General features: G+C 49.6%; 68 protein-coding genes and 2 other annotated features. All 68 genes read left to right on the top strand.

All coding sequences use genetic code 11. The annotated features are described in order from the left end of the window. Positions 1-316: 316 nt before the first annotated feature. A complete protein-coding gene (ctsR, locus tag DSM465_RS0116025; protein ID WP_029761781.1) occupies positions 317-778 on the top strand; it encodes a transcriptional regulator CtsR in 462 nt (153 codons plus the stop codon). 14 nt (positions 779-792) lie between these two features. Further along, the gene (locus tag DSM465_RS0116020) at positions 793-1341 is read left to right on the top strand and encodes a UvrB/UvrC motif-containing protein (RefSeq protein ID WP_008882051.1); all 549 of its coding nucleotides are present in this window, start codon (positions 793-795) and stop codon (positions 1339-1341) included. Between the two features lie 4 nt (positions 1342-1345). Further along, entirely contained in the window at positions 1346-2437 is a 1092-nt protein-coding gene (locus DSM465_RS0116015; protein ID WP_011886620.1) for a protein arginine kinase, read from the top strand. Next, on the top strand, positions 2434-4869 hold the full coding sequence (clpC, locus tag DSM465_RS0116010) for an ATP-dependent protease ATP-binding subunit ClpC (protein ID WP_029761780.1): 2436 nt from the start codon (positions 2434-2436) through the stop codon (positions 4867-4869). The genes DSM465_RS0116015 and clpC overlap by 4 nt, the downstream gene beginning before the upstream one ends. Before the next feature lie 74 nt (positions 4870-4943). Beyond that, on the top strand, positions 4944-6317 hold the full coding sequence (gene radA, locus DSM465_RS0116005; protein ID WP_029761778.1) for a DNA repair protein RadA: 1374 nt from the start codon (positions 4944-4946) through the stop codon (positions 6315-6317). 205 nt (positions 6318-6522) lie between these two features. Beyond that, positions 6523-7617 (top strand): PIN/TRAM domain-containing protein, encoded by a 1095-nt coding sequence (locus tag DSM465_RS0116000; protein ID WP_008882047.1) that lies wholly within the window; start codon positions 6523-6525, stop codon positions 7615-7617. A gap of 21 nt (positions 7618-7638) precedes the next feature. Beyond that, positions 7639-8325, top strand: coding sequence for a 2-C-methyl-D-erythritol 4-phosphate cytidylyltransferase (ispD, locus tag DSM465_RS0115995; protein ID WP_029761777.1), 687 nt, complete (start codon positions 7639-7641; stop codon positions 8323-8325). A gap of 14 nt (positions 8326-8339) precedes the next feature. Beyond that, a complete protein-coding gene (gene ispF / locus DSM465_RS0115990) occupies positions 8340-8822 on the top strand; it encodes a 2-C-methyl-D-erythritol 2,4-cyclodiphosphate synthase (protein ID WP_029761776.1) in 483 nt (160 codons plus the stop codon). A 210-nt stretch (positions 8823-9032) separates the two neighbouring features. Continuing rightward, positions 9033-10502, top strand: a complete 1470-nt coding sequence (gltX, locus tag DSM465_RS0115985) for a glutamate--tRNA ligase (RefSeq protein WP_029761775.1) — start codon at positions 9033-9035, stop codon at positions 10500-10502. A 76-nt stretch (positions 10503-10578) separates the two neighbouring features. Then, positions 10579-10816 (top strand) — a binding site (T-box leader). 61 nt (positions 10817-10877) lie between these two features. Beyond that, positions 10878-11552: a serine O-acetyltransferase gene (cysE, locus tag DSM465_RS0115980; protein ID WP_008882042.1), complete on the top strand. Its 675-nt coding sequence runs from the start codon at positions 10878-10880 to the stop codon at positions 11550-11552. After that, on the top strand, positions 11530-12933 hold the full coding sequence (gene cysS, locus DSM465_RS0115975; RefSeq protein ID WP_008882041.1) for a cysteine--tRNA ligase: 1404 nt from the start codon (positions 11530-11532) through the stop codon (positions 12931-12933). The genes cysE and cysS overlap by 23 nt, the downstream gene beginning before the upstream one ends. 3 nt (positions 12934-12936) lie before the next feature. Next, a complete protein-coding gene (locus DSM465_RS0115970; RefSeq protein WP_008882040.1) occupies positions 12937-13359 on the top strand; it encodes a Mini-ribonuclease 3 in 423 nt (140 codons plus the stop codon). After that, a complete protein-coding gene (rlmB, locus tag DSM465_RS0115965) occupies positions 13359-14096 on the top strand; it encodes a 23S rRNA (guanosine(2251)-2'-O)-methyltransferase RlmB (protein ID WP_035498621.1) in 738 nt (245 codons plus the stop codon). Before DSM465_RS0115970 ends, rlmB begins: the two co-directional genes overlap by 1 nt. Positions 14097-14099: 3 nt before the next feature. Then, a complete protein-coding gene (locus DSM465_RS0115960) occupies positions 14100-14612 on the top strand; it encodes an NYN domain-containing protein (RefSeq protein ID WP_029761773.1) in 513 nt (170 codons plus the stop codon). Positions 14613-14681: 69 nt separating this feature from the next. Further along, positions 14682-15332 (top strand): RNA polymerase sporulation sigma factor SigH, encoded by a 651-nt coding sequence (sigH, locus tag DSM465_RS0115955; RefSeq protein WP_008882037.1) that lies wholly within the window; start codon positions 14682-14684, stop codon positions 15330-15332. A 106-nt stretch (positions 15333-15438) separates the two neighbouring features. Next, positions 15439-15588 carry a 50S ribosomal protein L33 gene (gene rpmG / locus DSM465_RS0115950; RefSeq protein WP_011886625.1) on the top strand — a complete coding sequence of 50 codons (150 nt, stop codon included), beginning with the start codon at positions 15439-15441 and terminating at the stop codon, positions 15586-15588. A gap of 40 nt (positions 15589-15628) precedes the next feature. Next, positions 15629-15811, top strand: a complete 183-nt coding sequence (secE, locus tag DSM465_RS0115945; RefSeq protein ID WP_008882036.1) for a preprotein translocase subunit SecE — start codon at positions 15629-15631, stop codon at positions 15809-15811. Positions 15812-15918: 107 nt separating this feature from the next. Then, complete coding sequence (gene nusG, locus DSM465_RS0115940) at positions 15919-16452, top strand: transcription termination/antitermination protein NusG (protein WP_008882035.1); 534 nt, start codon at positions 15919-15921, stop codon at positions 16450-16452. Between the two features lie 240 nt (positions 16453-16692). Then, positions 16693-17118 (top strand): 50S ribosomal protein L11, encoded by a 426-nt coding sequence (rplK, locus tag DSM465_RS0115935; RefSeq protein WP_008882034.1) that lies wholly within the window; start codon positions 16693-16695, stop codon positions 17116-17118. A gap of 202 nt (positions 17119-17320) precedes the next feature. Next, entirely contained in the window at positions 17321-18022 is a 702-nt protein-coding gene (gene rplA / locus DSM465_RS0115930) for a 50S ribosomal protein L1 (protein ID WP_011886627.1), read from the top strand. A 48-nt stretch (positions 18023-18070) separates the two neighbouring features. Then, positions 18071-18221: a sequence feature (ribosomal protein L10 leader region), on the top strand. Positions 18222-18272: 51 nt separating this feature from the next. Continuing rightward, a complete protein-coding gene (gene rplJ, locus DSM465_RS0115925; RefSeq protein WP_008882031.1) occupies positions 18273-18773 on the top strand; it encodes a 50S ribosomal protein L10 in 501 nt (166 codons plus the stop codon). A gap of 50 nt (positions 18774-18823) precedes the next feature. Further along, positions 18824-19192 carry a 50S ribosomal protein L7/L12 gene (gene rplL / locus DSM465_RS0115920; protein ID WP_029761771.1) on the top strand — a complete coding sequence of 123 codons (369 nt, stop codon included), beginning with the start codon at positions 18824-18826 and terminating at the stop codon, positions 19190-19192. Positions 19193-19297: 105 nt separating this feature from the next. Next, a complete protein-coding gene (locus DSM465_RS0115915) occupies positions 19298-19900 on the top strand; it encodes a class I SAM-dependent methyltransferase (protein ID WP_008882029.1) in 603 nt (200 codons plus the stop codon). A gap of 406 nt (positions 19901-20306) precedes the next feature. Continuing rightward, a complete protein-coding gene (rpoB, locus tag DSM465_RS0115910; protein ID WP_029761769.1) occupies positions 20307-23879 on the top strand; it encodes a DNA-directed RNA polymerase subunit beta in 3573 nt (1190 codons plus the stop codon). A 111-nt stretch (positions 23880-23990) separates the two neighbouring features. Beyond that, positions 23991-27590 carry a DNA-directed RNA polymerase subunit beta' gene (rpoC, locus tag DSM465_RS0115905; RefSeq protein WP_029761768.1) on the top strand — a complete coding sequence of 1200 codons (3600 nt, stop codon included), beginning with the start codon at positions 23991-23993 and terminating at the stop codon, positions 27588-27590. 136 nt (positions 27591-27726) lie between these two features. After that, the gene (locus DSM465_RS0115900; RefSeq protein WP_008881950.1) at positions 27727-27975 is read left to right on the top strand and encodes a 50S ribosomal protein L7ae-like protein; all 249 of its coding nucleotides are present in this window, start codon (positions 27727-27729) and stop codon (positions 27973-27975) included. A 90-nt stretch (positions 27976-28065) separates the two neighbouring features. Next, on the top strand, positions 28066-28488 hold the full coding sequence (gene rpsL, locus DSM465_RS0115895) for a 30S ribosomal protein S12 (protein ID WP_008881949.1): 423 nt from the start codon (positions 28066-28068) through the stop codon (positions 28486-28488). Between the two features lie 39 nt (positions 28489-28527). Then, positions 28528-28998 carry a 30S ribosomal protein S7 gene (gene rpsG, locus DSM465_RS0115890; RefSeq protein WP_008881948.1) on the top strand — a complete coding sequence of 157 codons (471 nt, stop codon included), beginning with the start codon at positions 28528-28530 and terminating at the stop codon, positions 28996-28998. 190 nt (positions 28999-29188) lie between these two features. Beyond that, entirely contained in the window at positions 29189-31267 is a 2079-nt protein-coding gene (gene fusA / locus DSM465_RS0115885) for an elongation factor G (RefSeq protein WP_008881947.1), read from the top strand. Between the two features lie 122 nt (positions 31268-31389). Beyond that, positions 31390-32577, top strand: a complete 1188-nt coding sequence (gene tuf, locus DSM465_RS0115880) for an elongation factor Tu (RefSeq protein WP_008881946.1) — start codon at positions 31390-31392, stop codon at positions 32575-32577. Between the two features lie 427 nt (positions 32578-33004). Next, the gene (rpsJ, locus tag DSM465_RS0115875; protein ID WP_008881945.1) at positions 33005-33313 is read left to right on the top strand and encodes a 30S ribosomal protein S10; all 309 of its coding nucleotides are present in this window, start codon (positions 33005-33007) and stop codon (positions 33311-33313) included. A 25-nt stretch (positions 33314-33338) separates the two neighbouring features. Beyond that, complete coding sequence (gene rplC / locus DSM465_RS0115870; protein WP_008881944.1) at positions 33339-33974, top strand: 50S ribosomal protein L3; 636 nt, start codon at positions 33339-33341, stop codon at positions 33972-33974. A 29-nt stretch (positions 33975-34003) separates the two neighbouring features. Further along, positions 34004-34627 carry a 50S ribosomal protein L4 gene (gene rplD, locus DSM465_RS0115865; RefSeq protein ID WP_008881943.1) on the top strand — a complete coding sequence of 208 codons (624 nt, stop codon included), beginning with the start codon at positions 34004-34006 and terminating at the stop codon, positions 34625-34627. Next, positions 34627-34914, top strand: a complete 288-nt coding sequence (gene rplW, locus DSM465_RS0115860) for a 50S ribosomal protein L23 (protein ID WP_008881942.1) — start codon at positions 34627-34629, stop codon at positions 34912-34914. Before rplD ends, rplW begins: the two co-directional genes overlap by 1 nt. Positions 34915-34941: 27 nt before the next feature. Continuing rightward, positions 34942-35772 (top strand): 50S ribosomal protein L2, encoded by an 831-nt coding sequence (gene rplB / locus DSM465_RS0115855; RefSeq protein WP_008881941.1) that lies wholly within the window; start codon positions 34942-34944, stop codon positions 35770-35772. A 33-nt stretch (positions 35773-35805) separates the two neighbouring features. Then, complete coding sequence (gene rpsS, locus DSM465_RS0115850) at positions 35806-36084, top strand: 30S ribosomal protein S19 (RefSeq protein ID WP_008881940.1); 279 nt, start codon at positions 35806-35808, stop codon at positions 36082-36084. 18 nt (positions 36085-36102) lie between these two features. Continuing rightward, a complete protein-coding gene (gene rplV / locus DSM465_RS0115845) occupies positions 36103-36444 on the top strand; it encodes a 50S ribosomal protein L22 (protein WP_008881939.1) in 342 nt (113 codons plus the stop codon). 3 nt (positions 36445-36447) lie between these two features. Continuing rightward, entirely contained in the window at positions 36448-37104 is a 657-nt protein-coding gene (rpsC, locus tag DSM465_RS0115840) for a 30S ribosomal protein S3 (protein ID WP_008881938.1), read from the top strand. 2 nt (positions 37105-37106) lie between these two features. Beyond that, positions 37107-37532 carry a 50S ribosomal protein L16 gene (gene rplP / locus DSM465_RS0115835; RefSeq protein WP_008881937.1) on the top strand — a complete coding sequence of 142 codons (426 nt, stop codon included), beginning with the start codon at positions 37107-37109 and terminating at the stop codon, positions 37530-37532. Further along, a complete protein-coding gene (rpmC, locus tag DSM465_RS0115830; protein ID WP_008881936.1) occupies positions 37532-37732 on the top strand; it encodes a 50S ribosomal protein L29 in 201 nt (66 codons plus the stop codon). The genes rplP and rpmC overlap by 1 nt, the downstream gene beginning before the upstream one ends. A gap of 22 nt (positions 37733-37754) precedes the next feature. Next, positions 37755-38018 (top strand): 30S ribosomal protein S17, encoded by a 264-nt coding sequence (gene rpsQ, locus DSM465_RS0115825; protein WP_008881935.1) that lies wholly within the window; start codon positions 37755-37757, stop codon positions 38016-38018. Positions 38019-38067: 49 nt separating this feature from the next. Continuing rightward, on the top strand, positions 38068-38436 hold the full coding sequence (gene rplN / locus DSM465_RS0115820) for a 50S ribosomal protein L14 (protein ID WP_008881934.1): 369 nt from the start codon (positions 38068-38070) through the stop codon (positions 38434-38436). Positions 38437-38472: 36 nt separating this feature from the next. Beyond that, positions 38473-38784 carry a 50S ribosomal protein L24 gene (gene rplX, locus DSM465_RS0115815; RefSeq protein ID WP_029761767.1) on the top strand — a complete coding sequence of 104 codons (312 nt, stop codon included), beginning with the start codon at positions 38473-38475 and terminating at the stop codon, positions 38782-38784. Positions 38785-38811: 27 nt separating this feature from the next. After that, on the top strand, positions 38812-39351 hold the full coding sequence (gene rplE, locus DSM465_RS0115810; RefSeq protein ID WP_008881932.1) for a 50S ribosomal protein L5: 540 nt from the start codon (positions 38812-38814) through the stop codon (positions 39349-39351). 29 nt (positions 39352-39380) lie between these two features. Next, the gene (locus DSM465_RS0115805; RefSeq protein ID WP_003247599.1) at positions 39381-39566 is read left to right on the top strand and encodes a type Z 30S ribosomal protein S14; all 186 of its coding nucleotides are present in this window, start codon (positions 39381-39383) and stop codon (positions 39564-39566) included. 33 nt (positions 39567-39599) lie between these two features. Then, positions 39600-39998, top strand: coding sequence for a 30S ribosomal protein S8 (gene rpsH / locus DSM465_RS0115800; protein ID WP_029761766.1), 399 nt, complete (start codon positions 39600-39602; stop codon positions 39996-39998). Between the two features lie 32 nt (positions 39999-40030). Beyond that, entirely contained in the window at positions 40031-40567 is a 537-nt protein-coding gene (rplF, locus tag DSM465_RS0115795; protein ID WP_008881930.1) for a 50S ribosomal protein L6, read from the top strand. Between the two features lie 33 nt (positions 40568-40600). Then, complete coding sequence (gene rplR, locus DSM465_RS0115790; protein ID WP_008881929.1) at positions 40601-40963, top strand: 50S ribosomal protein L18; 363 nt, start codon at positions 40601-40603, stop codon at positions 40961-40963. A gap of 17 nt (positions 40964-40980) precedes the next feature. Beyond that, the gene (gene rpsE / locus DSM465_RS0115785; RefSeq protein WP_008881928.1) at positions 40981-41481 is read left to right on the top strand and encodes a 30S ribosomal protein S5; all 501 of its coding nucleotides are present in this window, start codon (positions 40981-40983) and stop codon (positions 41479-41481) included. Between the two features lie 13 nt (positions 41482-41494). Then, positions 41495-41683 carry a 50S ribosomal protein L30 gene (gene rpmD / locus DSM465_RS0115780; RefSeq protein WP_008881927.1) on the top strand — a complete coding sequence of 63 codons (189 nt, stop codon included), beginning with the start codon at positions 41495-41497 and terminating at the stop codon, positions 41681-41683. Positions 41684-41708: 25 nt separating this feature from the next. Next, positions 41709-42149: a 50S ribosomal protein L15 gene (gene rplO, locus DSM465_RS0115775; protein WP_008881926.1), complete on the top strand. Its 441-nt coding sequence runs from the start codon at positions 41709-41711 to the stop codon at positions 42147-42149. Then, positions 42149-43441 (top strand): preprotein translocase subunit SecY, encoded by a 1293-nt coding sequence (gene secY, locus DSM465_RS0115770; RefSeq protein ID WP_008881925.1) that lies wholly within the window; start codon positions 42149-42151, stop codon positions 43439-43441. Before rplO ends, secY begins: the two co-directional genes overlap by 1 nt. A 43-nt stretch (positions 43442-43484) precedes the next feature. Further along, positions 43485-44138, top strand: coding sequence for an adenylate kinase (locus tag DSM465_RS0115765; protein ID WP_008881924.1), 654 nt, complete (start codon positions 43485-43487; stop codon positions 44136-44138). After that, positions 44135-44875, top strand: coding sequence for a type I methionyl aminopeptidase (gene map, locus DSM465_RS0115760; RefSeq protein WP_008881923.1), 741 nt, complete (start codon positions 44135-44137; stop codon positions 44873-44875). The genes DSM465_RS0115765 and map overlap by 4 nt, the downstream gene beginning before the upstream one ends. Before the next feature lie 208 nt (positions 44876-45083). Next, complete coding sequence (infA, locus tag DSM465_RS0115755) at positions 45084-45302, top strand: translation initiation factor IF-1 (RefSeq protein ID WP_008881922.1); 219 nt, start codon at positions 45084-45086, stop codon at positions 45300-45302. 34 nt (positions 45303-45336) lie between these two features. Then, positions 45337-45450 carry a 50S ribosomal protein L36 gene (gene rpmJ / locus DSM465_RS0115750; protein ID WP_008881921.1) on the top strand — a complete coding sequence of 38 codons (114 nt, stop codon included), beginning with the start codon at positions 45337-45339 and terminating at the stop codon, positions 45448-45450. Positions 45451-45470: 20 nt separating this feature from the next. Then, positions 45471-45836 carry a 30S ribosomal protein S13 gene (gene rpsM, locus DSM465_RS0115745; protein ID WP_008881920.1) on the top strand — a complete coding sequence of 122 codons (366 nt, stop codon included), beginning with the start codon at positions 45471-45473 and terminating at the stop codon, positions 45834-45836. Between the two features lie 25 nt (positions 45837-45861). Beyond that, positions 45862-46251, top strand: a complete 390-nt coding sequence (gene rpsK / locus DSM465_RS0115740; RefSeq protein WP_008881919.1) for a 30S ribosomal protein S11 — start codon at positions 45862-45864, stop codon at positions 46249-46251. Between the two features lie 171 nt (positions 46252-46422). Beyond that, complete coding sequence (locus tag DSM465_RS0115735; RefSeq protein ID WP_008881918.1) at positions 46423-47367, top strand: DNA-directed RNA polymerase subunit alpha; 945 nt, start codon at positions 46423-46425, stop codon at positions 47365-47367. Positions 47368-47482: 115 nt separating this feature from the next. After that, on the top strand, positions 47483-47845 hold the full coding sequence (rplQ, locus tag DSM465_RS0115730; RefSeq protein WP_008881917.1) for a 50S ribosomal protein L17: 363 nt from the start codon (positions 47483-47485) through the stop codon (positions 47843-47845). A gap of 121 nt (positions 47846-47966) precedes the next feature. Then, complete coding sequence (locus tag DSM465_RS0115725; protein ID WP_008881916.1) at positions 47967-48806, top strand: energy-coupling factor ABC transporter ATP-binding protein; 840 nt, start codon at positions 47967-47969, stop codon at positions 48804-48806. Further along, on the top strand, positions 48782-49657 hold the full coding sequence (locus DSM465_RS0115720; RefSeq protein ID WP_008881915.1) for an energy-coupling factor ABC transporter ATP-binding protein: 876 nt from the start codon (positions 48782-48784) through the stop codon (positions 49655-49657). Before DSM465_RS0115725 ends, DSM465_RS0115720 begins: the two co-directional genes overlap by 25 nt. Beyond that, positions 49647-50444 (top strand): energy-coupling factor transporter transmembrane component T family protein, encoded by a 798-nt coding sequence (locus tag DSM465_RS0115715; protein WP_011886632.1) that lies wholly within the window; start codon positions 49647-49649, stop codon positions 50442-50444. Before DSM465_RS0115720 ends, DSM465_RS0115715 begins: the two co-directional genes overlap by 11 nt. 12 nt (positions 50445-50456) lie before the next feature. Beyond that, the gene (gene truA / locus DSM465_RS0115710; protein WP_008881913.1) at positions 50457-51218 is read left to right on the top strand and encodes a tRNA pseudouridine(38-40) synthase TruA; all 762 of its coding nucleotides are present in this window, start codon (positions 50457-50459) and stop codon (positions 51216-51218) included. Between the two features lie 323 nt (positions 51219-51541). Next, positions 51542-51979, top strand: coding sequence for a 50S ribosomal protein L13 (gene rplM / locus DSM465_RS0115705; RefSeq protein WP_008881912.1), 438 nt, complete (start codon positions 51542-51544; stop codon positions 51977-51979). 22 nt (positions 51980-52001) lie between these two features. After that, a complete protein-coding gene (rpsI, locus tag DSM465_RS0115700) occupies positions 52002-52394 on the top strand; it encodes a 30S ribosomal protein S9 (protein WP_008881911.1) in 393 nt (130 codons plus the stop codon). Positions 52395-52516: 122 nt separating this feature from the next. After that, positions 52517-52957, top strand: a complete 441-nt coding sequence (locus DSM465_RS0115695) for a YbaK family protein (RefSeq protein WP_011886633.1) — start codon at positions 52517-52519, stop codon at positions 52955-52957. A gap of 66 nt (positions 52958-53023) precedes the next feature. After that, positions 53024-53724: N-acetylmuramoyl-L-alanine amidase CwlD (gene cwlD / locus DSM465_RS0115690; protein WP_029761782.1), on the top strand; the 701-nt coding region annotated here is incomplete at its 3' end.

Here is a 53724-nt window from a genome sequence, read left to right as displayed (position 1 = left end):
GCGCCCCTGCAAGAGTAGGTCGTTGCTAGGCCAAACAAAAAGCACGTCTTTTTCATTAGGAAAAAAGGCGTGCTTTTTCGTTTATCAGCTGCCTGATGTTTCGTCAGCCAAAAAAACGGATATTCTATAGTTAGTTTGACTCCTCCGGTAACTCTTGCAATTTTTCGTAATACATTATATAGTAAAAACAAGGTCAAATATAGTCAAAGTCAACAAGAAGGCGATGATGCCGGTTTCTCCCTATAGGTCTTCTAGTACAAGATGGCAGCTGGTTTCATCGCTAAGCAGGTTGATTGTGAGGAAGGTGGGAGGTAGAGTGCCAAACATTTCCGACATTATTGAGCAATATTTAAAGCAAGTACTCAATATGAGCGACCAAGATATCGTTGAAATTAAACGGAGCGAGATTGCGAATAAATTTCAATGTGTCCCATCGCAAATTAACTATGTCATTAATACGAGGTTTACTCTTGAGAGAGGGTATATCGTCGAGAGTAAGCGCGGTGGCGGCGGGTATATCCGCATTATGAAAGTGAAGACGAAAAGTGAGGCTCATCTTATTGACCAACTGCTTGAGCTCGTTGGCCATCGCATTAGCCAATCGAATGCTGAAGATGTAGTAAAACGTCTTGTTGAAGAAAAGGTAATTTCGGAGCGGGAAGCGAAAATAATGTTAAGCGTGATGGATCGCTCTGTCTTATACATTGGCTTGCCTGAGCGTGATGAATTGCGGGCGCGCATGTTAAAGGCGATGTTGACGTCGCTGAAGTATAAGTAGGGGAGGGGGAAGCGTTGATTTGCCAAGAATGCAAGCAGCGACCAGCAACGATGCACTTTACGAAAATTGTCAACGGTGAAAAAACGGAATTCCATCTTTGTGAACAATGCTCCAAAGAGCATGGCCACATGTTTATGCTCTACGGTAATGATGACTTTTCGCTCAATAACTTGTTAGCAGGACTGCTCAATTTTCAAGCTCCAATGAAAGAGATGACGGCCAATGCGTTTCCAAATCCCGATTTGCTTCAATGTGAGACATGCAAAATGACGTATCATCAGTTCACGCAAATCGGACGATTCGGCTGCGCTGACTGTTACCGGACGTTTGCCCGCTACTTGCCGCCGATTTTGAAACGGCTTCATAGCGGAAATAACGCCCATTCAGGGAAAATTCCGAAGCGGAAAGGCGGCGTTCTCCATTTACGCAAGCAACTTGCTGTGCTGAAGCAAAAGCTCCAAGAGCTAGTCGCCCGTGAGGAATTTGAACGGGCAGCCGAAGTGCGCGACCAAATCCGCTCTTTAGAGGATGAACTTCGCCAACGCGGAGAGGGGGATATGTAGCGGTATGTCGTTTGAGAAGTTTTTCAATACGGCGGTCAGCGCTTGGATGAGCCAAGAAGGACCCGATTCGGACATTGTTTTGAGCAGTCGCATCCGGTTAGCTCGCAATATTGTTGATTTCCGCTTTCCAACGCTGTTTAGCAGCGAGGAGGCAATGCAAATCGTTGCTCTGTTTGAGCGGACGTTTGCCTACCGTTCATACGGGGGGGCAGGCCGTTTTGAGCTGTTGAAAATGTCGGAGCTTCAACCGATTGAAAAACGGGTATTAGTAGAAAAGCACTTAATTAGCCCACATTTGGCGGAAGACTCTCCATTTGGTGCCTGTCTGCTCTCAGAAAATGAGGAAATTAGCATTATGATCAATGAAGAGGATCATATCCGCATCCAATGCTTATTTCCAGGGCTGCAGCTTGCTGAGGCGCTTGAGGCGGCGAGCGAATTGGACGACTGGATTGAAGGACATGTCAACTATGCTTTCGATGAGCGGCTTGGTTACTTAACAAGTTGCCCTACAAATGTTGGGACAGGACTTCGGGCGTCTGTGATGATGCATCTTCCGGCGCTCGTATTGACTCAACAGATCAACCGCATTATCCCTGCCATCAATCAGCTCGGGCTTGTCGTCCGTGGGACATACGGGGAAGGAAGCGAGGCGTTGGGTAATATTTTCCAGATTTCTAACCAGCTCACGCTTGGAAAGTCGGAGGAGGACATTATCGCTGATTTGCATACGATCGTCCAACAGCTGATTGCCCAAGAAAGAGCGGCCCGTCAGGCATTAGTGAAAACTTTGGGCATACAATTAGAAGACAAGGTGTTCCGCTCATACGGCATATTGGCTAACTGCCGCGTCATCGAGTCGAAAGAAGCGGCGCAATGTTTGTCAGATGTGCGTTTAGGGATCGATTTAGGATATATCAAAAACGTCTCGCGCAACATCTTAAATGAGCTAATGATTTTGACGCAGCCAGGTTTTTTACAGCAATATGCTGGTGGGGCACTCCGCCCCGAGGAACGGGATGTCCGCCGGGCGGCATTAATTCGGGAACGCTTAAAGATGGAAGAACGAAGAAAGATGGAGGGTGATGAACGATGATGTTCGGCAGATTTACGGAACGGGCGCAAAAGGTATTGGCGTTGGCACAGGAAGAAGCCATTCGCCTTGGCCATAACAATATTGGCACAGAGCACATTTTGCTCGGGTTGATCCGCGAAGGAGAAGGAATCGCCGCTAAAGCGCTTATGGCGCTTGGCCTTGGTCCAGATAAAATTCAGAAAGAAGTGGAATCGCTCATTGGCCGCGGGAACGAGGTATCACATACGATTCACTACACACCGCGGGCGAAGAAAGTGATCGAGCTGTCAATGGATGAAGCGCGGAAGCTCGGTCATTCGTACGTCGGCACGGAACATATTTTGCTTGGATTGATCCGCGAGGGCGAAGGAGTGGCCGCCCGCGTGTTAAACAACTTAGGGGTGAGCTTGAACAAGGCGCGCCAACAAGTATTGCAGCTGCTCGGCAGCAATGAATCAGTATCGGGCCATGGTGGTGGAGGTGCCTCGCATGTAAACACGCCGACGCTTGACAGCCTCGCCCGTGATTTAACGGCGATCGCCCGTGAAGGGCGGCTTGATCCGGTCATTGGCCGGAGCAAAGAAATCCAGCGCGTTATTGAAGTGTTGAGCCGACGGACGAAAAACAACCCGGTGCTGATCGGTGAACCGGGTGTCGGGAAAACAGCGATCGCCGAAGGATTGGCTCAACAAATTGTCAATAACGAGGTGCCGGAAACGTTGCGCGACAAGCGGGTCATGACGCTCGATATGGGTACAGTTGTGGCCGGGACGAAATACCGTGGCGAGTTTGAGGATCGGTTGAAAAAAGTGATGGATGAGATTCGCCAAGCAGGCAACATCATTTTGTTCATCGATGAGCTCCATACGCTAATCGGAGCTGGCGGAGCCGAAGGAGCGATCGATGCATCGAACATTTTAAAACCAGCGTTGGCGCGTGGCGAACTGCAATGCATTGGAGCGACGACGCTTGATGAGTATCGGAAATATATCGAGAAAGATGCCGCGCTTGAACGCCGTTTCCAGCCGATTCATGTCGATGAGCCAACTGTGGAAGAATCGATCCAAATTTTAAAAGGGCTGCGCGACCGTTATGAAGCGCACCATCGCGTCTCGATTTCCGATGAGGCGATCGTGCAGGCGGTCAAACTGTCGGACCGTTACATTACCGACCGTTTTCTGCCGGATAAAGCGATCGACTTAATTGATGAAGCTTGCTCAAAAGTGCGCCTCCGCTCGTTCACGGCGCCGCCGAAACTGAAAGAGCTGGAGCAAAAGCTCGAGGAAGTGCGGAAAGAAAAAGACGCGGCCGTACAAAGCCAAGAGTTTGAAAAAGCAGCCTCGTTGCGTGATATGGAACAACGGTTGCGCGAAGAGCTCGAGGAAACAAAACGGGCATGGAAAGAAAAGCAAGGTCAAGAAAATTCTGAGGTGACAGTTGAAGATATTGCTGCAGTTGTCTCGAGTTGGACCGGCATTCCGGTATCGAAACTCGCTGAGACGGAAACGGAGCGGTTGCTCAAGCTTGAAGAAATTTTGCATGCGCGCGTTGTCGGCCAAGACGAGGCGGTCAAAGCGGTTGCGAAAGCCGTGCGCCGTGCCCGGGCCGGTTTGAAAGACCCGAAACGCCCGATCGGTTCATTTATTTTCCTCGGTCCGACAGGTGTCGGGAAAACAGAATTGGCCCGCGCATTGGCAGAAGCCATGTTTGGCGATGAAGACGCCCTGATCCGCATCGATATGTCCGAGTATATGGAAAAACACTCGACATCGCGGCTCATCGGTTCGCCGCCAGGGTATGTCGGCTACGAAGAAGGCGGCCAGCTGACAGAAAAAGTGCGTCGCAAGCCGTACTCGGTCGTTCTGTTGGATGAAATGGAAAAAGCGCACCCAGACGTATTTAACATTTTGCTGCAAGTATTAGAAGACGGGCGGTTGACTGACTCGAAAGGGCGGACAGTCGACTTCCGCAATACGATTATCATTATGACGTCCAATGTTGGTGCTGATGCGCTGAAACGGAACAAGTACGTCGGCTTTAATATTCAAGATGGGAACCAACAATATAAGGACATGAAAAGCAAAGTGATGGATGAACTGAAAAAAGCGTTCCGTCCGGAGTTTTTGAACCGGATCGACGAAATCATCGTCTTCCATTCACTTGAAAAAGACCATCTGAAACAAATTGTCCGCTTGATGGCTGATACGCTTGTGAAGCGGCTGAAGGAACAAGATATCGATCTTGAACTGACTGAAGCAGCGATTGAGAAAATTGCTGCCGAAGGGTTTGATCTGGAATACGGTGCCCGTCCGCTGCGCCGCGCCTTGCAAAAACATATTGAAGACCGTTTGTCCGAAGAATTATTAAAAGGCACGATCGCCAAAGGTCAAAAAGTTGCTGTCGATGTGAAAGATGGAGAATTTGTCGTGTTGTCGAAACAGGCGGTCGTGTAAAGGAAAAAGGTATGCGGCAGCTTGCTGCCCATACCTTATTTTATATGGAACATGTTGCAGAAAGGGTTAGACGGATGGCGAAAAAGAAAACAAAATTTGTTTGCCAAGAATGCGGGTATGAATCAGCGAAATGGCTCGGTCGTTGCCCGGGCTGCCAAACGTGGAACTCGTTCGTTGAAGAAATCGAGCGGACAAAACCGGCTGTGCGCGGGGCGTTTCTTCATTCGGAACCATCGGGGCCAGCCAAACCAATTCCGATTACGGCTGTTACGGCAGCACAAGAGCCACGCATTGAAACGAAAAGTGTGGAGCTCAATCGGGTGCTTGGCGGAGGAATCGTCAAAGGATCGCTCGTCTTAATCGGCGGTGATCCGGGTATTGGCAAATCGACGTTATTGCTGCAGACATCGGCACAGCTCGCTGCGGCCGGACATACGGTATTGTATATATCCGGTGAAGAGTCGGTGAAGCAAGTGAAGCTGCGCGCTGGGCGTCTTCACGCTGAGTCTCATCAACTGTATGTGTTAGCAGAGGCGGATTTGGAATACATTGTAACAGCAATTGAAACGATTCAGCCTGCTTGTGTGATTGTCGATTCCATTCAGACGATGTACCGAACGGATATTACATCGGCGCCGGGCAGTGTTGCCCAAGTGCGCGAGTGCACCGCTGAGCTAATGAAAATCGCCAAGACGAAAGGCATTGCCATTTTCATTGTTGGCCATGTGACCAAAGAAGGGGCGATCGCCGGGCCGCGCCTGCTTGAGCATATGGTTGATACCGTTCTTTATTTTGAAGGGGAGCGGCATCATACGTACCGCATTTTGCGGGCGGTGAAAAACCGCTTCGGTTCAACGAATGAAATCGGTATTTTTGAAATGCGTGACATCGGGCTGCGCGAAGTAGAAAATCCGTCGGAAGTGTTTTTGGAAGAACGGTCGCGCGGGGCGGCCGGCTCGACAGTTGTCGCGGCAATGGAGGGGACGCGTCCGGTGCTTGTTGAAATTCAGGCGCTCGTTTCGCCAACGAGTTTCGGCAACCCGCGGCGGATGGCGACCGGCCTTGATCATAATCGCGTATCGCTGTTAATGGCTGTGCTCGAAAAGCGGGTCGGGCTCCTGTTGCAAAACCAGGATGCTTACTTGAAAGTGGCAGGTGGAGTAAAGCTTGATGAACCGGCAATCGATTTGGCGGTCGCCGTCAGCATTGCCTCGAGCTTCCGCGACCGGCCGACAAATCCAGCCGATGTCATTATCGGCGAAGTCGGCTTGACCGGGGAAGTGCGCCGCGTTTCCCGCATTGAACAGCGCGTGCAAGAAGCCGTCAAATTAGGCTTTTCACGGGTCATTGTACCAAAAAACAATTTGACTGGTTGGCAGCCGCCTGCAGGCGTCAATGTGATCGGTGTTTCGCATGTGGCCGAGGCGCTTGAGCATACGATGTTATAAACGATGTGAAAGGATCGAACCTTTTTGTCTTGCAGACGTAAAACATATAGTGAGAACCGAAGTGAATCGGGCGCTATACCGACACCCACCGCTTATGATTACAAGTAGATGTCAAATGTTCAAAAATGGTTAAAAATTGCTTTCCAATTGGTTTCAAACATTGGAAATTGTTTATAATGTTAGATAGGGAGGTGAAGATGAGCCGATGGTCAAACGTATTGTACAACTATTTTTTCTTGCGGTGGGCGGAACGTTGGGAGCCATGTTTTTGCCCGATTTGCTTGAGCTGTTGAATGTAAGCGGCGTGTCGCTTGTCAATAATTCATACACGCTGGCGGTGTTAGGCGCAGTGGTTTTCTTTTTGCTGACGTTTTGGCTTGTCGATTATGTCGTCGATATGATCCGTTGGGCTGAGGAAACGTTGGTCAAGGCGCCGGTCGCTGATGTGTTATTTGGCAGCCTTGGGCTGATTTTTGGTCTTATTATCGCATTTTTAGTCGTTATGCCGTTGCAGTCGTTTCACATTCAAGTGTTGAATACAGTGTTACCGATTTTTTTAACTGTGCTGCTTGGCTATTTAGGATTTCGCGTTGGTTTAAAGAAACGGAATGAGCTGATGAACTTATTTTCTCTTTCCAATCGAATGACGAAGAAAAAAGGTGGAGAAGTCGAAAACGAAGCGTCTAAAGGCGGAGCAGTGAAAATTTTAGACACAAGCGTCATCATTGATGGGCGGATTGCGGACATCTGCCAAACCGGATTTCTTGAAGGACCGCTTGTCATTCCCCGCTTTGTGCTAGAGGAGCTCCAGCATATCGCTGATTCTTCCGACGTACTGAAGCGAAACCGCGGTCGCCGTGGCTTAGATATTTTAAACCGCATCCAAAAAGAGATGGCGATGAAGGTGGAAATTCACGAAGCGGATTTCAGTGATGTGCAGGAAGTCGATAGCAAGCTCGTTAAACTGGCGAAACAGCTTCAAGGAGTTGTCGTTACGAACGATTTTAATTTAAACAAAGTGTGTGAACTGCAAAATGTGCGCGTCCTCAATATTAACGACTTAGCAAACGCTGTTAAACCGGTCGTGCTGCCGGGTGAAGAGCTGAATGTGCACGTCATCAAAGACGGGAAAGAGCATAACCAGGGTGTCGCCTATTTGGACGATGGGACGATGATCGTCGTCGAAGATGGCAAAGAATATATCGGCAAACGGGTTGACGTCTTGGTCACGAGCGTGTTACAAACATCTGCGGGGAGAATGATTTTTGCCAAACTAAAACTGCTGCAAAAGGCGCTGTAAAAAGAACAGGGGAAACGTCTAATGAATTACGAAGCGATCGTATTAGCGGCCGGACAAGGAAAACGGATGAACGCCGGCATGAACAAGCAATTTATTGAACTTGGCGGCGAGCCGCTCATTGTCCGAACGCTGAAAGTGTTCGATGGTGATGAGCGATGCAACGGCATTGTGCTTGTCGTCAATCCAACTGAGCGAGGCCAGTTCGAACAACTTTTCGAGCGCTACCGCATTCGAAAAGTAGTGGCATTCGCCGATGGTGGACAGGAGCGGCAGCATAGTGTTTATAACGGGCTGCAGGCGCTGAGGAGTGGGGAGATTGTCCTCATTCACGACGGTGCCCGCCCGTTTGTGCGTATCGGGCATTTGCATGAGCTGGCGGATGCCGCTGTTCAATATGGGGCGGCTATTCCAGCAGTGAGGGTAAAAGACACGATCAAAAAAGTGGACGGTTTGTTTGTCGAACAGACGATTGATCGTTCCAGCTTGTGGGCGGTGCAAACGCCACAAGCTTTTCGTCTGTCTTTGATCATGGAAGCGCATGAAGAGGCGAAAAAAGCCGGTTACCTCGGCACAGATGATGCCAGCCTTGTTGAGCGGCTCGGCAGGCCGGTGAAAATCTTAGAAGGGGACTACCGCAATATTAAGCTGACAACTCCGGAGGACCTTTTATTTGCTGAGGCGATTTTAGCAAGCCGCATCGCAGAGTAGATGGGGGTGAAGAGATGTTTCGCATTGGACAAGGGTTTGACGTCCATCAATTCGTTGAAGGGCGTCCGCTCATCATTGGGGGCGTACATATTCCGTATGAGAAAGGGCTGCTTGGCCATTCCGATGCCGATGTGCTGCTTCACGCGGTAGCGGATGCATGCCTTGGAGCGATTGGCGCTGGCGATATTGGCCGGCATTTTCCGGATACGGATCCGCGCTATAAAGACGCTGATTCAGCCGAGTTGCTTGCTCACGTATGGTCGCTCGTCCGGCAAGAAGGGTATGTGTTAGTGAACGCAGACTGCACCATTATCGCACAAAAGCCGAAGATGGCGCCGTACATTGAGGAGATGAAGACGGTGATCGCCCGGTTGCTCGAAGTCGAACGTTCGCAAGTCAATGTGAAGGCGACAACGACAGAAAAGCTTGGGTTCACTGGGCGCGAAGAAGGCATTGCTGCTCAAGTGGTTGTGTTGCTGCAAAAGAGCGAGGCATAATGTTTGGCTTTGTTATGATCGCTTGAGAAGCAGCGGTACAACGGGAAGCATTTCGTTCTCCGTTTTTTTGCTGGGGGACGTTTACGTGTTGTGCGGAAGAGTCCGGTGTCAGCGGCATGGTGCCGTTAAGGTGAGCCTTCCGTTTTGAACTTTGCCACGATAAACGGTACAATAATAGCACAAGCTTTGATGGAATTGGAGGTTTGGACGATGGCAAAAAACGTGCGCGTGCGCTATGCGCCGAGCCCGACTGGCCATTTGCATATCGGTGGGGCACGGACAGCGCTGTTTAACTATTTGTTTGCCCGCCATTACGGCGGAAAAATGATCGTCCGCATCGAAGATACGGATATTGAACGGAACGTTGAAGGCGGCGAAGAGTCGCAGCTTGAAAACTTAAAATGGCTTGGCATCGATTATGACGAATCGATTGATAAGGACGGCGGATATGGGCCGTATCGTCAGACGGAACGGCTCGATATCTATCGGAAGTATGTGAACGAGCTGCTTGAACAAGGGCATGCGTATAAATGTTTTTGTACACCGGAAGAGCTCGAGCGGGAACGTGAGGAGCAACGGGCGGCAGGTATTGCTGCTCCGCAATACAGCGGCAAATGCCGCCATTTAACGCCGGAGCAAGTTGCCGAGCTTGAAGCACAAGGAAAACCGTATACGATCCGCTTGAAAGTGCCGGAAGGGAAAACGTATGAAGTAGATGATTTAGTGCGCGGTAAAGTGACGTTTGAATCGAAAGACATCGGCGATTGGGTCATTGTGAAGGCGAACGGTATTCCGACGTACAACTTTGCCGTTGTCATTGATGACCATTTGATGGAAATCAGCCATGTGTTCCGCGGTGAGGAGCATTTATCCAACACGCCGAAACAGCTAATGGTGTACGAATATTTCGGTTGGGAGCCACCGCAATTCGCCCATATGACATTGATTGTCAACGAGCAGCGGAAAAAGCTATCCAAGCGCGATGAATCGATTATCCAGTTCGTGTCGCAATATAAAGAGCTCGGCTATTTGCCGGAGGCGATGTTCAACTTTTTCGCCCTTCTTGGCTGGTCGCCGGAAGGAGAAGAAGAAATTTTTACGAAGGACGAGCTCATCCGCATTTTTGATGTCGCCCGGCTGTCGAAATCGCCGTCGATGTTTGATACGAAAAAGCTGACATGGATGAACAACCAATATATCAAAAAGCTGGATCTCGACAGGCTTGTCGAGCTGGCGTTGCCGCATTTAGTGAAAGCCGGACGCCTGCCGGCAGATATGAGTGATGAGCAGCGGCAATGGGCACGCGATTTGATTGCCTTGTACCAAGAGCAAATGAGCTACGGTGCGGAGATCGTTTCGCTGTCCGAGCTGTTCTTTAAAGAAGAAGTCGAATACGAAGACGAAGCCCGCCAAGTGCTCGCCGAAGAACAAGTACCGGATGTGCTCTCCGCCTTTTTGGCGAATGTGCGTGAGCTTGAGCCGTTTACGGCGGATGAGATTAAAGCAGCGATCAAAGCAGTGCAAAAATCGACAGGGCAAAAAGGCAAGAAGCTGTTTATGCCGATTCGCGCCGCAGTGACTGGGCAAACACACGGACCGGAACTGCCGTTTGCCATCCAACTGCTTGGCAAACAAAAGGTGATTGAACGGCTCGAACGGGCACTGCATGAAAAATTTTAATCAGTCTTTTATGCACGTTTGTTTTGTAGCTGTGGTATAATAATAAAAAGTTTTTGGCTGAACAAGTACACATCATGACAAAGCGTTGACGAGGAGAAGTAGGAGACATCGGCATTCCAGAGAGAACCGCCTTGGCTGGGAGCGGTTTATGCCCGGTGTTGTCTGAAATGCGCCTCGGAGTCTCCTTTCGAACCGGAACAGAGACGTTCTGCAGTAGAGGGGAGCGGAGTATCTCCGTTATCAGACTCAAAGTGAGCGAAACAGCGCATCCGTTTCGCTAAACAGAGTGGAACCGCGCCAAAAGCGTCTCTGTGTCTTCGGCACAGAGACGCTTTTTATTCATCTATATTGACAATAGAATGGAGGGAGGATGCTATGTTTAAAACATTAAAAGAAGACATCGAAGTGATTTTCGATCAAGATCCGGCAGCAAGAAGCTATTTGGAAGTCATTTTAACGTATTCCGGCTTGCATGCCATCTGGGCACACCGGATCGCCCATGCGCTTTACAAACGGAAATTTTTCTTTCTTGCCCGTTTGATTTCGCAAATTAGCCGCTTTTTCACTGGCATTGAAATACATCCAGGCGCAAAAATCGGCCGCCGCTTTTTCATCGATCATGGCATGGGAGTGGTGATTGGTGAGACGTGCGAAATTGGCGACAACGTCACCGTCTATCAAGGGGTTACATTAGGCGGGACGGGGAAAGAAAAAGGGAAACGCCATCCGACGATTAAAGACAACTGTTTGATCGCTGCCGGGGCGAAAGTGCTCGGTTCGATTACAATTGGGGAAAATTCAAAAATTGGCGCTGGGTCGGTTGTGTTAAAAGATGTGCCGCCCAACTCAACGGTTGTCGGCATCCCTGGCCGTGTTGTGGTGCGCGACGGGGTAAAAGTGAAAAAAGATTTAAATCATACCGATTTGCCGGACCCGATCGCGGACCGATTCCGGGAGCTTGAGGCTGAAATCGCCCGGCTGCAAAGCGAGCTTGAGGCATTGAAACAACATGAAAGGAAGAGCGAATATGAGCAGTATCCGACTTTATAATACGTTGACGCGAAAAAAGGAAACGTTTGAGCCGCTCGAACCGAACAAAGTGAAAATGTATGTATGTGGCCCGACGGTCTATAATTATATTCATATCGGCAATGCTCGCGCCGCTATCGTCTTTGATACGATCCGCCGTTATTTAGAGTTCCGCGGTTATGATGTGACGTATGTATCCAACTTTACTGATGTCGACGACAAGCTAATCAGGGCGGCCCGCGAGCTTGGTGAGAGCGTGCCGGCGATCGCCGAGCGGTTTATTGAGGCGTATTTTGAGGACATTGAGGCGCTCGGCTGCAAAAAAGCAGATATCCATCCGCGCGTGACGGAAAATATCGAAACGATTATCGAATTCATTCAAGCGCTCATTGACAAAGGCTATGCGTACGAAGTCGATGGTGACGTATACTATCGGACGCGCAAGTTTGATGGCTACGGCAAATTGTCGCATCAGTCGATCGATGAGCTACAAGCGGGGGCGCGCATCGAAGTTGGGGAAAAGAAAGATGATCCACTCGATTTTGCTCTTTGGAAAGCAGCGAAAGAAGGAGAGATTTCTTGGGACAGCCCATGGGGGAAAGGGCGGCCCGGCTGGCATATCGAATGTTCAGCGATGGCGCGCAAATATTTAGGAGATACGATCGACATTCATGCTGGCGGCCAAGACTTAACGTTTCCACACCATGAAAACGAAATTGCCCAATCGGAAGCACTGACCGGCAAACCGTTTGCGAAATATTGGCTGCACAATGGGTATTTAAATATTAACAATGAAAAAATGTCCAAGTCGCTTGGCAACTTTGTACTTGTTCACGATATCATCCGGCAGATTGACCCACAAGTGTTGCGTTTCTTTATGCTGTCGGTGCACTATCGCCACCCGATCAACTATAGCGAGGAGCTGCTTGAGAGCGCTCGGCGTGGTCTCGAACGCTTGAGGACAGCATACGGTAATTTGCAGCACCGGCTTGGGGCGAGCACGAACTTAACCGATAACGACGGCGAGTGGCTTTCGCGCCTCGCGGATATCCGCGCCTCGTTCATTCGTGAAATGGACGATGATTTCAACACAGCAAACGGCATTGCGGTCTTGTTCGAGCTCGCCAAACAAGCGAACTTGTATTTGCAGGAGAAAACGACATCCGAGAATGTCATTCACGCGTTTTTGCGCGAATTTGAGCAGCTGATGGATGTACTCGGCCTTACTTTGAAACAAGAGGAGTTGCTTGACGAAGAAATTGAGGCGCTGATCCGCCAGCGCAATGAAGCGCGGAAAAATCGTGACTTTGCCTTAGCCGACCGCATCCGCGACGAGTTGAAAGCAAAAAATATCATTTTGGAAGATACGCCGCAAGGGACGAGATGGAAACGGGGATCGTAAACGATGGCACAGTTTGAAATCATCCATGATGTGAAACAATTAAATGGCTTGGCGCTCGCCTATATTGGCGACGCCGTTTACGAGGTGTATGTGCGCCGCCATTTGCTTGCGACTGGTAACGTTCGGCCGCATGAGCTGCATCGGCGGGCGATCCGCTATGTGTCGGCGCGGGCGCAGGCGAAAGTCATTTTAGCTTTGCTTGATGAAGACGCGCTGACCGATGAGGAGAAAGCCATCGTCCGCCGCGGCCGCAATGCCAAATCTGGCACGACTCCGAAAAACACGGATGTTCAGACGTATCGGCATAGTACAGCGTTTGAAGCGTTAATCGGGTACCATTTTTTAAGGAATGATGAGAAGCGAGTCGATGAGCTGATCGGCCGTTCATTTGCCATTATTGAAAGGGAAGAAAGGGCGTTGGAATGATGGAGTACATTATCGGCAGAAATCCGGTTATTGAAGCGCTCAAATCCGGGCGCGACATCAATAAAATTTGGATCGCCGAAGGGGCACATCGTCACGCCGTCGAGCCCGTCCTCGACTGGGCGAAGCGGCGGGGGGTGATCGTCCAATATGTCCCGAAGCGCAAGCTCGACCAAATGGCTGAAGGGGCGCACCAAGGAGTTATCGCCCAAGTGGCGGCGTACCGCTACCATGAGGTGGATGACTTATTCGCCCGCGCCGCTGAACGCGGCGAGGCGCCGTTTTTCCTCGTGTTGGACGAGCTTGAGGATCCACATAATTTAGGGGCCATCATGCGTACAGCCGATGCGGTCGGGGCTCATGGTGTCATCATCCCGAAGCGGCGTTCAGTCGGGCTGACGCCAACGGTCGCAAAGGCGTCAACTGGAGCGATTGAGCACATTCCGGTTGCGCGTGTGACGAACTTGGCACGGACGATCGACGAGTTGAAGGAGCGGGGAGTTTGGGTGGCCGGAACCGACGCAGCTGCCAAAGATGATTACCGTTCACTTGACGGTACGATGCCGCTGGCGCTTGTGATTGGCAGTGAGGGCAAAGGCATTAGCCGTTTAGTGCTCGAAAAGTGTGATTTTTTATTCCGGCTGCCGATGCGCGGTCATGTCACCTCGCTCAACGCTTCCGTTGCCGCCAGCCTACTTATGTATGAGGTGTACCGGAAGCGGTATCCATTAGGGGAATAGCTGATGAACATTTTGATTGTTGACGGCTATAACATCATTGGGGCATGGCCGGTGCTGCGCCAGTTAAAAGAAGAGGGCGATCTAGCTGCAGCAAGGGATTTGCTGATTGATAAAATGGCTGATTACAAAGGGTTTACTGGGGATCATGTCATGATCGTGTTTGACGCCCATCTCGTGCCAGGGAATGAGAAAAAATATAAAAATTACGATGTTGACGTTATTTTTACAAAGGAAAATGAGACGGCCGATGAACGGATTGAACGGTTGGCAAAAACGTTAATGAACGCGCGCACAAAGGTATATGTAGCGACATCTGATTATACTGAGCAATGGACAGTGTTTAGCCAAGGTGCCCTGCGCAAATCGGCACGCGAACTGCTGTACGAAATCGAGGCGGTTGAGCGGGATATTTCCAAAAAACTGAAGGAGATCAAGCAGCACACCCCCATCTCGAAAATGCCGCTCAATGATCGAGTTGCCGAAATTTTTGAAAAATGGAGAAGAGGGAAAAAATGAGCGGTTGACGCTGTAAAAATTTGTACTGTATAATAAATATTAGCGATTGATGCGGTCGGGGGGATCAGCGTGGGGGAATGCTTCAGAGTAGACAATGTCAGAGACTACCAAAAGTTGGATGATGAACAACTTGTCGCACTCGTTCATCAAGGGGATGGGGAAGCGCTTGATTTTTTAATTCACAAATACCAAAACTTTGTGCGCGCCAAAGCCCGCTCGTATTTTTTAGTCGGAGCCGATCGGGAAGATATTGTGCAGGAAGGGATGATCGGGCTGTATAAGGCAGTCCGCGATTTTAAAGGGGACAAGCTCTCCTCATTTAAAGCGTTTGCAGAGCTTTGTATCACAAGGCAAATGATCACCGCTATTAAAACAGCGACCCGCCAAAAACATATCCCGCTCAACTCTTACGTTTCTTTAGACAAGCCCATTTACGATGACGAATCAGACCGGACGCTCATGGATGTGTTGTCCGGTACACAAGCGACGGATCCGGAAGAATTGATTGTCAACCGCGAGGAAGTCGACGATATTGAGCTGAAGATGGCGGAGCTGCTAAGCGATCTAGAGCGGAAAGTGCTTGCCTTATATTTAGATGGGCGCTCGTACCAAGAAATTTCGGAAGAGTTGAACCGCCATGTCAAATCGATCGACAACGCTTTGCAACGTGTGAAGCGGAAGCTCGAGAAATATTTGGAATATCGGGAGATTAGCTTATAAGCAGCGTACCATCCTGAGGCAAAGGAAGACCAAAAGATAGCATTGACAGCAGAAACATGGGTATGATAAATTTTTATGGACATCCTGCGGAAACGGTGAAATGTTTATGCGCCAAAAAGTAACCCTGGCTTGCGAGCAGTGCGGAAGCCGAAATTATACAACGACAAAACAGATGGGCCGCCTCGGTGAGCGCCTGACGGCCAACAAATTTTGCTCAGTATGCAACAAACATACCGTCCATCGCGAAACGAAATGAGCGGTGGCGACAGTTTTGAGCAATCGTGGAGGTACGAGTGATGCAGCGAGTAACCAACTTTTTTAAAGAGGTCGTACGCGAACTGAAAAAGGTAAGTTGGCCAAACCGGAAGGAGTTAGTCAACTATACGGCGGTTGTGTTGGCCACGGTGGCGTTTTTCACCGTCTTTTTTGCCGTTATCGATCTCGGAATTTCACAGTTAATTCGCCTTGTGTTTGAATAAGAGGGCGAATGATATGCTATAATGAAAGATAATCGTAAGAGTATGGAACCCGGCAACGGGTTTTTGTTTTGCATAAAAAATGAAAACCGCCCTAGGGAGGCTCGCTGATGGAGAAAAACTGGTATGTCGTCCATACATATTCAGGATACGAAAATAAAGTGAAAGCGAACTTGGAAAAACGTGTTGAATCAATGGGGATGCAAGATAAAATTTTCCGTGTTGTCGTCCCCGAGGAGACGGAGACGGACATTAAGAATGGAAAGCGGAAAACGACGAAAAAGAAAGTGTTCCCTGGTTATGTGCTTGTTGAAATGGTCATGACCGACGATTCATGGTACGTTGTGCGCAACACACCGGGCGTTACCGGGTTTGTCGGTTCAAGTGGAGCAGGTTCGAAACCGACACCGCTCATGGAAGAAGAAGTAAAACTGATTTTAAAACGGATGGGCATGCCGCTCGCTGAGGTGGATGTCGACTACGAGGTGAACGAGACCGTCCGGATTAAAGAAGGGCCATTTGCGAATTTCACTGGAAAAGTTGAAGCGATTGACCCTGATAAACAGAAAGTAAAACTGCTTGTCGACATGTTCGGACGCGAAACGCGGGTGGAGCTGGAGTTTTCACAAATAGAAAAAATCTAATGGCAAAGAACTTGCAATCACTATTGAAAAGTGATAATATTTTAAAGTCAGTATGTCTTGGGTCTTAGACAAGGCATACAGCGATGAACTTATACCTGCTGTATAAGGGAGCAAACGTGCTTTATGCGCTGATCCTCTCGATGGAAACGGGAGATATGGAGACGGCTCGTTAGACTGGAGCCGAATGAGTGGGAGGGGCAATCCCTATTACCACATCACGGACTTAAGGAGGTGTGTCTCGTGGCGAAAAAAGTAATCAAGATCGTCAAACTGCAAATTCCTGCAGGAAAAGCGAATCCGGCGCCGCCAGTAGGTCCTGCGCTAGGTCAAGCCGGTGTTAATATTATGGCGTTTTGTAAAGAGTTTAATGCCCGTACCGCTGACCAAGCAGGGTTGATCATTCCGGTTGAAATCACGGTTTTTGAAGACCGTTCATTTACATTCATCACCAAAACGCCGCCAGCCGCTGTATTGCTGAAAAAAGCGGCCGGCATTGAATCGGGCTCCGGCGAACCGAACCGCAATAAAGTGGCGACGATCAAACGCGACAAAGTGCGTGAGATCGCTGAGTTGAAAATGCCGGATTTGAATGCAGCGAGCATTGAAGCAGCCATGCGCATGGTTGAAGGTACGGCTCGCAGCATGGGCATCGTGATTGAAGACTAAGGCCAGCGTGTTGTCCGGGGAGGTTGCGTATTCCGCAACCTCTCTCTCCATGGACAAAAAAAGCGTTTGCTATTTGTTGGGTTAAGGATAGACCGCCTCAGCAGGCGGCTTTTCGCTGAATGGTGTACCTTCGAAAGGGACGAAGGTTGTTTCGTCGTGGGAGGTTTTTTCCGTTAAAACCACAATCAAGGAGGATTTTGACATGCCGAAAAGAGGGAAAAAGTACTTAGAAGCGTTGAAGCTCGTTGACCGCTTCAAAGCATACCCGGTTGCCGAAGCGATCGAGCTTGTGAAAAAAACGAACGTCGCTAAATTTGACGCGACGGTTGAAGTTGCGTTTCGTTTAGGTGTTGACCCGAAAAAAGCGGACCAACAAATTCGCGGTGCTGTCGTTCTGCCGCACGGTACAGGGAAAGTGGCACGCGTGTTAGTGTTCGCGAAAGGGGAAAAAGCGAAAGAAGCAGAAGCAGCTGGCGCTGACTATGTCGGCGATACGGAATATATCAACAAAATCCAACAAGGTTGGTTTGACTTCGATGTTGTTGTGGCCACGCCGGACATGATGGGTGAAGTCGGTAAACTTGGCCGCATTTTAGGACCGAAAGGGTTAATGCCAAACCCGAAAACTGGTACGGTTACATTTGATGTGACGAAAGCCGTGCAAGAAATCAAAGCCGGTAAAGTAGAATACCGCGTTGATAAAGCTGGTAACATTCATGTGCCGATCGGCAAAGTCTCGTTTGACAACGAAAAACTAGCTGAAAACTTCGCAACGATTTACGAAGCGATTTTGAAAGCAAAACCGGCAGCAGCTAAAGGGACGTATGTCAAAAACGTAACGATTACGTCGACAATGGGTCCTGGCATTAAAGTTGACCCGACGACCGTAGCGGTTGCACAATAAACGGTTGACTTTTGTCGCTTAGTCTGATAGAATGCCATTTGGTTGAACAAACGAATATCATTTGTACCGTAGACAGTAGGTGCCTTTTCGGGCTTAATTTCCTACCGAGGTATGTGGACGATAGACAGCGCGCCATCGATCGCGGCGCGTTGAACGATACCTCCATGTCTACGTGGCATGGGGGTTTTTCATTGAACTACCGAACGGTATAAGTGGTATTCCGCTATTTTCTTTGCAGGAGGTGCAGGACGTGTCGAGCGCGATTGAACTGAAAAAACAAGTGGTCGCTGAGATCGCGGATAAATTCCGTGCCAGCAAGGCGACTGTCATCGTCGATTACCGCGGCTTGAACGTGGCGGAAATGACCGAGCTGCGCAAACAGTTGCGCGAAGCAGGTATTGAGTTCAAAGTGTACAAAAACACGATGACCCGCCGGGCGCTCGCGGAAATCGGCCTGGAAGGATTGGATGAGGTGTTTACCGGCCCGAACGCCATTGCGTTCAGCAATGAAGATGTTGTAGCGCCGGCGAAAATTTTAAGCGAATTTGCGAAAACGCATGAGGCGTTGGAAATCAAAGGTGGCGTTATTGAAGGAAGCGTCGCTAGCAAAGAAGAAATCGACGCCTTGGCGAAACTTCCATCCCGCGAAGGGTTGCTCTCGATGTTGCTTAGCGTTCTTCAAGCCCCGATCCGCAACTTTGCGCTTGCGGTTAAAGCGGTGGCCGACAAACAAGAGGAACAAGGCGCGTAATGGCGCATATCGATGTGCATAACGAATATTAACACAAGGAGGAAACGATGATGACGAAAGAACAAATCATTGAAGCAGTGAAAAATATGACGGTATTGGAATTAAATGAATTAGTAAAAGCTATCGAAGAAGAATTCGGCGTAACGGCTGCAGCTCCGGTTGTTGTTGCTGGCGGTGCGGCAGCTGGCGGTGAAGCAGCAGCTGAGAAAACAGAATTCGATGTTATCCTTGCTGATGCTGGTGCGCAAAAAATTAAAGTTATCAAAGTTGTTCGTGAAATCACTGGCCTCGGCTTGAAAGAAGCAAAAGACTTAGTTGACAACACGCCGAAACCGCTCAAAGAAGCTGTTTCGAAAGAAGAAGCTGAAGAAATTAAAGCAAAACTTGAAGAAGTTGGCGCGAAAGTTGAAGTGAAGTAATCGTGTCGCTATAAAAAAGGGGCTGACCCAGGCAAGGGGCGGCCTCTTTTTTGTTACACTATATATCGGGGGCTAATGCAGCTTATCAACAGAGGAGGGATGATTGTGAGCGAACATTATTACTCAGCTAACCCGACGTCTGAGCGAAATCCCCAAACGTGGACGTTTACTTTGCGCGGACATGAATTCCGCTTTACGACCGACAGTGGGGTCTTTTCAAAGCGCGAGGTTGATTTCGGTACGCGTTTACTGATTGAAACGTTTCAAGAACCGGACGTTGCCGGTGATTTGTTAGATGTCGGTTGCGGGTACGGCCCGATCGGCCTCGCTTTAGCCAAATCGTTTCCCGATCGGCGCGTCCAGATGATCGATGTCAATGAACGGGCGTTAGAGCTAGCGGAAGAAAACAAGCAAGCAAACGGTATCCATAATGCCATCATTTATAAAAGCGACTTGTTTTCAGAAGTTGGGGAACAGCGATTTGCGGCAGTGATCACCAATCCGCCGATTCGGGCTGGCAAGCGGGTCGTCCATGCGATCTTTGAGCAAAGCCGAGCGCACCTAGTTGATAATGGAGAGCTGTGGGTTGTCATTCAAAAGAAGCAAGGTGCCCCATCCGCACTGCAAAAGCTGAAAGAATGGTTTGTGGCTGTTGAGGTTGTTGCGAAGAAAAAAGGATATTATATCATAAAGGCGAAAAAATGTTGACACCGTTTTTTTATTGTGGTAACATTATAGAATGCTAAATATGCACATTTCCTGTGTAAAGGGGATGACGTATAATTTTGGACGCAATGGAAAAAATGATAAAATCAATAAATAGCTAAACATATGGTTTTCTACTGGATAGAAACCATTTTCTTTTTTTCGCCATCTAACATCTGGTTTCCTCGCGCCGGGAGCATGTTGAATCCCCTTAACGAAACGGTGGTGCCACAGCCAAGCCGTTTCCATCCGGACGGCGGGGGGCCGGCCGCATGCATGCCTAGCGCTGTGCCTCGGAAGACGGAGCGGCCATAATGCCTTGGCGGCATATCTCGCCAAGCGAGATGGATGGGCACGATGTTCCGCTTCCGGTTTTCACTAATGTCTACATTTGAGGGGTGAATCACTCTTGACAGGCCGACTAGTTCAATATGGGCGACACCGCCAAAGAAGAAGTTATGCACGCATTAGCGAAGTGCTGGAATTGCCGAACTTAATTGAAATTCAAACGTCCTCCTATCAATGGTTTCTCGATGAAGGGCTGCGGGAAATGTTCAAAGAAATTTCCCCGATCGAAGATTTTTCTGGCAATCTTTCTCTTGAATTTATCGACTATAGCTTAGGGGAGCCGAAATACTCGGTTGAAGAGGCAAAAGAACGCGATGTTACATATGCAGCACCGCTTCGCGTGAAAGTCCGCCTCATCAATAAAGAGACGGGCGAAGTGAAAGAACAAGACGTGTTTATGGGCGATTTCCCACTGATGACGGAAACCGGCACGTTTATCATCAACGGAGCGGAACGCGTCATCGTCTCTCAGCTCGTTCGCTCGCCAAGCGTCTATTATAGTGATAAAGTCGATAAAAATGGGAAACGCGGCTATTCGGCAACAGTGATTCCGAACCGCGGCGCATGGCTTGAATATGAAACCGATGCGAAAGACGTCGTTTACGTTCGTATCGACCGCACCCGTAAACTTCCTGTTACGGTGCTTCTTCGTGCGCTCGGGTTCAGCTCCGATCAAGAAATCATCGACTTGCTTGGTGATAACGAATATTTGCGCAATACGCTCGAAAAAGATAATACCGACAGCACGGAAAAAGCGTTGATCGAAATTTATGAGCGTCTCCGCCCGGGTGAACCACCGACGCTAGAGAATGCGAAAAGCTTGCTCGCGTCACGCTTTTTTGACCCGAAACGCTACGATCTAGCTAGCGTAGGACGCTATAAAATCAACAAAAAACTTCATATTAAAAACCGTTTGTTTAACCAGCGGTTGGCGGAAACGATTGCTGATCCGGAAACAGGAGAAATCATCGCCGAAGCTGGAACGATGATCGACCGCCGGACGCTGAACCGTCTGTTGCCTTATTTAGAAAAAGGTGCCGGGTTGCAGACGTACCGGCCGACTGAAGGGGTAGCCGACGGACAAATTTCAGTGCAAACGGTAAAAATCTATGCGCCAAATGACCCAGACAATGAAAAAGTCATCAACATTATCGGCAATGGTTTTATTGCTGAGGATGTGAAACATATTACACCGGCGGATATTATTGCGTCGATCAGCTATTTCTTTAACTTGCTTCACGGTGTTGGCGATACGGATGATATCGACCATTTGGGTAATCGTCGCCTTCGTTCGGTCGGCGAACTGTTGCAAAACCAATTCCGTATCGGTTTGTCGCGCATGGAACGCGTCGTGCGCGAGCGCATGTCAATCCAAGATGCGAACACGATTACACCGCAGCAACTGATCAACATTCGCCCGGTGATTGCGGCGGTTAAAGAGTTTTTCGGCAGCTCACAGCTGTCACAGTTTATGGATCAAACGAACCCATTGGCTGAGTTGACGCATAAACGCCGTCTTTCTGCGCTTGGTCCTGGCGGATTGACGCGGGAGCGCGCCGGATTTGAAGTGCGTGACGTTCACTATTCTCACTATGGACGGATGTGTCCGATCGAGACGCCAGAAGGTCCGAACATCGGGTTGATTAACTCACTGTCTACCTACGCGAAAGTAAACAAATTCGGCTTTATTGAAACACCATACCGACGCGTCGATCCGGAGACAGGGAAAGTTACGGATCAAATTGATTATTTAACGGCCGACGAGGAAGACAACTATGTCGTGGCGCAAGCGAACGTGCCGCTTGCGGAAGATGGAACGTTCCTTGAGGAAAACGTCATCGCTCGTTTCCGCGGTGAAAACATTGTCGTCAAACGCGAGCGCGTCGACTATATGGACGTTTCGCCAAAGCAAGTTGTTTCTGCAGCAACGGCATGTATTCCGTTTTTGGAAAACGACGACTCGAACCGCGCCTTGATGGGGGCGAACATGCAGCGTCAAGCGGTACCGCTGTTGCAGCCAGAGGCGCCGATCGTCGGTACTGGAATGGAGTACGTCTCAGCGAAAGATTCGGGAGCAGCGATCATCTGCAAGCATCGCGGCATCGTTGAGCGCGTTGAGGCAAAAGAAATTTGGGTGCGTCGGCTCATTGAAGTAGACGGCAAAGAAGTCAAGGGAGATTTAGATAAATACCGCTTGCTCAAATTCGTTCGTTCGAACCAAGGTACATGCTACAATCAGCGTCCGATTGTGAAAAAAGGCGACATCGTCGAAAAAGGGGAAATTTTAGCTGACGGTCCATCCATGGACAAAGGCGAGCTGGCACTCGGCCGCAACGTGCTTGTCGCCTTTATGACATGGGATGGCTACAACTACGAAGACGCGATCATTATGAGCGAACGGCTCGTCAAAGAAGACGTATATACGTCGATCCATATTGAGGAATATGAGGCGGAATCGCGCGACACGAAGCTTGGTCCGGAAGAAATTACGCGCGACATCCCGAACGTGGGCGAGGACGCGTTGAAAAACTTGGATGAGCGCGGCATTGTCCGCATTGGGGCGGAAGTAAAAGACGGCGACTTGCTCGTTGGTAAAGTGACGCCAAAAGGAATGACTGAGTTGACGGCCGAGGAGCGGCTGTTGCACGCGATTTTCGGTGAAAAAGCGCGCGAGGTGCGCGACACATCGCTGCGTGTCCCGCACGGTGGCGGCGGCATTGTCCTCGATGTGAAAGTATTCAATCGCGAAGATGGTGACGAGCTCCCGCCAGGTGTCAACCAGCTTGTCCGTGTCTACATTGTGCAAAAACGGAAAATTTCCGAAGGTGACAAAATGGCGGGTCGTCACGGGAACAAAGGGGTTATTTCCCGTATTCTTCCGGAAGAAGATATGCCGTTCCTGCCAGACGGCACGCCGATCGATATCATGTTAAACCCGCTCGGCGTTCCGTCGCGGATGAACATCGGGCAAGTGTTTGAGCTGCATCTTGGTATGGCAGCCAAAAAGCTCGGTTTGCATATTGCTTCCCCGGTCTTTGACGGAGCCACGGAGGAAGATGTGTGGAACATTCTCGAAGAGGCTGGCATGGCTCGCGATGCAAAAACCGTGCTCTATGACGGTCGGACAGGGGAACCGTTTGACAACCGCGTGTCGGTCGGAATCATGTATATGATTAAGCTTGCCCACATGGTTGATGACAAGCTTCACGCCCGTTCAACTGGCCCGTATTCGCTCGTCACCCAGCAGCCGCTTGGCGGTAAGGCGCAATTTGGCGGTCAGCGCTTTGGTGAGATGGAAGTATGGGCGCTTGAGGCATATGGGGCGGCATATACGCTGCAAGAAATTTTGACCGTCAAGTCCGACGATGTCGTTGGCCGTGTCAAAACGTACGAGGCGATCGTCAAAGGGGAAAACATTCCAGAACCGGGTGTACCGGAGTCGTTTAAAGTATTGATTAAAGAACTCCAAAGCTTGGGTATGGACGTTACGATTTTGACGAGCGATGAACAAGAAATCAACATGGAAAACTTTGATAATGACGACGACCATGCGCCGGATGCCATCATGGTAGACGTTAAGCCGGTCGAATCGGAAGAAGCTGACGAAGAAAAAAATGCGGTAACGAAAGAGTAACCGACAATGACGGCTAGGCGGGGAGCGTTCCCCGCCATAGGCCGTTAAAGCGAACGGATGACGAACAAGCCACGGAGTAAAACCGACGGATCAAAGAGGGAGGTATACCCCTTGCTAGATGTCAATAAGTTTGAGTACATGAAAATCGGGCTCGCTTCCCCGGAGAAAATTCGTTCCTGGTCGTACGGTGAGGTTAAAAAACCAGAAACGATCAACTATCGGACGTTAAAGCCGGAAAAAGACGGACTATTTTGCGAGCGCATTTTCGGCCCGACGAAAGACTGGGAGTGCCATTGCGGCAAATATAAGCGCGTCCGCTACAAAGGGGTTGTTTGTGACCGTTGCGGCGTCGAAGTGACGCGTTCCAAAGTCCGCCGTGAACGGATGGGCCATATCGAGCTCGCCGCTCCGGTTTCGCACATTTGGTATTTTAAAGGCATCCCGAGCCGGATGGGTCTTGTGCTTGATATGTCGCCGCGGGCGCTTGAGGAAGTTATTTACTTTGCTTCTTACGTCGTCACCGACCCAGGTGATACGCCGCTGGAGAAAAAACAGCTGTTGTCGGAAAAAGAATACCGCGCCTATCGCGAGAAATATGGTCAATCGTTCCAAGCATCAATGGGGGCTGAGGCGATTAAAAAGCTGCTCCAAGACATTGACTTGGATAAAGAAGTGGCCACACTGAAAGAAGAGCTGAAAACAGCGCAAGGGCAACGGCGCGCCCGCATTATTAAACGACTTGAGGTGCTTGAGTCATTCCGCAGCTCCGGGAATGATCCGGCTTGGATGGTGCTCGATGTGCTGCCGGTCATTCCGCCGGAACTCCGCCCGATGGTTCAGCTCGATGGCGGACGGTTTGCGACATCGGACTTAAACGATTTATACCGTCGTGTCATCAACCGCAACAACCGGTTGAAACGATTGCTTGACCTTGGCGCACCGAACATCATCGTGCAAAACGAGAAGCGGATGTTGCAAGAGGCAGTCGATGCTTTGATCGACAACGGCCGCCGCGGCCGCCCAGTAACTGGGCCGGGGAACCGCCCGTTAAAGTCGCTTTCCCATATGCTGAAAGGAAAGCAAGGGCGCTTCCGGCAAAACTTGCTCGGTAAACGGGTCGACTACTCTGGTCGTTCGGTTATTGTAGTCGGTCCAAACTTAAAAATGTATCAATGCGGACTGCCGAAAGAAATGGCGCTCGAGCTGTTTAAGCCGTTCGTCATGAAAGAACTCGTTGAGCGGGGCTTGGCGCACAACATTAAAAGCGCGAAGCGGAAAATTGAGCGCGTGCATCCGGAAGTATGGGATGTGCTTGAAGATGTCATTAAAGAACATCCGGTGCTGTTAAACCGTGCTCCGACGCTTCACCGCCTCGGTATTCAGGCGTTTGAGCCGACGCTTGTCGAGGGGCGTGCGATCCGTCTTCATCCGCTCGTTTGTACGGCGTACAACGCGGACTTTGACGGCGACCAAATGGCGGTGCACGTGCCGCTGTCCGCTGAAGCACAAGCTGAAGCGCGTTTGTTGATGCTGGCGGCGCAAAACATTTTGAACCCGAAAGATGGAAAACCGGTCGTTACGCCTTCGCAGGACATGGTTTTAGGAAACTATTACTTGACGATGGAACGCGAAGGGGCAATCGGCGAGGGCATGGTATTCAAGGATACGGACGAAGCGCTGCTTGCTTATCATAACGGCTATGTCCATCTCCATTCACGCATCGCTATCCATGCCGGCTCGCTGAAAAACGAAACGTTTACTCCGGAACAAAACAACAAGCTGTTGCTGACGACGGTTGGAAAACTCATTTTCAATGAAATTTTGCCGAAGTCGTTCCCGTACATTAACGAGCCGACGACGGAAAATATCGAAGGGCGGACGCCGGATAAGTACTTCTTGGATAAAGGGGTCGACGTGCGCGAAGAGATCCGCAAGCGCGAACTCGTGCCGCCGTTTAAGAAAAAAGTGCTTGGGCAAATTATCGCCGAAGTATTTAAGCGGTTCAAAATTACCGAAACATCAAAGATGCTCGACCGCATGAAAGATCTCGGTTTCCAATACTCAACGAAAGCCGGTATTACGATTGGTGTTTCCGATATCGTCGTTCTGCCGGAAAAACAAGAAATTTTGGATGAAGCTCAAGCGAAAGTCGACACCGTGTTGAAACAGTTCCGCCGCGGATTGATTACCGACGAAGAACGGTATGAGCGCGTCATCTCTGTTTGGAGTGCGGCGAAAGATAAAATTCAAGATCGGTTGATGAAATCGCTCGATAAGCGCAACCCGATCTTTATGATGAGCGATTCCGGGGCGCGCGGTAACGCCTCGAACTTTACGCAGCTCGCAGGGATGCGCGGTTTAATGGCTAACCCGGCCGGCCGGATTATCGAGCTGCCGATCAAATCGTCGTTCCGTGAAGGCTTAACGGTATTGGAGTACTTTATCTCGACGCACGGCGCGCGCAAAGGGTTGGCGGATACGGCGTTGAAAACGGCCGACTCAGGTTATCTCACGAGACGTCTTGTTGACGTGGCGCAAGATGTCATCGTCCGTGAAGAAGATTGCGGCACGGATCGCGGCATTTTGGCGCGGGCGTTAACGGACGGCACGGAAGTTGTCGTCAAGCTTGAAGAACGTCTTGTCGGCCGCTATGCGCACAAGACGGTGCACCATCCGGAAACGGGTGAAGTGATCGTCCGCAAAGATGAGATGATCACAGAAGATATCGCCAATGAGATCATCAAGGCTGGCATTACCGAAGTATGGATTCGTTCTGTCTTTGCTTGCAACACGCGTCATGGTGTGTGCAAAAAATGTTACGGCCGCAACATGGCGACAGGTATGGATGTTGAAGTTGGCGAGGCGGTCGGCATCATCGCTGCCCAATCAATCGGTGAGCCGGGTACGCAGTTGACGATGCGGACGTTCCATACGGGCGGTGTTGCTGGGGACGATATCACTCAAGGTTTGCCTCGGGTACAAGAGCTGTTTGAAGCGCGCAACCCGAAAGGGCAAGCCGTCATCTCGGAAATTGACGGCACGGTCGTTGCGATTAATGAAACGCGCGACAATCAATATGAAATCGTCGTGCAAAGCGAAGTGGAGACACGCTCTTATGTGGCTCCGTACAATGCACGCCTGAAAGTCGAAGAAGGGCAACACGTTGAACGCGGCCAAGAGCTGACGGAAGGTTCGGTCGACCCGAAACAGTTGTTGCGCGTGCGTGATATTACGTCTGTCCAAGAATACTTGCTCCGTGAAGTGCAAAAAGTGTACCGGATGCAAGGGGTTGAAATTAGCGATAAGCACATTGAAGTCATGGTGCGACAAATGCTGCGCAAAGTGCGCGTTATCGATGCCGGCGATACAGATGTGTTGCCAGGCACGCTTTTGGACGTTCATCAGTTCACGGATGTCAACGCTCAAGCTATTCGGGAAGGAAAGCGGCCAGCAACAGCCCGCCCGGTGCTGCTCGGTATTACGAAAGCGTCGCTTGAAACGGATTCGTTCTTGTCGGCCGCTTCGTTCCAAGAAACGACGCGCGTCTTGACCGATGCAGCGATCAAAGGAAAACGGGATGAGCTGCTCGGCTTGAAAGAAAACGTCATTATCGGCAAACTTGTCCCGGCGGGAACAGGCATGGCCCGCTACCGCAACGTAAAACCTGCCGTCAAGAAGGAAACGGCTAGTGATACCGTTCCATCTAATTAAAAAGTAACGGGGATGGCCGGCTAAGGTGCCCTTGGCCGGCTCTTCCTTGATGAAAAAATTCAGTTGACAACGAACAGAGAAAGTGGTAGTCTAATAAAGGTGTTCCAACAACCTGGTACTTTGGAGGATATGTTACATGTCTTATGAAAAAGTATTACAGGCTGGGAAAATCGTCATTGGAACCAAACAAACGATAAGGGCTTTAAAGGAAGGAAAGGCAGCGGAAGTGATCGTGGCAGAAGATGCCGATTTGCCGATTATCGAAAAAGTGATGGCAGCAGCCAATGAGGCGAACGTGCCGATCACGAAAGTCGATTCGATGAAAAAACTCGGCAAGGCATGTAAAATCCAAGTCGGTGCAGCTGCGGTAGCGATCCTCCGTTGATTGCTTTACCTTTAAAACCTTTGTTTGCATAAACGATGAACCACCTGGATATGTGGGCTTAAAGGATATGTGTGAAAGGAGGATTTTTTCATGCCTACAATTAACCAACTGGTCCGTAAAGGGCGCCAGAAAAAAGTATTTAAGTCAAAATCCCCTGCATTGAACAAAGGGTACAACAGCTTCAAAAAAGAACAAACGAACGTGTCGTCTCCACAAAAACGCGGCGTATGTACGCGTGTCGGCACGATGACGCCGAAAAAACCGAACTCGGCGCTTCGGAAATATGCCCGTGTCCGCCTGACGAACGGGATTGAAGTGACGGCTTACATCCCGGGAATCGGCCATAACTTGCAAGAACACAGCGTCGTGCTCATCCGTGGCGGACGTGTTAAAGACTTGCCAGGGGTACGCTACCATATCGTTCGTGGTGCATTGGATACAGCTGGCGTAGCAAACCGGATGCAAGGTCGTTCGAAATACGGCGCGAAAAAGCCAAAAGCAGCGAAAAAATAATGAAGTGAAGAGAATTTTTTCCTGAAAGGAGGAAAAACTATGCCACGTAGAGGCCCAGTTGCTAAACGTGACGTATTGCCAGATCCGATTTACAACTCGAAACTTGTCACCCGTTTGATCAATAAAATCATGATCGACGGAAAAAAATCGAAAGCACAAAAAATTCTTTACACTGCGTTTGATATTATCCGTGAACGCACGGGTAAAGATCCAATGGAAGTGTTCGAACAAGCGTTGAAAAACGTTATGCCAGTGTTGGAAGTACGCGCTCGCCGCGTTGGTGGGGCGAACTACCAAGTTCCGGTCGAAGTTCGTCCGGATCGTCGCGTTTCCCTCGGATTGCGCTGGCTCGTGCAATATTCCCGTCTCCGCGGTGAAAAAACGATGGAAGAACGCTTGGCGAACGAGATTATGGATGCAGCCAACAACACGGGTGCAGCAGTGAAAAAACGCGAAGATACGCATAAAATGGCTGAAGCGAACAAAGCATTTGCTCATTACCGCTGGTAAGGAGCGCTGCTCAAAGGAAATAGGTGAGAAGGCACGCGTGATGTTGCCTGTTCACCTATCTTCCTGTATATTGTGGCCCTTTCAGCTGCATGCATCTAGCTTCTCTTAATCAATTCAAAGAGAGTTGCGCCATAGATGGCGTCGCCATCTACTTATATTTTATTTTGTAAGGAAGGAGAAAATAACCACTATGGCAAGAGAGTTCTCCTTAGAAAACACTCGTAACATAGGAATCATGGCGCACATTGACGCCGGAAAAACGACGACGACGGAACGAATCCTGTTCTACACAGGCCGCGTTCATAAAATCGGGGAAACGCATGAAGGCTCAGCTACGATGGACTGGATGGAACAAGAGCAAGAGCGCGGGATTACGATTACGTCGGCGGCGACAACGGCGCAATGGAAAGGCCATCGCATCAACATCATCGACACGCCAGGGCACGTCGACTTCACGGTTGAGGTTGAACGTTCGTTGCGCGTGTTGGACGGAGCCATTACAGTTCTTGACGCCCAATCTGGTGTAGAACCGCAAACGGAAACAGTTTGGCGTCAAGCGACTACATATGGTGTTCCGCGGATTGTATTCGTCAACAAAATGGACAAAATCGGTGCGGACTTCTTGTATGCGGTAAAAACGCTCCATGACCGCTTACAAGCGAATGCCTACCCGGTGCAGTTGCCGATCGGCGCTGAAGACCAATTCACCGGCATTATTGACCTCGTGGAAATGTGTGCATACCATTACCACGACGACCTTGGCAAAAACATCGAACGCATCGAAATTCCGGAAGACTACCGCGATTTAGCGGAAGAATATCATGGCAAGCTCATTGAGGCTGTTGCGGAACTCGATGAAGAGCTGATGATGAAATATTTAGAAGGAGAAGAAATTACGAAAGAAGAGCTGAAAGCCGCAATCCGTAAGGCGACGATCAACGTTGAATTCTATCCAGTCTTCTGCGGTTCAGCTTTTAAAAACAAAGGTGTTCAGCTGCTTCTTGACGGGGTTGTCGACTACTTGCCGTCTCCGTTAGATATCCCGGCGATTCGCGGTATCATTCCGGATACGGAAGAAGAAGTGGCTCGCGAAGCACGCGATGACGCTCCGTTCTCCGCGTTGGCATTCAAAATTATGACTGACCCGTACGTTGGGAAGTTGACGTTCTTCCGCGTCTACTCCGGAACGCTTGATTCCGGTTCTTACGTCATGAACTCAACGAAACGGAAGCGTGAACGGATCGGTCGCTTGCTGCAAATGCATGCGAACCACCGTCAAGAAATTTCGACAGTCTATGCCGGTGATATTGCGGCAGCAGTAGGTTTAAAAGAAACAACGACCGGCGATACTCTATGTGATGAGAAAAATCTTGTCATCTTAGAGTCGATGCAATTCCCAGAGCCGGTTATCTCGGTGGCGATCGAACCGAAATCGAAAGCCGACCAAGATAAGATGGGTCAAGCATTGCAAAAACTGCAAGAGGAAGACCCGACATTCCGTGCGCATACCGATCCGGAAACAGGACAAACGATCATTTCCGGGATGGGCGAGCTGCACTTGGACATTATCGTCGACCGGATGCGTCGCGAATTCAAAGTCGAGGCGAACGTTGGTGCACCGCAAGTTGCTTACCGTGAAACGTTCCGTCAATCGGCTCAAGTCGAAGGGAAATTTATTCGCCAGTCCGGTGGTCGTGGTCAGTACGGTCACGTTTGGATCGAATTCACACCGAACGAACGCGGTAAAGGCTTTGAATTTGAAAATGCGATCGTCGGTGGGGTCGTTCCGAAAGAGTACGTGCCGGCTGTTCAAGCTGGATTGGAAGAAGCGATGCAAAACGGTGTCTTAGCTGGCTACCCGGTTGTTGACATCAAAGCGAAACTGTTTGATGGATCGTACCATGATGTCGACTCGAGTGAGATGGCGTTCAAAATTGCTGCTTCGATGGCGTTGAAAAACGCGGCAGCGAAGTGTGAACCGGTTCTGCTTGAACCGATCATGAAAGTAGAAGTCGTCATCCCTGAAGAATACCTCGGCGACATTATGGGTGACATCACATCCCGCCGCGGTCGCGTCGAAGGGATGGAAGCGCGCGGAAACGCCCAAGTTGTTCGTGCAATGGTGCCGCTGGCCGAAATGTTCGGTTATGCAACATCGCTCCGTTCGAACACGCAAGGGCGTGGAACGTTCTCGATGGTATTTGACCATTACGAAGAAGTTCCGAAAAACATCGCCGATGAAATTATCAAAAAAAATAAAGGCGAATAATTGATTTCTCTTGCTAGTTTCGCTATAAATACTTATGTAAGACTTGGGAACATCTTGTTCCCAAGCATCCTATAATTACTTAACTATATCAATCCATATTTTATTTAAGGAGGATCTTTCTCATGGCTAAAGCGAAATTTGAGCGTACGAAACCGCACGTCAACATTGGCACGATCGGCCACGTTGACCATGGGAAAACGACGTTGACAGCTGCGATCACGACAGTTCTTGCGAAACAAGGTAAAGCAGAAGCGAGAGCGTACGACCAAATCGACGCTGCTCCGGAAGAGCGTGAACGCGGAATCACGATTTCGACGGCTCACGTTGAGTATGAAACAGAAAACCGTCACTATGCGCACGTTGACTGCCCGGGCCACGCTGACTACGTGAAAAACATGATCACGGGCGCAGCGCAAATGGACGGCGCGATCCTTGTTGTATCGGCTGCTGACGGTCCGATGCCGCAAACTCGCGAACACATTCTTCTTTCCCGCCAAGTCGGTGTTCCGTACATCGTTGTTTTCTTGAACAAATGCGACATGGTGGACGACGAAGAATTGCTTGAACTCGTTGAAATGGAAGTTCGCGATCTTCTTTCTGAATATGACTTCCCGGGCGACGAAGTGCCGGTTATCAAAGGTTCGGCATTAAAAGCGCTCGAAGGCGATGCACAATGGGAAGAAAAAATCGTTGAACTGATGAACGCGGTTGACGAGTACATCCCAACTCCGCAACGTGAAGTAGACAAACCGTTCATGATGCCGGTTGAGGACGTCTTCTCGATCACGGGTCGTGGTACGGTTGCAACGGGCCGTGTTGAGCGCGGTACGTTAAAAGTTGGTGACCCGGTTGAAATCATCGGTCTTTCGGACGAGCCGAAATCGACGACTGTTACGGGTGTAGAAATGTTCCGTAAGCTTCTCGACCAAGCAGAAGCTGGTGACAACATCGGTGCGCTTCTCCGCGGTGTATCGCGTGACGAAGTTGAGCGCGGTCAAGTATTGGCGAAACCGGGCTCGATCACGCCACACACGAAATTTAAAGCACAAGTTTACGTTCTGACGAAAGAAGAAGGCGGACGCCATACTCCGTTCTTCTCGAACTACCGTCCGCAATTCTACTTCCGTACAACGGACGTAACGGGCATCATCACGCTTCCAGAAGGCGTTGAAATGGTTATGCCTGGCGACAACGTTGAAATGACGGTTGAACTGATCGCTCCGATCGCGATCGAAGAAGGTACGAAATTCTCGATCCGTGAAGGCGGCCGCACGGTTGGTGCTGGTTCCGTATCGGAAATCATTGAGTAATCAATGAAAAAAGGATGTCCAGTTGATGGACATCCTTTTTCTTTTAGCTAGACATTTCGTTTTATTAGAAGTCTAAGAAATTCTTAATCCGTGAAGGTGCTGGTGAGCGTTCCGGATCGGAAGTGGTACCGAACAGCAACGGCTTCATCATGCCGTTGCTATTCTTTTGGCGGTGGGCTTTCCCAACTTCATCGTCTAGGCATTGTGTTGAAAACGAGGCAGTGGCTATGTATAATGAAGAAGTGTGGGAAAAGCGAAGAAATGGCTTGCAATCTCGCTTACATACAGGTATAATATCAAATGTTGGTCTTTGACTGCGATGAAGCGGAAGGTTGCTGACACACCCGGCTGCTTTGCCACAGCCCTGTGCAGGAAATTTCCGTGGAGAAGTCTATTTTCAAAATAGGCGAAGAAGGAGGGAAACCAAATGGCAAAAGAAAAAATTCGCATTCGTTTAAAAGCTTATGATCATCGAATTTTAGACCAATCGGCGGAGAAAATCGTCGAAACCGCAAAACGTTCTGGGGCAAAGGTATCGGGTCCGATCCCGCTGCCGACGGAAAGAACGGTTTATACGATTTTGCGTGCCGTTCACAAGTACAAAGACTCCCGTGAACAATTTGAAATGCGGACACATAAACGTTTGATCGACATCATTAATCCGACTCCGCAAACAGTTGATTCGTTGATGCGGTTAGATTTGCCGTCGGGCGTTGATATTGAAATTAAACTTTAATCTAGTCGATTAGGAGGTGTGACAAATGACGAAAGGAATCTTAGGAAGAAAAATCGGTATGACGCAAGTATTTGCGGAAAACGGCGATTTGATTCCGGTAACCGTCATCGAAGCGACGCCAAACGTCGTGCTGCAAAAGAAAACGATCGAAAACGACGGTTACGAAGCGATTCAATTAGGATTTGAAGACTTGAGCACAAAGCGAGCCAACAAACCGCAAATCGGCCATGCTGCCAAAGCAAACACGGCACCTAAGCGCTTCATTCGTGAAATCCGCGGTGCTAACGTGAATGAGTATGAAGTTGGCCAAGAAGTAAAAGTTGACATTTTCAGCGAAGGCGACATTGTTGATGTTACAGGCATTTCCAAAGGGAAAGGCTTCCAAGGGGTCATTAAACGTCACGGCCAATCGCGCGGGCCAATGGCTCACGGTTCCCGTTACCATCGTCGTCCGGGTTCGATGGGGGCGATCGCACCGAACCGCGTATTTAAAACGAAAAACTTGCCAGGCCGCATGGGCGGTGAACGCGTTACGATCCAAAACTTGAAGATTGTGAAAGTCGACCCAGAACGCAACTTGCTGCTCATTAAAGGCAACGTACCGGGTCCGAGAAAAGGATTAGTTATCGTGAAAAGCGCCGTTAAAGCGAAGGCGAAGTAACATCTGGCCAAGAAAGGAGGAACTACGTAATGCCAAAAGTAGCATTATATAACCAAAACGGACAGACGATCGGAGAAATCGAATTAAACGATGCCGTTTTTGGTATTGAACCGAATAAACACGTATTGTTCGAAGCAGTTATTATGCAACGCGCCTCGATGCGCCAAGGAACGCATAAAACGAAAAATCGTGCTGAAGTGAGCGGCGGCGGCCGCAAACCATGGCGTCAAAAAGGGACTGGACGTGCTCGCCAAGGTTCGATTCGTTCTCCACAATGGCGGGGCGGTGGTACGGTCTTTGGTCCGGTTCCGCGTAGTTACAGCTACAAATTGCCGAAAAAAGTCCGCCGTTTAGCGATCAAATCTGCATTGTCGTCGAAAGTGCTCGAAAACGACATCGTTGTATTAGATCAACTGTCGCTTGAGGCACCGAAAACGAAAGAAATGGTGAAAATTTTAAATAACCTCGCGGTTGACCGGAAGGCACTCATTGTAACCGACGAGTTGAACGAAAACGTCTATTTGTCGGCGCGCAACATCCCGGGCGTCAAAGTTGTTGCTGCCAACGGCATCAATGTGCTTGACGTGTTAAACCATGACAAGCTCGTCATTACGAAGGCGGCCGTGGAGAAAGTAGAGGAGGTGCTTGCATAATGAAAGACCCTCGCGACATTATTAAGCGCCCCATCATCACGGAAAACACGATGAACTTGGTCGGGCAACGGAAATATACGTTTGAAGTTGACGTCAAAGCGAACAAAACGGAAGTGAAAGACGCCGTTGAGAAAATCTTTGGTGTCAAAGTCGAAAAAGTCAACATTATGAACTATAAAGGGAAATTCAAACGCGTTGGCCGTTACAGCGGCTACACGAATCGTCGCCGCAAAGCGATCGTAACGCTGACGCCGGACAGCAAAGAAATCGAACTGTTTGAAGTGTAATATTAACGAAGAAGGAGGGACATTCCGATGGCGATTAAAAAGTATAAACCGACATCGAACGGCCGTCGCGGTATGACGGTGCTTGATTTCTCGGAAATTACGACAGATCAGCCGGAAAAATCGCTGCTTGCCCCGTTAAAGAAAAAAGCGGGCCGCAACAACCAAGGGAAAATTACGGTTCGCCATCAAGGCGGTGGCCATAAGCGCCAATACCGGATTATCGATTTTAAACGTGACAAAGACGGAATTCCAGGACGCGTTGCTACGATCGAATACGATCCGAACCGCTCTGCCAACATCGCGCTCATTAACTATGCAGACGGTGAGAAACGTTATATTCTCGCGCCGAAAAACTTAAAAGTTGGCATGGAAATCATGTCAGGTCCGAACGCGGACATTAAAGTCGGTAACGCACTTCCGCTTGAAAACATCCCGGTCGGTACACTCGTTCACAACATTGAGCTGAAACCAGGCCGTGGCGGTCAATTAGTGCGTGCAGCTGGTACATCGGCGCAAGTGCTCGGGAAAGAAGGCAAATATGTCATCATCCGCTTAGCTTCCGGTGAAGTGCGTATGATTTTGGGTAAATGCCGTGCCACAGTCGGTGAAGTTGGCAACGAGCAACATGAACTTGTCAACATCGGGAAAGCAGGACGCGCTCGCTGGTTAGGCATCCGTCCGACAGTTCGCGGTTCGGTTATGAACCCGGTTGATCACCCGCACGGTGGTGGTGAAGGTAAAGCACCAATCGGACGTAAGTCGCCGATGACGCCATGGGGCAAACCGACGCTCGGATACAAAACGCGCAAAAAGAAAAACAAATCGGATAAATTCATCATCCGTCGCCGCAAGAAGTAATGAACGAGCGCAATTAAGAAGGGAGGTTCACTTATGGGTCGCAGCTTGAAAAAAGGTCCATTTTGCGATGAACATTTGATGAAAAAAATCGAGAAGCTCAATGAAACTGGGCAAAAACAAGTGATCAAAACATGGTCTCGTCGTTCGACGATCTTCCCGCAATTTATCGGCCATACGATCGCCGTATATGACGGTCGTAAACATGTGCCAGTATACATTACAGAGGACATGGTCGGGCATAAACTTGGTGAATTTGCGCCGACGCGCACGTTCCGCGGCCATGCCGGTGACGACAAGAAAACAAAACGGTAATGAGAGGAGGTTCTGAATATGCAAGCTAAAGCTGTTGCGAGAACTGTTCGCATCGCTCCTCGTAAAGCACGCTTAGTCATTGATTTGATCCGCGGGAAAAAAGTCGGCGAAGCGTTCGCTATTTTGCGTCACACGCCAAAAGCCGCTTCCCCGATCATTGAGAAAGTATTGAAATCGGCTGTTGCCAACGCTGAACATAACTATGACATGGATATCAACAACTTGGTTGTTTCTCAAGCGTACGTAAACGAAGGCCCGACGTTGAAACGTTTCCGTCCGCGCGCGAGAGGACAGGCAAGCGCCATTAATAAGCGCACAAGCCATATTACAATCGTCGTTTCAGAAAAGAAGGAGGGATAATCCGTGGGTCAAAAGGTCAACCCGATCGGTCTGCGCATCGGCATCATTCGTGACTGGGAATCGAGATGGTATGCGGAAAAAGACTATGCAGATCTGTTGCACGAGGACTTAAAAGTCCGCGAATACATTAACAAACGCCTGCAAGACGCGGCCGTCTCCCGTGTGGAGATTGAACGTGCAGCCAACCGCGTCAATGTAACGATCCATACGGCCAAACCAGGTATGGTCATCGGGAAAGGCGGCTCGGAAGTTGAAGCGCTCCGCAAAGCGCTCGCGCAATTGACCGGCAAACGTGTCCACATTAATATCGTTGAAATTAAAAAGCCGGATTTGGATGCAAAACTTGTTGCCGAAAATATCGCTCGCCAATTGGAAAACCGCGTTTCGTTCCGCCGGGCGCAAAAACAAGCCATTCAACGGGCAATGCGCGCTGGTGCGAAAGGGATTAAAACGATGGTTTCCGGTCGTTTAGGCGGTGCCGATATCGCTCGTTCGGAACATTACAGCGAGGGGACGGTTCCACTCCATACGTTGCGCGCTGACATCGACTATGCAACGGCAGAAGCGGATACAACGTACGGAAAAATCGGCGTAAAAGTATGGATTTATCGTGGGGAAGTCCTTCCGACAAAGAAAAAAGCTGAGGAAGGAGGAAAATAATCATGTTAATGCCAAAACGCGTCAAATATCGCCGTGAACATCGCGGACGGATGAAAGGTCGCGCAAAAGGCGGTACGGAAGTTCATTTCGGTGAATTCGGTTTGCAAGCCTTAGAATCGGCTTGGATCACAAACCGACAAATCGAGGCAGCCCGCCGTGCGATGACTCGTTACATGAAACGTGGCGGGAAAGTATGGATTCGCATTTTCCCATCCAAACCGTATACAGCTAAGCCGCTTGAAGTGCGGATGGGTTCCGGTAAAGGGGCGCCGGAAGGATGGGTTGCTGTTGTTAAACCGGGCAAAGTAATGTTTGAAGTGGCGGGTGTTTCCGAGGAAGTAGCACGTGAAGCATTGCGTTTGGCTTCTCACAAACTTCCGATCAAATGCAAATTCGTAAAACGTGAAGAAACTGGTGGTGAAGCGTAATGAAAGCGAAAGAAATCCGTGATTTGACCACTGCCGAAATCGAGCAAAAAATTAAATCGTTGAAGGAAGAATTATTCAACCTTCGCTTCCAGCTGGCAACTGGCCAACTGGAAAACACAGCGCGCATCCGCCAAGTGCGCAAAGACATTGCCCGTATGAAAACGATCATTCGCGAACGCGAGCTCGCTGCCAATAAATAATGTTTGAGAGGAGGTTTGCGGAATGAGCGAACGCAATCAACGCAAAGTGTACGTTGGACGGGTTGTATCTGACAAAATGGACAAAACGATTACCGTTTTAGTTGAAACGTACAAAAAACACCCGTTATACGGCAAACGCGTGAAGTACTCGAAAAAATATAAAGCACACGATGAACATAACATTGCTAAAGTCGGCGACATCGTAAAAATTATGGAAACTCGCCCGCTGTCGGCAACGAAACGCTTCCGTTTAGTAGAAGTCGTCGAAAAGGCTGTTATTCTGTAATCGTTCTTCACTTAGTTCGGGGAGATAATTCCGAAAGGAGGTTTCGTCGATGATTCAACAAGAATCTCGCTTAAAAGTAGCTGATAACTCTGGCGCACGCGAAGTGCTTGTCATTAAAGTGCTCGGAGGTTCGGGCCGCCGCTACGCGAACATCGGCGATGTCGTTGTAGCTACGGTTAAAGATGCGACGCCAGGTGGCGTTGTTAAAAAAGGTCAAGTCGTTAAAGCGGTTGTCGTTCGCACGAAACGCGGGGTACGCCGTTCGGATGGTTCGTACATCCGTTTTGACGAAAACGCCTGCGTCATCATTCGTGATGACAAAAGCCCGCGCGGTACGCGTATTTTTGGACCGGTTGCCCGCGAATTGCGCGATAAAGACTTCATGAAAATCATTTCTTTAGCTCCGGAAGTTATTTAATGGAACGGAATAGCGTTTCAAGGAGGTGCGAATCCGATGCATGTAAAAAAAGGTGACAAAGTGCAAGTAATCTCCGGCAAAGACAAAGGCAAACAAGGCGTCATCCTGGCGGCATTTCCGAAGAAAAACCGCGTCATTGTGGAAGGCGTCAATATCGTGAAAAAGCATGCGAAACCGTCGCAAGCGAACCCGCAAGGCGGCATTATTGAAAAAGAAGCGCCAATCCACGTTTCCAAAGTGATGCCGTTGGATCCGAAAACAGGTACGCCGACGCGCGTTGGCTACAAAGTTGTCGACGGCAAAAAAGTGCGCTATGCGAAAAAATCCGGAGAGATTTTGGATAAATAACCGTGACGCAGGAAGGGAGGTACTTTTATGAACCGCCTAAAAGAGAAATATACCAAAGAAGTCGTGCCTGCTCTCATGAGCAAGTTCAACTATAAATCGATCATGCAAGTTCCGAAAATCGAAAAGATCGTCATTAATATGGGTGTCGGCGATGCGGTGCAAAACCCGAAAGCATTAGACAGCGCTGTAGAAGAGCTGACATTGATCGCTGGCCAACGCCCGGTTGTGACACGCGCGAAAAAATCGATCGCTGGTTTCCGCCTTCGTCAAGGAATGCCGATCGGTGCGAAAGTCACGTTGCGTGGTGAACGGATGTATGAATTCCTTGATAAATTGATTTCGGTCTCGCTTCCGCGCGTACGCGACTTCCGCGGCGTATCGAAAAAAGCGTTCGACGGACGCGGTAACTATACGCTCGGTATTAAAGAACAACTCATTTTCCCAGAGATCGACTACGATAAAGTCAATAAAGTGCGCGGCATGGATATCGTGATCGTCACGACGGCCAACACGGATGAAGAAGCGCGTGAATTGTTAACGTTGCTCGGCATGCCATTCCAAAAATAATGATCCCATAACGCAAGGGAGGCGAAATCGTGGCTAAAAAATCGATGATCGCGAAACAAAAACGGACGCCGAAGTTTAAAGTGAGAGCGTACACCCGCTGCGAGCGCTGCGGCCGCCCGCATTCGGTTTACCGCAAATTTAAACTTTGCCGTATTTGTTTCCGTGAACTCGCATATAAAGGTCAACTTCCAGGCATTAAAAAAGCCAGCTGGTAATAAACCCATTGATTGGGAAGGAGGTAAAACAAAATGGTGATGACAGATCCAATTGCTGATATGCTAACTCGCATCCGCAATGCGAACATGGTACGTCACGAAAAACTCGAAGTCCCGGCTTCGAAAATCAAGCGGGAAATCGCCGAGATTTTGAAGCGTGAAGGGTTTATTCGTGATGTGGAATATATCGAAGACAACAAACAAGGTATTCTCCGCATTTTCTTGAAATACGGTTCGAACAACGAACGCGTCATTACCGGGCTGAAACGCATCAGCAAACCAGGGTTGCGCGTATATGTTAAGGCTCATGAAGTGCCGCGCGTCTTAAACGGCTTAGGGATCGCCATTCTCTCGACGTCGCAAGGCATCTTAACAGACAAAGAAGCACGGCAAAAAGGTACGGGCGGCGAAGTAATCGCCTACGTTTGGTAATTTATTTGTTCAAGAATGGAGGTGTTTTTGACATGTCACGTGTCGGCAAAAAACCAATTGAAATTCCTGCCGGTGTCACTGTCACGGTGAACGGCAATACGGTTACGGTCAAAGGCCCGAAAGGGGAATTAACCCGCACGTTCCACCCGGATATTACGATCAACGTTGAAGACAATGTGATCACCGTTACACGCCCAAGCGATGAGAAGCAACATCGCGCGCTTCACGGTACGACGCGCAGCTTGCTTGCTAACATGGTCGAAGGCGTTTCGAAAGGCTATGAAAAAGCCCTTGAGCTGGTCGGTGTCGGATACCGTGCATCGAAACAAGGGAAAAAGCTCGTATTGAGCGTCGGCTACTCTCATCCGGTAGAAATTGAGCCGGAAGAAGGGCTTGAAATTGAAGTGCCAGCTCAAACGAAAGTCATCGTCAAAGGGGCAGACAAACAGCGCGTGGGCGAACTGGCAGCCAACATTCGCGCCGTACGTCCGCCGGAGCCGTATAAAGGTAAAGGTATTCGCTACGAAGGCGAAGTTGTGCGCTTAAAAGAAGGTAAAACTGGTAAATAACGCGGCATAGCGAAGCGAAAGGAGTGACATTCGATGATCACGAAAGTTGACCGAAACGCGGTCCGTAAAAAAAGACACGCGCGCATCCGTAAAAAAATCTTCGGCACAGCTGAACGTCCGCGGTTGAGCGTGTTCCGTTCGAACAAACATATTTACGCGCAAATTATCGACGATGTGAAATCGGCAACGATTGTCAGCGCCTCAACATTGGATAAAGAGTTCAGCTTAGATTCGACAAACAACATTGATGCGGCGAAAAAAGTCGGCGAACTTGTTGCCAAACGGGCGTTAGAGAAAGGCATTAAACAAGTTGTGTTCGACCGCGGTGGATATTTATATCATGGACGGGTTAAAGCATTAGCGGATGCCGCCCGCGAAGCCGGCTTGGAATTCTAATTAAAGGAGGGACACCGATGCGTCGTATTGATCCAAACAAACTTGAATTGGAAGAGCGTGTAGTCGCGATAAACCGTGTAGCAAAAGTTGTAAAAGGCGGACGTCGCCTGCGCTTTTCAGCTTTAGTCGTTGTCGGCGATAAAAACGGCCATGTTGGATTTGGTACAGGGAAAGCGCAAGAAGTTCCGGAAGCAATCCGCAAAGCCATTGAAGATGCGAAGAAAAATTTAATGGAAGTACCGATTGTTGGTACGACGATTCCGCATGAAGTGATCGGTCATTTTGGTGCCGGAGAAATTATTTTAAAACCGGCTTCCGAAGGTACTGGAGTTATCGCCGGTGGTCCAGCTCGTGCTGTATTAGAGTTGGCAGGCATCAGCGACATTTTGTCGAAATCGATCGGCTCGAACACGCCAATCAACATGGTGCGTGCAACGTTCGACGGATTAAAACAATTAAAACGCGCCGAAGACGTAGCAAAATTGCGCGGCAAAACAGTCGAGGAACTGTTAGGATAAGGAGGGAACGATCATGGCAAAGAAATTGGCGATTACCCTCACGCGCAGCGTGATTGGTCGTCCGGAAGACCAACGCATTACCGTGAAAACACTCGGCTTGCGGAAAATGCACCAAACGGTCGTTCATAATGATAATCCCGCCATCCGTGGGATGATTAACAAAGTCGCTCACCTTGTGACAGTAAAAGAAATTGAAGAATAATGAGATCATAAGGAGGTGCTTCGCCATGAAACTTCATGAATTGCAACCAGCGCCGGGTTCCCGGAAAAAAGCTGTTCGTGTCGGCCGCGGAATCGGTTCGGGCAACGGCAAAACGGCTGGCCGTGGTCACAAAGGTCAAAAAGCTCGCTCCGGCGGAGGGGTTCGCCTTGGATTTGAAGGAGGCCAAACGCCTTTGTTCCGCCGCTTGCCGAAACGCGGGTTCACGAACATCAACCGCAAAGAATATGCGGTAGTCAACTTAGATAGACTGAACATTTTCGAAGATGGCACGGAAGTTACACCGGAATTGTTGCTTGAAAAAGGTGTAATCAGCAAGCTGAAGTCGGGCGTGAAAATTTTAGGCAAAGGTCAAATCGAGAAAAAGTTAACGGTCAAAGCGCATAAGTTCTCGGCATCGGCAAAAGAGGCTATCGAGGCGGCTGGCGGTAAAACTGAGGTGATTTAATGTTTCGGACAATCTCCAACTTTATGCGCGTCAGTGATATTCGAAACAAAATCATTTTCACTCTCCTTATGCTAATCGTGTTCCGCATCGGAACATTCATCCCTGTTCCGAGCGTGAACACCGATGTATTAAAACTGCAAGACCAATTAAATGCATTCGGCGTCCTGAACATTTTTGGCGGCGGGGCGCTGCAAAACTTTTCGATTTTTGCCATGGGGGTTATGCCCTACATTACGGCATCAATTATCGTCCAGCTGTTGCAAATGGACGTCGTTCCAAAATTCGCGGAATGGTCGAAGCAAGGCGAGATGGGCCGACGTAAATTAGCTCAGTTTACCCGCTATTTTACGATCGTGCTTGGATTTATCCAAGCGCTCGGCATGTCGTACGGCTTCAACAATTTGGCCGGCGGGATGCTTATTCAAAATCCGGGCATTGGCACATATTTGCTGATCGCGGTTGTTTTGACCGCTGGCACAGCTTTTTTAATGTGGCTCGGCGAACAGATCACTGCCAAAGGAGTCGGGAACGGAATTTCGATCATTATTTTTGCTGGGATCGTCTCCGGCATTCCGACGATTTTGAACCAAATTTACGCCCAACAATTTGAAAATGTCGGGGAAGACTTGTTTTTACGTATTGTCCGGTTGCTGCTTGTAGCGTTGGCAGTTGTTGCTGTTATTGTTGGCGTTATTTACATTCAGCAGGCGTTCCGGAAAATTCCGATTCAATATGCGAAGCGGCTTGAAGGCCGAAACCCGGTCGGCGGCCATTCGACTCATTTGCCGCTCAAAGTGAATCCAGCCGGGGTCATTCCGGTCATTTTTGCCGTATCCTTTTTGATTGCACCACCGACGATTGCATCGTTTTTTGGCACGAATGATGTAACATTGTGGATTCGCCGAACGTTTGACTATACTCATCCGGTTGGCATGACGATCTATGTCGTGCTTATTATCGCGTTTACGTACTTTTACGCGTTTGTTCAAGTCAACCCGGAACAGATGGCTGATAACTTGAAAAAGCAAGGCGGTTACATCCCAGGTATTCGCCCTGGAAAAAATACACAAGAGTACGTAACGAGAATTTTATACCGATTGACGCTCGTCGGCTCGCTCTTTTTAGCGTTCATTGCCGTGCTGCCGGTGTTCTTTGTAAACTTTGCGAACTTGCCGCCTTCCGCACAGATCGGTGGTACGAGCTTGCTCATCGTTGTCGGCGTGGCCCTTGAGACGATGAAACAGCTTGAGAGCCAGCTGGTAAAACGCCATTACCGAGGATTCATCAAGTAAAGAAGGCAAGAGTCGACATCTCTTGTGCGTGGGGGGAGTTAGGATGAATTTAGTGCTGATGGGGCTGCCAGGTGCCGGCAAAGGCACGCAAGCCGAGAAAATCGTAGAAACGTATGGAATCCCACATATTTCAACCGGGGATATGTTTCGGGCGGCGATGAAAGAAGGCACACCGTTAGGATTGCAGGCAAAAGAATATATCGACCGTGGTGATCTTGTTCCGGATGAGGTGACGATCGGTATCGTCCGTGAACGGTTAAGCAAAGACGACTGCCAAAACGGCTTTTTGCTTGACGGATTCCCACGCACGGTTGCCCAAGCGGAGGCGCTGGAAGCGATGCTGGCTGAAATCGGCCGCAAGCTTGACTATGTCATCCATATCGATGTTCGCCAAGATGTGTTAATGGAGCGCCTCACAGGCAGACGAATTTGTCGCAACTGCGGAGCGACATACCATCTTGTTTTTCACCCACCGGCTCAGCCAGGCGTATGTGATAAATGCGGTGGCGAGCTTTATCAGCGCCCTGACGATAATGAAGCAACAGTGGCGAATCGGCTTGAGGTGAATACGAAACAAATGAAGCCATTGCTCGATTTCTATGAGCAAAAAGGCTATTTGCGCCACATTAACGGCGAACAAGAAATGGAAAAAGTGTTTAGCGACATTCGCGAATTGCTCGGGGGACTTACTCGATGATTATTTATAAAACCGAGCATGAAATTGCCCTTATGCGTGAGGCGGGAAAAATTGTTTCCCTTACCTTAGAAGAGCTGAAAAAGCATATTCGTCCCGGGATAACGACAAAGGAACTGGACGCCATTGCGGAGGAAGTAATTCGTTCCCATGGCGCCATTCCGTCGTTTAAAGGGTATCAAGGGTTTCCAGGAAGCATTTGCGCCTCAGTAAATGAGGAACTCGTGCACGGAATTCCCGGCAATCGCATGCTACGCGAGGGCGACATTATTACGGTCGATGTGGGAGCACAGTATGAAGGCTACCATGCTGACTCAGCTTGGACATATCCAGTTGGGGAGATCGACGCTGAGACGAAGCGGTTGCTTGACGTGACGGAACAATCGTTGTATGTTGGACTCGCAGAGGCGAAGCCAGGTGCCCGCTTGACAAACATTTCTCATGCGATTCAAACATACGTCGAAGCGCACCATTTTTCCGTCGTCCGCGAGTATGTCGGGCACGGAATTGGTCAACACTTACATGAAGACCCACAAGTCCCTCATTATGGTCCACCGAATAGAGGACCAATTTTGCGGCCAGGCATGACGCTGTGCATTGAGCCGATGGTCAATGCTGGAAGTCGTCATGTGAAAACATTGGCTGACGATTGGACTGTTGTCACGGTGGACGGAAAACGGTGTGCTCATTTCGAACATACGATTGTTATTACAGAGCAAGGCTATGAAATCTTAACATGAACGGATGCAGGCAGCGCAGTCTCTAAGCGTCGGGGCAGGTCAGCAAGCTTTTCTTCAGAGTTTGCGGTGGCCTTAGACCACTCAACTGATTCAGCGATCAAGGCGGCCGTTTATCGACCTTCTCGATCATCGTGGACATCGCCCGCCTTATGTCCGTTCGGTTTTGCGTAACACAATGTTACTCATTCGAAGGAGGGAGAGCCGCTCGATGGCAAAAGACGATGTAATTGAAGTGGAAGGCACCGTCATTGAAACATTGCCAAATGCGATGTTTCGTGTAGAATTAGAAAATGGGCACACAGTATTGGCCCATGTGTCCGGCAAAATCCGTATGCACTTCATCCGCATTTTGCCTGGCGATAAAGTGACGGTGGAGTTGTCGCCGTATGATTTAACGCGTGGACGGATTACGTATCGATATAAATAAAGAATGCACTCCGTTTAATAGGGAGGTAAACAACATGAAAGTGAGACCATCTGTCAAACCAATTTGCGAAAAATGCAAAGTCATTCGCAGACATGGCAAAGTAATGGTCATTTGTGAGAATCCGAAGCATAAACAACGTCAAGGGTAATTTCCAAGGAGGTGTACAATATGGCACGTATTGCAGGTGTTGACATTCCGCGCGATAAACGAGTAGTTATTTCGTTAACATACATTTATGGGATCGGCAAACCGACTGCGCAAAAAATCTTAAAAGAAGCAGGCGTATCGGAAGACACACGCGTTCGCGATTTAACGGAAGAGGAGCTTGGCCGCATTCGTGAAATCGTTGGCCGCTTAAAAGTGGAAGGCGACTTGCGCCGTGAAGTATCGTTAAACATTAAACGGTTAATGGAAATCGGCTGCTATCGTGGTCTTCGTCATCGCCGTGGGTTGCCGGTTCGTGGTCAAAACACGAAAAACAATGCTCGCACGCGTAAAGGCCCGCGCCGTACGGTAGCGAACAAGAAGAAATAATCATGCAAAGGAGGTCATTTGACGAATGGCACGTAGAACAAATACTCGTAAACGCCGCGTAAGAAAAAATATTGATACGGGCATCGCTCATATTCGTTCGACTTTCAACAACACGATCGTAACGATTACGGACGTTCATGGCAACGCCATTGCTTGGTCAAGCGCTGGCGCATTAGGGTTCAAAGGTTCGCGCAAATCGACGCCGTTTGCAGCACAAATGGCTGCAGAGGCAGCAGCAAAAGCATCGATGGAACATGGCATGAAAACGGTCGAAGTGAACGTGAAAGGTCCTGGGGCTGGCCGTGAAGCAGCGATCCGTGCGTTGCAAGCAGCCGGATTAGAAATTACGGCGATCAAAGACGTCACTCCGATCCCGCACAATGGATGCCGTCCGCCAAAACGTCGCCGCGTGTAACGCCCCTGTATAGAATTTGAACCATTGTCAATAATGGGATATGATAAAGACCATGACAGGGGAGCCGGCTTCGTCCGCTGGCAAGCGTAGATATAGATTTATGGGGGAATGTTATTAGGCGTGTACCGTTTGGTCGGGGTCTCGACGTTTTGAAGGAGGGTATAATAATCGATGATTGAAATTGAAAAGCCGAAAATTGAAACGGTCGAACTGAGCGAAGATGCCAAATACGGCAAATTCGTGGTCGAACCGCTCGAGCGCGGATATGGAACAACCTTAGGGAACTCCTTGCGTCGTATCCTATTGTCTTCACTCCCTGGTGCGGCTGTGACATCGGTGCAAATCGACGGTGTACTGCACGAGTTTTCAACGATTGAAGGCGTCGTCGAGGATGTAACAGCCATCATTCTGAATGTCAAAAAGTTAGCGTTGAAAATTTACTCGGACGAAGAGAAAACGTTGGAAATCGATGTGCAGGGTGAAGGAGTTGTCACGGCTGCCGATATTACTCACGACAGCGATGTAGAAATTTTAAACCCGGACCTTCATATTGCTACGCTGGCGGAAGGTGGTCGCTTGCGCATGCGCATGACCGCCAGACGGGGGCGTGGGTATGTACCGGCTGAGGCGAACAAGCGTGAAGATCAGCCAATCGGCGTGATTCCGATCGACTCCATTTATACGCCTGTCTCCCGAGTTTCCTATCAAGTTGAGAACACGCGGGTCGGTCAGGTGACAGACTATGACAAATTGACGATTGACGTGTGGACCGATGGAAGCATCGGGCCGAAAGAGGCCATTTCCCTTGGGGCGAAAATTTTAACTGAGCACTTGAACATTTTTGTCGGCCTGACGGATGAAGCACAAAATGCTGAGATCATGGTAGAAAAAGAGGACGACCAAAAAGAAAAAGTGCTCGAAATGACGATCGAGGAACTCGATCTTTCTGTCCGTTCCTACAACTGCTTAAAACGTGCCGGCATCAACACCGTTCAAGAGCTGACGCAAAAAACGGAAGAAGATATGATGAAAGTGCGCAACCTCGGCCGCAAATCGCTTGAAGAAGTGAAGGCGAAGCTGGCCGAGCTGGGGCTTAGCCTGCGTAAAGACGATTAAGCGCCAGTCTCCGCCGACAAGGCGGAAGCGCGCTTTAGCCATAGATTTCGCGTTCGGCGTCAACCGATCATGACGGCAATGAGGAACACATTATTTTAAGAGGGAGGGACATTCGATGTCGTACAGAAAATTAGGACGCACTACTTCTCAACGAAAAGCATTGCTTCGCGATTTAGCGACGGACTTAATCATCAACGAACGCATCGAAACGACTGAGGCACGGGCAAAAGAATTGCGCTCGGTTATTGAAAAAATGATCACGCTCGGCAAACGCGGCGATTTGCATGCTCGCCGTCAAGCAGCGGCATTTATTCGCAATGAAGTCGCCAACAGCGAAACTGGCCAAGATGCACTGCAAAAGCTGTTCAGTGACATTGCGCCGCGCTACCAAGATCGCCAAGGCGGCTATACGCGCATTATGAAACTTGGTCCTCGCCGCGGTGACGGGGCGCCGATGGTCATTATCGAACTCGTGTAACGGTTGTTTTATTTCAACAAGGGCGAGACAGTTTCTTTTGAACTGGATCTATGCCCTTTTTTTGTTTACCATCATTTAGCAAGGTATGGTTGAGAATGTGACGAGGCAAGGAGAAACCATTATGGCCGAACCGATCCTTTCGATCGAAGGAGTGTATTTCCGTTATCCGAACCAATCGGAGTATGCGGTACAAAACGTTAGCTTCCAAGCCGAGCGCGGAGAGTGGCTGGCGATTGTCGGTCATAACGGATCCGGTAAGTCGACCATTGCCCGGCTGCTCATCGGCCTGCTTCGGCCGGAGCGGGGCGTCATTCGCCTATTCGGACGCCCGCTCGATGAAACAACCGTTTGGGATGTACGCCGCCGTGTCGGCATGGTGTTCCAAAATCCAGATAACCAGTTTGTCGGGACGACCGTTGAAGACGATATCGCCTTTGCTCTTGAAAACAACGGCATTCCGCGTGATGAAATGGTCGAGCGTATCCATGAAGCTGTCCGCCAAGTGCATATGGAATCGTTTCTCGAACACGAGCCACACCGGCTTTCCGGTGGGCAGAAGCAACGTGTTGCCATCGCTGGCATTTTAGCGCTTCGTCCCGACATGATCATTTTGGACGAAGCAACATCGATGCTCGATCCGCGTGGGAGGGAAGAAGTGCTCGACACGGTGCGCCGCCTGAATCGCCAGCGACGCATCACAGTCGTATCGATCACGCATGATCTGGAAGAAGCGGCGAGAGCAGATCGCATTGTCGTCATGAACAAAGGAGAAGTCATGGCAGAAGGAACGCCGGAACATGTTTTCCGGCTAGGAGGCAAGCTTGAGCGCATCGGGCTTGATCTGCCGTTTGCCGTGAAAATGGGCAGTCGCTTGCGGGAGAAAGGCATTCCGCTTCGGGTGGGATACTTCACGACGGAGGAGTTGGTCGAGGAGCTATGGACATTGTATTCGAAAAAGTAGAGCATGTGTACAATGCCCGTTCGCCGTTCGCCCGCCGGGCGCTATATGATGTGAACGTGACCATTGCGGACGGAACGTATGTCGCCATTGTTGGCCATACGGGTTCGGGCAAATCGACGCTCCTTCAGCATTTAAACGGCTTATTGCAACCGACAAGCGGCACGGTGAAAATCGGCGAAGAGACGATTACCGGCAGCAAGCGACCAAAGCAGCTCAAACCGTTGCGCAAAAAAGTCGGGATTGTGTTTCAGTTTCCAGAACATCAATTGTTCGAAGAAACGGTTGAGAAAGATATTTGTTTTGGCCCACTCAATTTCGGTGTACCCGAGGAAGAAGCGAAACGAAAGGCAAAAGAGCTCGTCAAGCTTGTCGGGCTCAACGAAGACGTGCTGGCCAAATCGCCGTTCGACTTAAGCGGCGGGCAAATGCGGCGCGTCGCCATTGCCGGCGTACTCGCGCTTGAGCCGGAAATGATCGTGCTTGATGAACCGACTGCTGGACTTGATCCCCGTGGGCGTAAGGAAATTATGGAGATGTTTTATCGTCTTCATCACGAAAAACAGCTAACGACGGTCCTTGTCACCCACAGTATGGAAGATGCCGCCCAATACGCCGACGAAATCATTGTGATGCACGAAGGAACAGTATGGGGCCAAGGGACGCCAGAGGAGATTTTTCGTGATCCCGAGCGGCTTGCCGCCATTGGCTTAAGCGTGCCGGAAACGGTCAAGTTGAAGCAGGAGCTAGAAAGACGGTTTGGCGTCACCATTCCGTCGCCATGCTTAACGATTGAACAGACGGCTGACGCCATCAAGCAATTGTTTTCTAAGGTGAGCGTCCATGACCAATAATTTGATTATCGGGCAATATGTGCCCGGCCATTCGCTGATCCACCGTTTAGACCCACGCGCGAAGCTGTTGATCGTGTTTGCCTATGTCCTTATCGTCTTTTTGGCGAACAATGTGGTGACCTATACGGTGTTGTCGTTATTTACGTTCGTTTTTGCGGCCCTGTCGCGCATCCCGCTTTCGTTCATTATGCGCGGCTTAAAGCCGATTTTATGGGTTGTTTTGTTTACGATGTTATTGCATTTATTCATGACGAAAGAAGGGGACGTTGTCTACCGGCTCGGCACCTTTTCGATTTATGAAGGCGGCATTCGACAAGGAATCTTTATTTCGTTGCGGTTTTTGCTGCTTGTGCTCATGACGACGATGCTGACGCTGACGACAACGCCCATTGAAGTGACCGATGGCGTGGAAAGTTTACTCGGGCCGCTCAAAAAAATGCGCGTGCCCGTCCATGAGCTCGCCTTAATGATGGCGATTTCATTGCGATTTATTCCGACACTAATGGAAGAGACAGAAAAAATTATGAAGGCGCAAGCAGCACGTGGTGTCGATTTTTCCGGCGGTCGTTTTTCCGAGCGGGTGAAAGCGATCGTCTCGCTGCTCGTCCCATTGTTTATCAGTTCGTTTAAGCGGGCTGATGAGCTGGCAACAGCGATGGAAGCGCGCGGCTACCGGGGCGGGGAAGGACGGACGAAATTTCGTCAACTCGTCTGGAAGCCGTTGGACACGTCTTTTTTAGTCGCCACCGCGCTGCTGGCTGCATTGCTTTTTCTATTACGTTCATAGCGGAGGACTGCCATGACACGACGAATCAAATGCGTGGTAGCGTATGATGGCACGTATTTTTCCGGCTATCAAGTTCAGCCGGGAAAACGTACGGTGCAAGGCGAGTTCGAGGGAGTGCTCAAGCGGATGCATAAAGGGGATGACGTGCGAATCACGGCTTCCGGGAGGACGGACGCCGGCGTTCACGCCTACGGGCAAGTCATTCACTTTGATACGCCGCTTGCTCTTTCCCCTGAGCAGTGGAAAAAGGCGTTAAACGCCCAGCTTCCAGACGATATCGCTGTCCGCTCGGTAGACGAGGCAGACAGCACGTTTCACGCCCGTTTTTCCGCCAAAGCGAAAGAGTACCGCTATAACGTATGGACGGCGGCCGAGCGCGACGTGTTCCGTCGCCATTATTGCGCATGGCATCCGTACCCGCTCCGTGTAGACGCCATGAGCGAGGCACTCGGCTTGCTTAAGGGGACACACGATTTTACGAGCTTTTGTTCGGCCAAAACGGTGATTGAAGACCGTGTGCGCACCATTTATCAGGCCGAAATGGAAGTGGATGGCCCAATGCTTCAGTTTCGGTTTGTTGGAAGCGGCTTTTTATACAACATGGTGCGCATCATCGTTGGTACAGTGCTTGAGGTCGGCCAAGGGAAACGGCCTCCTGACGATATTGAGGCGCTGCTTGCGGCGAAAGACCGTCGGCTTGCCGGTCCCACCGCGCCGGCTGAAGGGCTGTATTTATGGCGCGTGTATTATGATGGTGAAAGTTTCGGTCATTAGCTGAGGGCTGCTCTTCTCTTCATATAAACTGGCCAAAAGCCCTTTAAGCATCGCAATACGAGTGTTACCTGTCGTTTCCAATTAGGAAGGAAGACAAACGTCTGTTTGAGACGGCCGGGAAAGTTGTATGGTGCGCAAGGCTCCCAAAGGAGAAACGGAAGGTTCATGACAACGAATCCTCGTGTAACATTTTCTTGACATTGGCGCACCGGCAAGCTATCATATCATATGGCATGTATTTTCCACGATTAGCCCCGGACAGCAATCGTGTTGAAATAAACCATCAACTTACTTGTTCATTTTTCTTTTAGGAGGGAACTATATTGCGTACGACTTACATGGCGAAACCGAATGAAGTAGAGCGTAAATGGTACGTTGTCGACGCAGCTGGCAAAACGTTAGGTCGTTTAGCTAGCGAAGTAGCAGCGCTGTTGCGCGGCAAACATAAACCGACGTTCACTCCGCACGTCGACTGCGGGGATCATGTGATCGTCATCAATGCAGACAAAGTCGAACTGACAGGGAAAAAGTTAACGAAAAAACTGTATTATCGCCACAGCTTACACCCGGGCGGTTTGAAAGTAAGAACAGCGCTTGAAATGCGCACAAACTATCCGGAACAAATGATTGAACGGGCAGTACGCGGCATGCTTCCAAAAGGCAGCCTCGGCCGTCAAATGTTCAAAAAGCTGCACGTTTACCGTGGAAGCGAGCATCCGCATCAAGCGCAAAAACCGGAAGTATACGAACTTCGCGGATAATTGACAAGGGAGGGTATTTATTTTGGCACAAGTACAATATTACGGTACAGGTCGTCGCAAAAGCTCAGTTGCCCGCGTCCGCCTCGTCCCGGGCGATGGACGCATCATCGTCAATAAACATGACATTCGTGAATACATTCCGTCGGAAGCGCTCATCGAAATGGTAAAACAACCGCTCGTCCTGACGGAAACGCTCGGCAGCTATGACGTTTTAGTGAACGTCCATGGTGGCGGATTTGCTGGCCAAGCTGGCGCTATTCGTCACGGCATTGCTCGTGCGTTGCTTGAAGTAGATCCGGAATTCCGCGCGGTATTGAAGCGCGCTGGCTTGCTGACACGCGATGCCCGCGTGAAAGAACGGAAAAAATATGGGCTCAAAGGCGCCCGCCGCGCTCCGCAGTTCTCGAAACGTTAATCATATCCGTCTATTCCAACCCAGCCAATTTGGCTGGGTTTTTTGCTTATTTCTGCCTTTGGTCCGCACGTATGTTTACGTCCGATCGTTAAACACTACATCGTAAAGGAGCGTGAACAACGATGGCAGTCATCACTTCATTGACGGAAAAAAGGCAGGAAAAGCAGCTTCGCTATGAGCGAAAAATGTTGCGGGAATTGTCGCTCGAGAAACTGCGGGCCAAAGTGCTTGAACATTTTGTCCCTTTCTACCAAACGTATCGGATTTTCCCATCCGTTGTCGAGGAAGGCTGCATTGACTTGGCCATTGAAGCATATTTGCTTGGCGCTCATTACAGCCGGTTTGGCTATTATGGGGAACCAACCGACAGTGTGCGCCAGCGCTGTGTCCGAGAGGAGAAATATTTGGTTGACACGCTGTTTGATTTTCTTTGCTTTTGGGGCAATGTTGAGGATGATATCCGAGGTGAGTCACTTTACTATGCATGCGAGCAATATATCAGTAACTGGTGGACAGAAGGATTTGAACGGGGGAAAAAGCGGTACCGGCTAAAACTTCACTAAATGAGTTCTATTCCCGCGCCTTGTCCCATATAAGATAGAGAAGGGAAATGCGCGGGAGGAGAAACGATGAAAAAAAAGTGGAAGTGGCTGGTCGCTGTTGCTGCGATCACCATCCTCGGTGTTTTGTTATTTCCATCCTTATTTTCTGATCTTACATCGACCAAGCCTTGGAATCTTCCGTTATCAGGGAGAATTATCGTATTAGACCCCGGCCACGGTGGACCAGACGGCGGTGCTGTTGGCGGCGAGGTGGTAGAAAAGGAAATCGCGCTGAACGTGGCGAAAAAACTGCGCGATTACTTGCAGCAGCAAGGCGCGCTCGTGCTTATGACACGAGAGACGGATCGCGACTTGGCCAGCCCGTCAACGCGCGGCTACAGCCGGCGGAAAACGGAAGACTTGCGTGAACGAACGACATTCATTAACAAGTCCGATGCGGATCTATTCATCAGCATTCATTTAAACGCCATTCCATCGCCGCGATGGCGGGGGGCACAGACGTTTTACTACGGTTCGCTCATCGAAAACGAGCGGCTGGCGAAATTTATCCAGGCTGAGCTACGGCGCAACTTGGAAAACACTCATCGGGTGGCGAAAATGATTGACACGGTTTATTTGTTGAAACACGCGAAAAAGCCAGGTGCGCTTGTTGAGATCGGGTTTTTATCGAATCCGGACGAGCGGGAATTGCTCGCCTCTGATCATTACCAGACGCAACTCGCCGCTTCCATTTACAAAGGGGTATTGCGCTACTTTTCCAATGAACC

The sequence above is a fragment of the Geobacillus thermodenitrificans subsp. thermodenitrificans DSM 465 genome (assembly GCF_000496575.1).
GTDB lineage: Bacteria > Bacillota > Bacilli > Bacillales > Anoxybacillaceae > Geobacillus > Geobacillus thermodenitrificans.
This window is presented reverse-complemented; position numbering and strand designations above follow the sequence as displayed.

Bases quoted from the DNA above. Each gene is read 5' to 3' on its own strand.
- radA (WP_029761778.1), top strand. From the start codon at position 4,944: ATGGCGAAAAAGAAAACAAAATTTGTTTGCCAAGAATGCGGGTATGAA.
- rplN (WP_008881934.1), top strand. From the start codon at position 38,068: ATGATTCAACAAGAATCTCGCTTAAAAGTAGCTGATAACTCTGGCGCA.
- rplQ (WP_008881917.1), top strand. From the start codon at position 47,483: ATGTCGTACAGAAAATTAGGACGCACTACTTCTCAACGAAAAGCATTG.
- map (WP_008881923.1), top strand. From the start codon at position 44,135: ATGATTATTTATAAAACCGAGCATGAAATTGCCCTTATGCGTGAGGCG.
- rplX (WP_029761767.1), top strand. From the start codon at position 38,473: ATGCATGTAAAAAAAGGTGACAAAGTGCAAGTAATCTCCGGCAAAGAC.
- DSM465_RS0115765 (WP_008881924.1), top strand. From the start codon at position 43,485: ATGAATTTAGTGCTGATGGGGCTGCCAGGTGCCGGCAAAGGCACGCAA.
- rplW (WP_008881942.1), top strand. From the start codon at position 34,627: ATGAAAGACCCTCGCGACATTATTAAGCGCCCCATCATCACGGAAAAC.
- rpmD (WP_008881927.1), top strand. From the start codon at position 41,495: ATGGCAAAGAAATTGGCGATTACCCTCACGCGCAGCGTGATTGGTCGT.
- infA (WP_008881922.1), top strand. From the start codon at position 45,084: ATGGCAAAAGACGATGTAATTGAAGTGGAAGGCACCGTCATTGAAACA.
- gltX (WP_029761775.1), top strand. From the start codon at position 9,033: ATGGCAAAAAACGTGCGCGTGCGCTATGCGCCGAGCCCGACTGGCCAT.
- rplE (WP_008881932.1), top strand. From the start codon at position 38,812: ATGAACCGCCTAAAAGAGAAATATACCAAAGAAGTCGTGCCTGCTCTC.
- rplC (WP_008881944.1), top strand. From the start codon at position 33,339: ATGACGAAAGGAATCTTAGGAAGAAAAATCGGTATGACGCAAGTATTT.
- rplL (WP_029761771.1), top strand. From the start codon at position 18,824: ATGACGAAAGAACAAATCATTGAAGCAGTGAAAAATATGACGGTATTG.
- cysS (WP_008882041.1), top strand. From the start codon at position 11,530: ATGAGCAGTATCCGACTTTATAATACGTTGACGCGAAAAAAGGAAACG.
- rplP (WP_008881937.1), top strand. From the start codon at position 37,107: ATGTTAATGCCAAAACGCGTCAAATATCGCCGTGAACATCGCGGACGG.
- rlmB (WP_035498621.1), top strand. From the start codon at position 13,359: ATGGAGTACATTATCGGCAGAAATCCGGTTATTGAAGCGCTCAAATCC.
- cysE (WP_008882042.1), top strand. From the start codon at position 10,878: ATGTTTAAAACATTAAAAGAAGACATCGAAGTGATTTTCGATCAAGAT.
- nusG (WP_008882035.1), top strand. From the start codon at position 15,919: ATGGAGAAAAACTGGTATGTCGTCCATACATATTCAGGATACGAAAAT.
- ispF (WP_029761776.1), top strand. From the start codon at position 8,340: ATGTTTCGCATTGGACAAGGGTTTGACGTCCATCAATTCGTTGAAGGG.
- rpsH (WP_029761766.1), top strand. From the start codon at position 39,600: ATGGTGATGACAGATCCAATTGCTGATATGCTAACTCGCATCCGCAAT.
- DSM465_RS0115720 (WP_008881915.1), top strand. From the start codon at position 48,782: ATGGACATTGTATTCGAAAAAGTAGAGCATGTGTACAATGCCCGTTCG.
- rpsM (WP_008881920.1), top strand. From the start codon at position 45,471: ATGGCACGTATTGCAGGTGTTGACATTCCGCGCGATAAACGAGTAGTT.
- rpmJ (WP_008881921.1), top strand. From the start codon at position 45,337: ATGAAAGTGAGACCATCTGTCAAACCAATTTGCGAAAAATGCAAAGTC.
- rpsE (WP_008881928.1), top strand. From the start codon at position 40,981: ATGCGTCGTATTGATCCAAACAAACTTGAATTGGAAGAGCGTGTAGTC.
- tuf (WP_008881946.1), top strand. From the start codon at position 31,390: ATGGCTAAAGCGAAATTTGAGCGTACGAAACCGCACGTCAACATTGGC.
- rplD (WP_008881943.1), top strand. From the start codon at position 34,004: ATGCCAAAAGTAGCATTATATAACCAAAACGGACAGACGATCGGAGAA.
- fusA (WP_008881947.1), top strand. From the start codon at position 29,189: ATGGCAAGAGAGTTCTCCTTAGAAAACACTCGTAACATAGGAATCATG.
- rplR (WP_008881929.1), top strand. From the start codon at position 40,601: ATGATCACGAAAGTTGACCGAAACGCGGTCCGTAAAAAAAGACACGCG.
- DSM465_RS0115970 (WP_008882040.1), top strand. From the start codon at position 12,937: ATGGCACAGTTTGAAATCATCCATGATGTGAAACAATTAAATGGCTTG.
- DSM465_RS0115695 (WP_011886633.1), top strand. From the start codon at position 52,517: ATGGCAGTCATCACTTCATTGACGGAAAAAAGGCAGGAAAAGCAGCTT.
- DSM465_RS0116015 (WP_011886620.1), top strand. From the start codon at position 1,346: ATGTCGTTTGAGAAGTTTTTCAATACGGCGGTCAGCGCTTGGATGAGC.
- DSM465_RS0116000 (WP_008882047.1), top strand. From the start codon at position 6,523: ATGGTCAAACGTATTGTACAACTATTTTTTCTTGCGGTGGGCGGAACG.
- clpC (WP_029761780.1), top strand. From the start codon at position 2,434: ATGATGTTCGGCAGATTTACGGAACGGGCGCAAAAGGTATTGGCGTTG.
- rpmG (WP_011886625.1), top strand. From the start codon at position 15,439: ATGCGCCAAAAAGTAACCCTGGCTTGCGAGCAGTGCGGAAGCCGAAAT.
- rpsL (WP_008881949.1), top strand. From the start codon at position 28,066: ATGCCTACAATTAACCAACTGGTCCGTAAAGGGCGCCAGAAAAAAGTA.
- DSM465_RS0115900 (WP_008881950.1), top strand. From the start codon at position 27,727: ATGTCTTATGAAAAAGTATTACAGGCTGGGAAAATCGTCATTGGAACC.
- rplO (WP_008881926.1), top strand. From the start codon at position 41,709: ATGAAACTTCATGAATTGCAACCAGCGCCGGGTTCCCGGAAAAAAGCT.
- rpsK (WP_008881919.1), top strand. From the start codon at position 45,862: ATGGCACGTAGAACAAATACTCGTAAACGCCGCGTAAGAAAAAATATT.
- DSM465_RS0115960 (WP_029761773.1), top strand. From the start codon at position 14,100: ATGAACATTTTGATTGTTGACGGCTATAACATCATTGGGGCATGGCCG.
- ispD (WP_029761777.1), top strand. From the start codon at position 7,639: ATGAATTACGAAGCGATCGTATTAGCGGCCGGACAAGGAAAACGGATG.
- secY (WP_008881925.1), top strand. From the start codon at position 42,149: ATGTTTCGGACAATCTCCAACTTTATGCGCGTCAGTGATATTCGAAAC.
- DSM465_RS0115725 (WP_008881916.1), top strand. From the start codon at position 47,967: ATGGCCGAACCGATCCTTTCGATCGAAGGAGTGTATTTCCGTTATCCG.
- rplA (WP_011886627.1), top strand. From the start codon at position 17,321: ATGCCGAAAAGAGGGAAAAAGTACTTAGAAGCGTTGAAGCTCGTTGAC.
- DSM465_RS0115715 (WP_011886632.1), top strand. From the start codon at position 49,647: ATGACCAATAATTTGATTATCGGGCAATATGTGCCCGGCCATTCGCTG.
- rpsQ (WP_008881935.1), top strand. From the start codon at position 37,755: ATGAGCGAACGCAATCAACGCAAAGTGTACGTTGGACGGGTTGTATCT.
- rplB (WP_008881941.1), top strand. From the start codon at position 34,942: ATGGCGATTAAAAAGTATAAACCGACATCGAACGGCCGTCGCGGTATG.
- rplF (WP_008881930.1), top strand. From the start codon at position 40,031: ATGTCACGTGTCGGCAAAAAACCAATTGAAATTCCTGCCGGTGTCACT.
- rplV (WP_008881939.1), top strand. From the start codon at position 36,103: ATGCAAGCTAAAGCTGTTGCGAGAACTGTTCGCATCGCTCCTCGTAAA.
- DSM465_RS0115735 (WP_008881918.1), top strand. From the start codon at position 46,423: ATGATTGAAATTGAAAAGCCGAAAATTGAAACGGTCGAACTGAGCGAA.
- secE (WP_008882036.1), top strand. From the start codon at position 15,629: ATGCAGCGAGTAACCAACTTTTTTAAAGAGGTCGTACGCGAACTGAAA.
- rpmC (WP_008881936.1), top strand. From the start codon at position 37,532: ATGAAAGCGAAAGAAATCCGTGATTTGACCACTGCCGAAATCGAGCAA.
- truA (WP_008881913.1), top strand. From the start codon at position 50,457: ATGACACGACGAATCAAATGCGTGGTAGCGTATGATGGCACGTATTTT.
- rpsS (WP_008881940.1), top strand. From the start codon at position 35,806: ATGGGTCGCAGCTTGAAAAAAGGTCCATTTTGCGATGAACATTTGATG.
- rpsJ (WP_008881945.1), top strand. From the start codon at position 33,005: ATGGCAAAAGAAAAAATTCGCATTCGTTTAAAAGCTTATGATCATCGA.
- rpsG (WP_008881948.1), top strand. From the start codon at position 28,528: ATGCCACGTAGAGGCCCAGTTGCTAAACGTGACGTATTGCCAGATCCG.